Source organism: Aquirufa sp. OSTEICH-129A (assembly GCF_054558355.1).
The window spans coordinates 461,373-519,043 of sequence record NZ_JBPXKC010000002.1; the positions used below are offsets into that span (position 1 = coordinate 461,373).

The window sequence follows — 57,671 nt, forward strand, 5'->3', positions numbered from 1 at the left end:
TACATGATTTCAAACAATATAAAAACTCTTCATTTTATGATATTGCTACCATGAAAAAGAGCTTTATTGACAAGGAATCTGTTCTAGAATATTTTGGTGGAATAGATGAATTCCTTCAATTTCATGAAACTAAATTGGATGAAAAAAACATTATCAGTTTACTGTTAGAATAATTCTAAAATTAATTCGTTTTCGCAACGCTGTCAAGGTTTCGAACCTTGACAGCGTTAGGAAAAAAATCATCCTAAGTTCAGCTCTTTCAAGAGAAATCTTCCCGTATGGCTTCCCTTAACTTTGGCCACTTCTTCCGGTGTACCAAAGGCCACAATTTGCCCTCCAGCAAGTCCACCTTCGGGACCTAAATCAATCACATGATCAGAAACTTTGATGACGTCTAAATTATGCTCAATTATCAAAACAGTGTTTCCCCTATCCACCAATTTCTGAAGAACTTCCAATAATAATTTCACATCTTGAAAATGTAAACCCGTAGTGGGCTCATCCAATACATATAAAGTTTTACCTGTATCTTTTTTAGACAATTCCTCAGCCAGTTTCACTCGCTGGGCCTCACCCCCAGATAAGGTAGTGGCATGCTGACCTAAGGTAATATAGCCCAAACCTACCTCTAATAAGGTTTTAACCTTCCTGTAAATTTTGGGTTGATGTTCAAAAAACTCCAGTGCCTGCTCCACTGTCATATCCAATACATCCGAAATGGATTTGCCCTTGAAACGAACTTCCAGTGTCTCCCGATTAAATCGTTTGCCTTTGCAGGACTCACATTCCACCAAAACATCTGGCAAAAATTCCATTTCAATTTTCTTTCTACCAGCTCCTTCGCAGCTTTCACAGCGCCCACCTTTGACATTAAAACTAAAACGCCCTGCTTTATATCCTCGAATTTTAGATTCAGGTAATTCACAATATAAGGTGCGAATATCACTGTACATATTGGTATAGGTAGCAGGGTTGGAACGAGGTGTTCTTCCAATGGGCGACTGATCTACTTCAATCACTTTATCAATCAATTCCAAACCTTCAATACCCTTAAAATCCTTTGGATCCCGCTTTGTTCTATCAAAATGCTGCTTCAATTTCAATACCAAAGTATCATGAATTAAGGTCGATTTACCCGACCCCGATACACCCGTTACAGAAATCATTTTTCCTAAAGGAATACTGACTGTCACGTGCTTCAAATTATTCCCGGAAGCACCTATTAATTTAATCTCCTTTTCTGAGCCTTTTCTGCGTTTTTTAGGTATTTCAATAGCCAGTTGACCGTTTAAGTATTGAGCTGTAGGTGTCTGTAATTTCAAAAATTCAGCCGGGGTTCCTTGACCAACAATATGACCACCATGCCTGCCTGCGCCTGGTCCAATATCCAATAAATAATCCGACTCCAGCATCATGTCCTTGTCATGCTCCACCACTAATACACTATTCCCCAAATCACGCAAATCCTTCAATGCTTGGATTAATTTTTCATTATCCCTTTGATGCAGACCGATACTTGGCTCATCCATGATGTATAAAACTCCTACCAGTTGAGTACCAATCTGGGTTGCTAAACGAATGCGCTGTGCCTCTCCTCCTGATAAACTTTTCATAGGTCTATCCAAGGTCAAATAGTTTAATCCTATTTGAGTCAAAAATCCAATCCGTTTTTGAATCTCTTTCAACACTTCCACACCAATTTGTTGCTGCCTTTCAGAAAGCCTTAAAAATAATCCTTCAAACCAATGCTCCAAATCTGAAATATCCATTTGGGCTAACTCCCCAATATGTTTATCGTCTATTTTAAAACAAAGTGCCTCTTTCTTTAAACGGTAACCTTGACAATCTGGGCAGGTTTTCACTTCTAAAAAGTCCTTTAACCAATCTTGCGTTTTCTCCGACCCACTCTCTTGTTGTCTTTTCAAGAAATGAATAATCCCATCGTATTTGGTCGTCCATTCTGTCCCTACATATTTTTTAGATGGCACAGGAACAGGCTCATCCGTTCCATACAACATCATTTCAACAGCTTTTCTTGGGAACTTAGCAATGGGCGTAGATAAGCCTACCTGATAGGGCTTCAGTAATACCTCCAACTGTTTGAATATCCACAAATCGCGGTATTCGCCTATGGGAGCAATGGCCCCGCGTATAATACTCAATTCTGGATCTGGGATAACAGACTCTTCCGTGATTTCTTCGATTTGCCCCAAACCATTACAGGTAGGACAGGCCCCATATGGACTGTTGAAAGAAAAGGTATTAGGGGCAGGTTCATCATAGGATAAACCTGTTTTAGGGTCCATTAAGGTTTGAGAAAAATAATGCAGCTTCCCTTTTTCATCCAGAATAAAAACCTGGCCTTTACCCAAGTTCATGGCTGTTTGTAAACTTTGGGATATTCTAAATCGATCATCCTCTTTCACCACCAATCGATCTACGACAATCTCGATGTCATGTACCTTGAATCGATCAACTTGCATTTTAGGCTCTACCTCCACAATTTCGCCATCTACCCGAACTTTAGTATAACCCCATTTGGCAATTTGAACGAATAATTCGCGGTAATGACCCTTGCGACCTTTAACCACAGGAGCTAATAACTGAACTTTCCCCCCTTGAAATTGCTGTAAAAGAGTACTGATAATTTGATCAACCGACTGCTTGACCATTTTTTCTCCCGACAAATAGCTGAATGCTTCGGAGGCACGAGCATAAAGCAAACGCAAGAAATCGTAAATTTCTGTGGTAGTACCAACCGTCGAACGTGGATTTTTGGAAGTGGTTTTTTGTTCAATCGAAATAACTGGTGAAAGTCCTTCAATTTTATCCACATCCGGCCTTTCCATATTACCTAAAAAGCTTCTCGCATAAGCTGAAAAACTTTCCATGTAGCGTCTTTGACCCTCGGCATAAATCGTATCAAAAGCTAGACTGGACTTACCTGAACCGGAAATTCCGGTGATAACGACTAATTGATTCCTAGGAATTTGAACGTCGATGTTCTTTAAATTATGCTCACGAGCACCTAAAACTTCAATGTGAGAAAACCCTGTTAAATCTTTAGGTGGCTGCATATTTAGCTTACAAATCAATCACCAAAGGTACAAAAAAAAGAGGCTGCCCTGGTAGGACAGCCTCAATAAAAATTATGAATCTTATTTATTCAATAACTCATCAAAAGTAATGCTAACATAATAGATACTACCTACTGTAGGATTACCCCATCCTGTCGTATAAGCTTCTCCTAATAAGTTAGATGCTCCTACCTTGACAATAGATTTGATACTTGCTACTTTCTTGCTTATTTGGGCATCTAATGTACTGAATGAAGGGATAATACTTTGCTGAGTTTGGTTTAAGATTTGGTTAACAAAACTTGACTGCCAAACATATTCATCTTGGTATCTCCAAACAGTACTGAAGCCCCAACCTGAACCACCAATATTGCGGTTAGCCAAAGTGATGTTGGTACGATAAGCCGGTGTATTATAGGCTAATTGATAATTGCTCAAACCACCGTTGTCATTAACCGTATTGTACGAAACATTTCCTCCTAAGGTCCAATTTGATGGAAGTCTATAATCTAAACTTAATCCCCAACCACTTGTTTTAACCAAATTGTCTACGTTAGAAGGGAATGAGAATACTTTATTTCCAACCACCGTATTATCTCTATGTTGTTGAGGTAGTTGAACTACAACTTGACCAGCCGAGAAGTTGGTAAATGTACTTTGATAATAATAGAAATCAGCTAATAAATTATTACCTAAGTTTCCTTTGTAACCAACCTCAAAGGTACGAACCTGCTCAGGCTTCCAGGCTTTGGCAGTGTACACCTCTGGCTTACCTGATAATACAGATTGTAGAGTAAATGAATTACCAGACAACTTATAACGATCTTGTACCACCGGAAGACCTCCTAATAAACGAGCAGAAGGAGTATTTAAATCAATGTATTGATCTTGCGTGGTAGGAATACGGAAACCTGTTTGGTAAGACGCTCTAAAATTAGATTGACCTACGGTATAAACCCCTGATAATCTTGGGCTATACTGACCTTCGAAATTCTCGTTCTTATCATAACGCATCGAACCTGTCAACTTAAATTTATCCTGGAACATTTTCTTAGCTAGCTGTAAGTAACCACCGTACTCATTGATCGAGAATTCTTGACCATTATCCTGACGCGCAAACAATGTACCTTCTGAATTCAAGGCATAAATTCGGTAATTAGCCCCAACAATCATTTCCAATTTATTATTTAAAGCCTCAGTGAAGTTGTACATACCTTCATAATGGTATAAGGCTGATTTGTCTAAGAAACGGGCTCCTTGAGGAAGAGGTCTACCTTTGATAGTCTCCACAGCTGAATTAAATGCTGCGGTTCCTGGAATCAAACGATTGGCATCTGCTACCGCACGGGCATTGTTATGATAGGTATTAAATGCGGCTTGCGTAGTAGCAATCGCGTTACCAACCGCCAAGGTTGGATTTCCTGTTTGTGCTAAAGTAGTTCCTAACACAGTACCAAAGTTGGTCAATGCTTGGGTAGCAAATGCACCAAAGTATTGTGGATACCAAGTAGTACTTGGCTTAGCAGCCTCATTCACTATTTGACCTAAAGTTCCCGTAGCATAAGCGTCTCCCGAATTCTCTTGAGTGGTATAAGCTCTTAAGAAGAAATTAGAACCCTTTAACTCAGCTTTGTATTGACCCATGCTAAAATTTTTGATCGAATAACGATCCGCTCCAGTATATACGGTGGTACCTTGACCATAAGAACCTTGTAAAATCAACTCCACTTTGTCATTGAATCGATAATGTAAGGCTGCATTAAATTTCATGTTGCGGTTGGCATACGAAGCTAAATCACGCTCCGCATATCCTTCACGTGAAATGTTTACATTAGGTACAATATATCCCAAAATAGCCGAAGGAGATAATAAACCACCTGTTGCTCTTGAAATCTGATTAATACCAGCAGTCAAAGGATTCGTAGGGTCACCCAAAACTGGAGTCAAAGAACTCAACATATTCACATTGGTCTCATCTCCATAAATATTAACACCATTGTAGGCTAAGTTCGTAGAACGACCACCTAGACCTAATGTTCTTCCATTTAATAAACTTTGATCACGGTAATCAGAGGCCTGCCAATCTTCTGCACTTAAAGTATTGAAATTCAATTTGAAAGCTACCTTATTATTGAAAGCCTTCGCATAGCGAATAGAAATATCACTGTAAGGTGTATTTTGAACAGTACGATTAGGAGCATCCATGAATCCTCCCTTGATTTGGGCACTTAAACCTTGATATAAAAATGGACTCTTTGAGTTCATTAACACAATTCCATTCATGGCATTAGGGCCATATAAAGCAGAAGATGCCCCTGGCAATACTTCCACATTTTCTAAGTCTAATTCAGAAATACCGACAATATTACCCACAGAGAAGTTCAAACCTGGAGCTTGGTTATCCATGCCGTCAATCATTTGAACCACACGTACGTTACCATTACTACCAAATCCTCTCATGTTGATAGAAGAAAAAGAAACCGACTGAGTGACCATTTCAACCCCCTTCATGTTACGAAGCGCATCATAAAACGATGCAGCTGGAGTTTCTCTAATACTTCTGATGTCCATTTTCTCAACCGAAACTGGCGACTTCATAACACTTTCTTCTACCCTACTGGCAGAAACAACCACATCTTGACCAAGCACTGATTGCTCTTTAAGATTTATTTTAAGGTCCGTTTTATTTCCGGTAATACTAATTTCTTGTCTTTCATAACCCACCATTGAAACAACAATGGTAAAAGGAGTTGGAGTAGATGTACTCAAAGAGAAATTACCCTTAGCATCCGTTATTGTTCCAATAACTTTGCCTTTAACAGCGATACTCACACCGATTAAAGCTTCTTTAGAGGCTGCATCTGATACTTGACCTCCCACTTTCGTTTGAGCAAGCACAGAAAAACTCATCAAAAACATCACTAAAATAGCGGGTAGGAATTTGGTAGATAGTCTTTTCATGTTGATAAATTTAGATAACAATTTAAATATGGCACTTGACCACAAACAAATCTAAGGAAGAAAATAGAATTGCGCACTCATTTTATCAAAAAATTACCAATTTTTCAATAAATACTTAAATATTAGCCTTTGGCTTAGATTCCAAAAAATAGGCCAAGGCCAAAGAACTTTAAATCCAAGGAAATTCTTGTTAGCTTTGAAATGAAATTCAGAAAAATCAATACAAATTTGTTGATTTTGAATGAATACGAATATGCCAATTAGGAATGAGGGGCTTATATTGAGGTAAATTCCTAGGAAGATTCGTTCATTTGATTGAACGTTTATACGTATGAAAGACAATTTCCTTATCATCATGGCTGGCGGAATAGGCACTCGCTTTTGGCCAATTAGCAGAAGTGCAAATCCAAAGCAGTTTCACGATGTTTTAGGAGTTGGTAAAACCATGCTTCAGCAAACCGCCGAACGTTTTCAAGGTATCATTCCGCAAGAAAACATCTATGTGGTCACGAGTGAAGAATTTGCGAACCTAGTAGAAGAGCAATTACCTTTTTTAAGTAAAGAGCAAATTTTAAGGGAACCTCAACGGAAGAATACGGCACCTTGCATCGCCTATGCTACCTATAAAATCTCTAAAAAGAATAAAAAGGCAAAATTCATTGTAGCGCCTGCGGATCACGTTATTCTAAAAGAACAAATTTTTCAGGAAAACATACGAACGGCCTTAGAGGTTGCCGATGAAAATGTATTCGTAACCTTGGGCATCATTCCCACCAGGCCTGATACAGGATATGGCTACATTCAATATGTACCCAACGAACATAAAGCCCAAAAAGTAAAAACTTTTACCGAAAAGCCTAACCTGGAATTAGCCCAAGCTTTTTTAGAAAGTGGCGATTACGTATGGAATGCAGGGATTTTTGTCTTCAAATTAGCCACCTTCAAAAAAGAGCTAGAAAAGCATCAATCTCGAATGGCTGAGCAATTTGAGGAAGGTTTAAGTCATTATTATACCCAAGAAGAAGAGAGCTTTATTAAAAAGGTTTACGGGGTATGTAAAAATATCTCCATGGATGTAGGCATCATGGAAAAGGCACAAGAGGTAAAAGTCATACTTTCTGATATTGGTTGGTCAGATTTAGGTACCTGGCAATCATTGTATGAAATCAATGAAAAAGATGCCGATCAAAATGTAATTGAAGGTAATGTGATGACTTACGATACACAAAATTGCATCATTAAAACGCCAGTAGAAAAGTTAGTGGTCATTCAAGGATTAAAAGGCTTCATCGTGGCCGAACATGGAAATGCCCTAATGATTTGCCCCAAAGATCAAGAACAAGAGGTAAAGAAATTTGTGGAAGATGCCACAGCCAAAGATCCTCAGTTTAGTTAGCGTTCGCTAAATCAATTAAATCTTGAAAACTCGTTAAGACTTGAATTTTATCAGGGATTTCATGACCAAACATTAATAATTGATAACCTGTCAATAGAATATTGGTATTGGGTATTTTTTCTACCAATTGCTCTAAATAAGTCGGCATGTCATCCGGATTAGGCTGAGAGGTGAATACACTCAAGATATAATCGGGTTGATGAATCTCATGTGCGATGATCAATTCTTCGAATGGTAGCGATTGTCCTAGGTAAACGACTTGATGTTTTCTAGAACGTAAAATATAATTAGCAAAAAGTAAACCTATTTCATGCAATTCACTTTCTGGCAAATACAATAGAAACTTTTTGGCATTAGGTTTGATGCTTAAATCCAATTGGTCAATGGCCGCAATCACCTTTTGACGAATCAAATGGCTGATAAAATGTTCTTGGGCAGGACCTACCGAGCCAGACAACCAAAGGGTTCCCAGGCGCAGCATGAAAGGATGAATAATTTGGATGAGGTAATCCTCAAATCCATGCTTTTGAACAATGTTCTTAGTCAGCTGCTGAAACATCGCCTCATTTAACTCCAGCATGGAGATGGTTAAAGCTTGGATCTGATCAGGAAAATGAAGTGTTTCTTCGGATAAGCGAAGTAAATTGGCAGAGCGCTCGCTATCGCTCATTTTAGCTATTTCAGAGATTTTAAAATCCCCCCTACTTTGCAAAATGGCAATATTCAAGACCAACTTTAATTCTTCATCTCCATAGGTACGAATGTTGGTATCCGTCCTCTCAGGATTAAGAATACCATACCTTTGCTCCCAAATCCGTAAAGTATGAGCTTTTATGCCACTAAGATGTTCTAAATCTTTAATTGAATAAATACTCATGAGCTAGTTTATCTATACAGTGACTAACCTGATATGTCTAAAAATTGTTTTCAAGTTTTAAATTAAGCTTGTAAAATTATCCAATGGCCTAAGAAAAACATAAACTGTAAGAGCATTATCCACCGAAATAAGGAGGATTTACTGGTAAATTCCCCAGATTGAAAAACCCAATGAAAAAAGAAACTAGCAATCCACCAGGCACCAAAGTTTTGAACCGGAATTTGTCCACCGGACCATTGCCAAAAATCAAAGTGAATAGCTACGGGCTCAATCAATAAATCCAAAGCTGTCATTAAGCCCGCTCCTAAAGCTGCTCTTCCTATTTTTCCTCCTACGTTCCACTCTTCTACAACCGCACTAGACCCTAATACTAATATCAACCAGTTGATACCTATGGTAATGGGAACTTCCATTACCTTAAAACCCAAGGTTTCTCCATAATGGTAAACCCCAAATATTTTCCCAGTTCTTACCCCAACCACTTCCAAAAACCATGCAGCTACAACAATTCCACCCATGGTTAGGTAGGCCGACATGCTTGGTTTAGGAAAGTAAAACAAACAGATAAAGCCCGTAAACCACAAGGTTAATGGAACTAAAGAGATAAATAATTCCCGCGTAGCAGGAAGGTTCATGCCCACTAAACCTGCGGCATATAAAACAATAAGAAACCTTTTTAAAAAAACGCCAGACATATTACCTAAACCAAATTTAAATTTAAGCCCATTCTTCAGGCTTTTCTAAAACATAACCATCTTCCTTCCGTACATGCAAAGGAAACTGATTTTCTACTAATTTCTTTCTTCCTATCATTTGAAAAGCTTTTGCTACAGCCACCACTGACTCATTTCTTCTTAAAGGAGGGAAAAAGACAACTACTGATTTATCTAAAAAATGTTCATTAACACTTTGAATACAAGGTACAAAATCACTATCTCCAGAAACGACAATGGCTATATCATATTGATCTTGAAAAGCATCCATCAATAAATGAGTAGCTAAATTAACGTCTGTCATTTTTTCATTGGGGATAATCCAACTATTACCACATTTTCTACAATCGGTAAATTTCGCTTGATAAGAGCCATAAATAATATTTACACCTGTGGATTCTAAGGCTTCCAAATACGTGGTTTGCCTTTTTTGCTTCGGGGGATTATGGGTAATCCGACTCGTAAAATATTTAATCTCCACCAGTTCTTGATTTGAACGTAAAAAACTTCGAATAAGCTTCTCGACATTCAGCCACTTGCAATTTCTAAAACCAGCATCCATCATCCCAAAATATAAATTGGAACCATCGATGTAGGCCTTAACCCGATATTTTTTATCCTTCATGAATTTTTTTCTACAATGAATTGTATCTTTGTGCAAGAACTTCTTCAAAGATAGCATCTTTGGAATGATGCCCCACCTAGGTGGGGCATTTACTTTTTATGGACATCCCTATTCTTGGTATTTAAATCAAATAATTGCTTAATATCGTTGAATGAATCATTCCACGATGAAACGCTATCCCTACTTTTATCTTCTCATCAGTACCTTACTTTCATTCAGTTGCCTAGCCCAAATAGCCAGAACAGCTGAGCAGGATAGTATTTTAGCTGACCGACAAAGAAAAACACAAGCCGATTATGAGCAAATGTTACAACAATTAAGCATTACTCATATAAGACCTGGAGTCAATGGAAGTAATCCTAAGGCAGCTAATGCCGCCAATTATGACGAATCCAAAGCCACCATTTACCCAGTCCTGCCTGCCGTTTTACAGATGAAAGATGGGAAAAGCGTGGATACCAAAAGAGCGTGGTACTACCATAGAAAACCTGAAATTATAGAAGATTTTGAAAGGGAAATTTATGGCCGTGTACCCGATAATATCCCCCCTATTTCTTGGAAAATTATTGCTAAGGAAAACAAAATCATGGCGGGCCTTCCAGTGGAAATCCAGAAATTGATTGGGACTGTCGACAACAAACGCTTCCCTTCTATTTCTGTTCAAATGGAAGTAACCATAGGATTTAGAAAAGATATCAAAAAGGCCATGCCTGCCATGATGGAGTTGGCCTGGGTATTTCCTCCTGGGATGAACCGACCAGCACCTACCAACAACGAAATCCCTTGGACAGAACAAGTCATTGCCAAGGGTTGGGCTTTTGTTCAGTTAAATCCTTTGACGGTTCAAGCCGACCATGGGGCTGGACTAAAATCAGGGATCATAGGTTTAATGAATCGAGCTGAATATAGAAAGCCGGATGATTGGGGCTCCCTAAGAGCTTGGGCCTGGGGAGCTAGTAAGGTATTGGATTATTTGGAAACCATGCCAAACATAAAATATACCTCAGTGGGCATAACAGGGCACTCTCGATATGGAAAAGCAGCCGCAGTGGCTATGGCATTTGACACCCGTTTTGCCATCGGGTATATCTGTTCATCAGGGGCGGGTGGACTTAAAATTTACCGAAGAAATTATGGAGAATTAATTGAAAATGTAGCCGCTAAAAATGAATACCATTGGATGGCAGGTAATTTCTTAAAATATGCCGGTCCGCTTTCATGGAATGATTTACCCATTGATGCGCATGAATTGATAGCACTTTGTGCACCTAGACCCATGTACATTGGCGTAGGAGGAAATGGCGACAGCTGGGCAGATCCCTATGGCATGTACTTAGCAGGGAAAGAGGCTAGCCCTGTCTATGAATTGCTAGGCAAAAAAGGATTAATTTCTGATAGCGCCCCCATCATCAATGAAGCCAAGACTCAGGGTGAAATTGGCTTTCGGATGCATGATAAAGGACATGTTACAGGTCCCAATTGGCCCAACTTCATTGAATTTGCTTCAAAATACTTGAAGTAATTGGTAAATGATAAATTGTGAATGAGCAATAGTCATTGGATTGGGTGCCATTCTACATTCCCAATTCTACATTCATAATTCTACATTCTACATTCCCAATTCTACATTCTTCATGAAGAAAAGTGTCTAAAACAAAAAAAGTCCCAGCAAGAATACTGAGACTTTTTGGGCGGATGATGGGATTCGAACCCACTACCCCTGGTACCACAAACCAGTGCTCTAACCGAGTGAGCTACAACCGCCATTTGGGATTGCAAAAATACACAAATCAAGGTACATCGCAAATCCGAAGTGAAAAAAAATGGGGATAAAACCGAAATTTTATCCCCTTCTTTTATTTCTGAGCTGCCAAATATCTTTTTTCAGCTGCATTCCAATCAATTACATTCCAAAATGCATCCACATAATCAGGGCGCTTATTTTGGAATTTCAAATAATATGCGTGCTCCCAAACGTCTAAACCAATTACCGGGAAGCCTTTAACCTCAGCCACATCCATCAATGGATTGTCTTGGTTTGGTGTAGATGAAACAGCGATAGATCCGTCTTTTTGAGCTACTAACCAAGCCCAACCTGAACCAAAACGCGTAATACCCGCTTTTTTAAATTCTTCTTTGAAGGCATCAAAAGAACCAAATTTAGCATCAATGGCTTTAGCCAAAGTACCTACTGGAGCACCACCACCATTGGGTGATAAAATATTCCAGAACAAATCGTGGTTATAATGTCCACCGCCATTATTACGGATAGCCGGGCTCAAGCTTGAAATATGACTGAATAATTCCTCTAAAGATTTTCCTTCAGACGGACTACCAGCTACAGCTGCATTCAAATTAGTCACATAAGCATTGTGGTGACGATCATGGTGGATTTCCATGGTTAATGCATCAAAATGCGGTTCTAAAGCATTGTTTGCATAAGGTAGGGGTGCTAGTTCAAAAGCCATAATATAGGTTTTATTAATATGTAAATGTTATCTTAAATTTAATCCTATTCTTAGGATGCATAGGTCTTAAACAAGTAAACCAAGGTTTCGGTTCAACGACGCATCGAAAAAAATTCTTTTAACAAGGATTCAGATTCTTCTGCTCTTACTCCTCCCAGAATTTCAGTTTTTGGATGCAAGACCGACTGCCCTACTCGCTCAAAACCTCGTTTTTCTTCTTTGGCACCAAATACCAATCTTCCCAATTGCGACCAATATAAAGCTCCGGCACACATGAGGCAGGGCTCCAACGTCACGTACATGGTACAATCTTTCAAATATTTAGCCCCTATAGTTTGAGCTGCAGAGGTAATCGCAATCATTTCTGCATGAGCCGTCACGTCGGTTAATACTTCTGTTTGATTGTATGCCTTAGCTACAATTCTGCCTTGACATACCACCACGGCTCCAACGGGAATCTCCTCTTCCTCCAAGGCTTTTTGAGCTTGCATTAATGCCAAACCCATGTAGTATTCATCTTCCTGACTAAACATTAAGCGGGCATTTGAATTACTCTATTTCTCAAGTAAAAATCTAAGATCACGATGGCTGCCATGGCCTCCACAATAGGAACAGCTCTAGGAACTACACAAGGATCATGACGCCCTTTACCCGAAACGGTTATCTTGTCGCCTTTTTCATTGATACTATCCTGATCCTGCATGATGGTCGCAACGGGCTTGAAAGCCACGCGAAAATAGATCGGCTCTCCATTGGAAATACCTCCCTGAATACCACCTGAATGGTTGGTCAGGGTACGCACCGTTCCATCCGCTTCCTTGACAATCACATCATTATGTTCGGAACCTTTCTTCTCCACACCATCAAAACCACTACCATATTCAAAGCCTTTAACGGCATTGATACTTAACATGGCTTTACCTAATTCAGCATGTAATTTATCAAAAACGGGTTCTCCTAGACCTACTGGACAGCCTGTAATATAGGCCGAAACAACGCCGCCCACGGAGTCTCCTTGCTTACGGATTTCATCAATGTATTGAAACATTTGATCAGCCATCGCTGTATCAGGGCAACGCACGGCATTGGTTTCAGTTAAACTCAAATCCAATTGCTCAACAGGTGTCCCCAACTTTATCGTACCCACTTGTGAAACATAAGCTGTAATTTTTACTCCCAATTGGGCTAAAACCAATTTAGCCAAAGCTCCAGCTGCCACGCGGGCTACCGTTTCTCTAGCTGAACTACGTCCACCTCCCCTATAATCTCTTAAACCATATTTAGCAAAATACGTGTAATCTGCATGCGAAGGTCTAAACTGATCAGAGATGTGAGAATAATCTTTAGAGCGCTGGTCGCCATTCCAAACCAACATAGCTATTGGTGTGCCTGTGGTTTTGCCTTCAAATACCCCGGAAAGCACCTCTATACTATCTGCCTCTTTTCTTTGGGTCGTAATTCTAGATTGGCCAGGCTTTCTTCTGTCCAATTCTGACTGAATGAATGCTAGATCAAATGAAATTCCTGCAGGGCAACCTTGTACCACCACACCTACTGCCGCACCATGTGACTCCCCAAAGGTACTAATCTGAAATATTTTCCCGTAAATACTCCCCATATCGCTTTATTTTTTTGTTTTCCAAACCAGGAAAACTAAGACTACAAAAATTGAAAAAATGGTCAAATTCGCCAATTGACGCCAATTTACCCACCGATTCCACACCACATCATCCGAGTTTAAATTCTCTAATCCACGGTATAAACCTTCCATTTCCCGACTGGTATTTAAACGCGTGTCGGAGGGTTGACCTTGAATTTCTACATTGATTTTGGATCTTAATGTATCAAACTTTTCCGTTCGTGTGTTAAAATAAATCCAGTAAAAATACTGCTTTAATGCAAATTTACCCGGTTGTTTAGGAATAATCTGAATAATTTCTGATTTATCCCCCAACATTTTATCCATGGAAGGATACACGGAACTCTGGGTAGAGAGTCGATTAAAATCGATAAAATAATCTGATTCTAGGCCTTTTGAATCCCACAAAATACCATTTCCATCACCAATGATACTGGAACTATACAATAACTGTTCCCCTGTTTTAGCTTGATTTTTAGAAATGGATTCTCTTAACTCATAAGCACCCACGGGCACTTTACCCGCTAAGGGGTGATTAGGCAAAGACCTCGGTTGTATCAACAAGGCTGGAGATTTAAAAACTATGGGTAAGGATTTCATCTCTCCACCCACTTTTTCTTTCTTTAAAATCTGTAAACTCAGGGAAGGAATTTGAATGGGGCGATTATTTAAGGCAAAATATGTTGCCTGAAAAAACCGGTATTCCGTATATTTTTTTTGATTGATTTCTACTTTTGACACCTTCTCTACCTGCAATCCAAAACTCTCCTCCCAACAATTCCTGGGCCTTAATTGCTGAATCAACTTGGGTATTTGAATGTCATTTCGGTCAAAAGCAAGGTCCTGCGTATTGTTCTCGGGAACAAACAAGGAGAACTTCAGGGTAAACCCTTGTCCAACAAAAGGTCGAATATGATTACTAGCTACTAATAAAAAGGGTTGATTCGCCTTAGCTAAAACCTCATCTGCAATAGAGACTTCATCTGGGTTATTTTCCACCACGTTTCCATTACTCGGACTCACAGAAATATAAAATGGTTCAAACTTTTGAGATTGTTGATTCACGCTCACCTCATCGGCGGGAATGTAAAACTGCCCTACACCCAGCGGTTGATAATGCTGGGAATATATAATTCGCTGTTCTATTTGTCCATTTTGGAAATTAGAGGATTTACCCCGACTAATTCCGAGTTTTTGAAAATTGGCTAATTCAGGAAATTTATATTGGATGGCTTCGGAAGAATTTCCCGTGGCAGGAACCGTGATAGAAATAACAAAGGTCTCATCTTGGTTAATATTTTTATCCCCTATTTGTATAGCAAAGTCCACTTTACTTTGAGCTACCAAAGCCTGAAGACCTAACAGAAAATAAAGAAATACGCCCGTAAAGACAATCCGTGAATTCATTCCGGCAATTTAAGCAATTGTCTTAAGGTCTTTAGGCTTGTATCTAAAAAACTTTGAAACGGAAGGATAATCCCAATGCAGCATACCAAGTATTATCTATCTGCAGGCTTCGACCTGCGGAAACATCTAATTTTACATCATCAGAGATATAATAAGCCATTCCACCGTCTACCCATTGGTCTGTTTGGCTGGAAGAAGGCATCCTTCCAAAAACCTCGACATAAGCATATCCTCTTTTACCGATATTCATATTGGGGGCAAAACGGTATATCGCTTCCACCGTTCCATTGCTATGAACTTCTGCGCCTAGGTTATAGCCTAAACCAAAACCCTTGGGAAAATCATGTTGAATGGTAAAAACAAAATCACCGACTGAGTGGCGCTCATTATTTCGTTCACTTTCATCTCGCTTTTGATCATTGACCCGATAGTGCGCAATCAACGATACTCGAGCAAAGGACTTTTCTGGGAATAGAATTGCATACTTAAAACCTACGGCATCTGACTGATAACTAGACTGGCCTCCTTCTTGACCCCAAACGGAAGTATATCGAGCTTCCCAGCGTTTCCCTAATCCAATTTTCATCAATGAGGTGGGATAGGTTAAGGAAAGATCCCCCGATTCGATTTGTCGATTAAAACCCCATTCCATTTGAATATACCCTTTTTTGACAATAAAAGGGCATTCTGTTTGATCTGGACGGTCTGTTTCTATCCTGCCTTCCTGCTGTGCAAAAAGTGAAAAACTGGATAGGAAAAATAAGATGTAAAAGTATTTAGCTCGCAACATAGTGCGAGTTTACAAATTTTTAGTTTAATCTAAAAATTTATTTAGCCTTTCCTATTGAAAAACCGAGGGCCGCATAAAATTCACCAAACCAAATAGTCTGGGAAGCATGATCTACCGAACGCCCTGTCGTATGAACATCCCACAAATTGGTATACCCCCCTTTAAACGTGGTTTCAAAAAATAAAAGCTTGGTTAAATTCAAACGCAAACCTGTTTTGGCAGAGACTCCAGCACCGGCAAGGTTCCAAAAATTATTGGTTCCAACCGTAAATAAACGTACATCAGAACGGGGAATCACAGCCCCAATACCCAAACCTTTGATCCAATCCAATTGCAACTTAGACTTCGCTTTCTTCCAAATAGGCTGGTAATTTTCAATTTCGAGAGCCGCATAATTATAGCCATCGGTATGCTCATATTGTAGAAAATCTTTAGACTGAATAACAAATGGACTATGTTGATATTGGCCGACATAGGCTGGGTTTACCTCTATCTGTGGATTAGACACTTGTGCTTGAATTTGACCAGTAATATGTGATTCCTGATCAGGTGTGACCACATATTTCATATGATCCCAACCCAAACTGATTGACCAATTATCATGAAAAAAATAGCCTCCGTGTAAATTGAACTGAGGAATGGAAAATAAAGATGGGTTAAAGTACGTTTGAAAACCATCAAATTGGGTAGGTGCATCGCTGGCTTTGACAGCCTCCAAGGTAAAGTCATAGCCTGGACCTTGAAAACGGATATCGGAAGTAGGATAAGCCGAGCGATTATATCCCCAAAAGACAAAATAAGTACCTTTTCGATGTAAATAGTCGGTTTGTGATGAGGCAAAAAATGGAATAAAAAAAAGAAAGAATAGGATGTACTTAGGCATGAACGATGGTATAAATTGATAATAAAATGAAAGGCAGTTTACTTGGAGCCAAAAAAGCTTACAAAGCTGCTATTTTTTCCACAAAGTATGCTCATTTTATCATGATTTTCATCAGAAAATTAGGATGGAATAATCAAATTTTAGTAACATTGACGTAACTTGCATGTTCAAATTTATAATTAGAGTACCAATACTAAGCGAGAAACAAAACGCGCAAAATTGGCCATAGAATATGAAAAAATCATCACCAAAGTTTGAATACAAAACGTTTACTTTAGGTAGTGAGATAACTCAGGAGCAGAAAGAATACTTTACCAAATTTGGAGTTATTCAGTTCAAGGGTTTCATTACTGATGAAACAGCGCAGTTATTTATCCAAGAATTAGCTCAAATTGAGAAAAAATGGTTGGATGAAAAGGTGGAGAAAATCAATGGTATTCCATTAAAATTCGGTAAAGATCCACAAGGTAACGACATGATTCAGCGTATGTGTTTTACCAATAAATACAGTCCAGTTTTAGGTGAATTCCTAAAAGATCCTCGCTTTCAGCTATTAACTGAATTTTTGGCTCCTTATGATGGCCGTATCAGCGAAGATGAAAAGGATGGATTAGTATTTAATCATTATGTCAATCAACCCAATTCCAAATTCACTCAAATGGGCTGGCATACCGATAGCCCTAGAGATTTGTTTTTAGGTCAAAAGATTTTACCTATGTTAAATGTAGGTATACATTTAGATAATTGCCCATCTGCCAACGGAGGTTTGCGCGTCATTCCAGGTACACAAAACCAGAGTGTCCTTAAATTATTGTTTGGCAAGAAACAATTCATAGATCACCGCCCGGATCCGCGTGAGGTAGCTTTTGAAATTGAGCGTGGCGACTTAACCATTCATGACGGCCGTTTGTGGCACCGCGTGGAGGTATCTCCTAATTTTGGGGAGAAATCTAGAAGACGTGTGATGTACGTTCCGATCATCACAGGTAAGTTTAAACCGAAATCTGAAAATAGTAAAACCCCATTCTACCATCGCTTTGCGAAAGTAGTTCAGAAATAAAAAAAGCCCTCGAAATTGAGGGCTTTTTTTATTCTATCTTGATTCCATATAAGACTGCAAAATGATCGTCGCTGAAACGCGGTCAACCGTAGCTTTAACCCGACGGTCTTTCTTGGACATCCCTCCAGCAATCATAGCCTTCATGGCCATTTGAGAGGTAAATCTTTCATCGTGCAAATGCAATGGAATAGCAGGAAATTTCTTTTGAATCTGCTTGATGATATTCCTCACAGCTTGCGTAGAATCGGTATCAGTATTATCTAGGTTCTTAGGCATACCTATCACCATTTCATCTACTGCTTCTTTCGCCATATATGCTGACAAAAATGTCAATAACTGGTGAGAAGGTACCGTCTCCAATCCATTAGCAATGATTTGCAAAGGATCCGTGACAGCAATTCCTGTACGCTTTAAGCCATAGTCAATGGCCAATATTCTTCCCATGCTGGATGATTCCTAAGAATCGTTTTATGACAATAAACCTTTGTCGCGCAAAATCTTATCCAATAATTTACGATCGTTATCGCTCGTCAACACATTAAATGGAAGGTGAATAAACTGGTATTTACCCATGGTAAACACATATGCGTCTTTATCCTTATACACACTATTTATCATATCCCACTTAATCATCCCACCTTCTTTATCTGAGATTTTCATGAAAATCTGTCGACTGTCTATTTCATAGCGATACTTATCAAACAATTGTTTGTACTGGGCCAATTGTGTAATTCCTGTAAATTGAATCAACCAAAATAAGATATAACCAATCACACCAACGGCGATGAAAATATAAATCCAATAGTTTTTATACACAGCAGTCAGATTCAATGCCACGTTTCCAATAATCAAGGCCAATGGCAAAAAAGACCATTTCCACTGATTAGAGAAGAGTTGACGCATACACAAGCCGATGTATTTATTCTTTTCAAGAGAAAATTTCTTCGTCTTAATTGCTAAAGGGTTACTGGGTGCTTGCTGAACTCGCTGCTGAGCCCCATACATTTTGGCCATATATCTATTATTTTAATCGCTAAATAAGTCGCAAAGGTACAAAATTTGAATACTTTTTGGTAATTTCAGAGGCTATTTTGAATGAATCCCATTAGCATGAATTCCAAACAAATACTTGACGGTCCTGCTTTACTTCAAAAAATTCGCCGAATTGCCTTTCAGATTTTTGAAAACAATTTTGAAGAAAAAGAAATTATCATCGCTGGGATTGTAGGCGAGGGCTATTCTTTAGCTCAACTACTTTGTCAAAACATCTTGGAAATCTCCTCCATCAAAGCTCAGGCTGTGGTTATTCAATTAAATAAGGATGTGCCTTATGAAAGTCCTGTTCAGTTTGATTGCGATAAAAAAATTTTTGAAGACAAGGTCATCATCGTCGTGGATGATGTGCTTAATACAGGAAGAACTTTTTCTTATAGTTTAGCGCCCTTTCTCAGTATGCACGTGAAAAAGATCCAAGTAGCCGTGGTGGTAGACCGCAATTACCGTAAGTTTCCCATTTCAGCGGATTACATTGGATACCAAATGTCGACCACTCTTTCTGAGCACGTAGAGGTAGTTTTATCTGACAAAAGCAGATTAGGCGTTTACCTACGTTAGGAATTCCAAATCTCCCAGGCTTTGTCGGCCTGCCCATGTAGCATTTCTAACCCTTCATAAATCCCTCCTACCCCTTGGGCAAGTCCTTTCTCTAAAAAAGCAGTGCGTAATGGATTGTATACGATATCGTATAAAAAATGTTGACCACGTAATAAGCTATAATCCAAAGGAGGAAAAGACTCAATTTTAGGATACATCCCTAAAGGAGTTGTATTCACGATTAAGCCAACCTCATCCATGATATTTGCCAAGCTTTCATAGGAAATCTGACCTTTTTCAGGAGTTCTGGATACTTTACAAATCTCCATACCCAAATCTTCTAAGGCCGCAATAATGGCCTTTGCCGCTCCACCTTGTCCTAATACCACGGCTTTCTTCGACTTAAATTGGGCTAAGGCATCCCAAGACTCAATCGTTTGGCGAAAGCCCCAATAGTCCGTATTAAAGCCCTTTGTCTTACCATCTGGATATATTTTAATGGTATTAACAGCACCAATTTTAGCCGCGGCGGGGTCAATTTCATCCAACAAGGGCATAACTTGCTGTTTGTAAGGAATGGTTACATTTAAACCTTTTAGTATGTCTTTCTTGGCTGATGTAAGAGTCAAAAAATCTTCAATTTGTGGAATCTCAAATTGTTCATAACAATGACTTTCGGATAAACCCAATTTGACAAACTTTTCCGTAAAGTACTTTTTAGAAAAAGAATGACCTAATGGGTACCCAAGCAAACCGTACAAGTGGGAAATGGACATATTACTTTGATGAGAATTTTTGCTTAAGAATACCCAAGATAATTGGCAAAACGGAAACGCCAACTATCCCCAACACCACTTTTTCAAAGTTGGATTTTACCCATTCATTATCGCCTAAAAAATAACCCGCTAAAGTGATGCTTGTCACCCAAAGGCAAGCTCCAAGAAAACCAAATAACAAATAAACGGAATAGGACATCCGGCCAGCACCCGCCACAAAAGGCGCTACAGTACGAACTATAGGCACAAAACGAGCGATAATGACTGTTTTGACTCCATATTTCTCATAAAACTTTTCTGTTTCCTCAAAATGAGACCGTTTCAAAAACAAGATTTTATCCTTGGAGCGAACATAAGCACTAAAATATTTTCCCATGAAATAATTGACCTGATCTCCACTTAAAGCAGCTAAAATCAACATGGGAATAACAATGGCAATAGAAAGCTGACCACTGGCCGCTGCAATTAATCCAACTGAGAATAATAATGAATCACCGGGTAATAAAGGCGTAACAACTAAGCCTGTCTCCATAAATACGATGGCAAACAATAAGGCATAAGTCAATGAACCGTGGGCTGCGATAAACTCCGTCAAGAAATGCAATGGATCTTTTAATAGATCTAAGGCTTGCTGTATCATGTTTGTTTCAATTAGATAACATAAAAAACCCCGAATATTCGGGGCTTAACTTTATTTGGTTAAGAAATGGTCAAAGGTGTCTCCCCGTAGTCCAAGTCGGATGGTTTCTAATGAAACAACCTCATTAGGAGCAATATTTCCTACGTTGACATTGGCACCAACCAGTTTAACAAACCATACTTGTTGTGATTTTTGAGGTGCCTCCCAAATGATACTTTCTTCCGGAATTTCCGTTAATATTTCTTCCACTAAACCTTGACGAACCTCTCCCGATGAACGGAATAGTCCCACATTTCCTCCTTCTCTAGCTTCTCCAATTACCTTCCAAGCACCCGCTTCCAATTCCATGCGCATTAATTTAATCCACTTATAAGGAGGAATAATTTTTGCCTCATCTTTAGAACCCACTTCAGAAAGTACAGTCACCTGCTGAGAAAGTTGACGTATATACTCACACTTAACATCTGAATTCATTTCGACGGAACCGTCTGAAATCTCTGCATATTCCATGCCATATTGATCTAACACACGGCGGTATTCATCTACCTGCCCACGGATGTAAAATGCTTCAAATAAGGTTCCACCGAAATAAACGGGGATACCTGCCGACTTATAAATAGCTAATTTCTCTTTTAAATTAGGGGTAACATAAGAAGTCGCCCAACCTAATTTGACTAAATCCGTATAACTTCCCGCTACTTCTAAAAAATCTTCAACTTGTCGAAGGCTAAGCCCTTTGTCCATGACCATGGTCAAGCCCTTCTGACGCGGCTTTTCAAATCTTTCAGGTATTTGCGATAAATTATAGTTCATATAGAAACAAGCATTAGGTTATTTGTTGACTGTTATTTTCCTGCTATCCTACAAAAATAAGCATAACATCTGATTGAGCCAAACCTCTAATAATCCAATTCTCCTGAAAGCTCAAAAGAAGATATCCTTTTGTATATTTGCAAAAAAAATAAGAAATGAAAAAATCGTTTTTGCTTTTGATTTTTAGTAGTCTTTTTATGTCCATGAGTATGGCTGAACCACCAAGTGATGTCATTTTAGGGGATTGGATATCTCAACTAAAAGATGGCAAAATCACGGTGTATAAACAAGGGGATAAATATTACGGAAAGATTTCTTGGAGTAAAACTCCTGGAAAAAAAGATGTAAAAAATCCAAATGAAGCCCTAAGAAATAGGGATTTACTTGGATCTGTCATTTTAAAAGATTTCACATTTACTGGTTCAGCTTGGGAAAACGGAACTATTTATGATCCGCATTCAGGGAAAACCTATGACTGCATTTTAAAAGTTAAAGATAATAATAAGACCCTCGATATTAGGGGATTTGTGGGCGTGGCTATGTTTGGAAGAACTAGCACTTGGACCCGTCCTTAATAAAAATTATATATCACCGCCTATCCAAATATCCATATGAAAGCAAATGACAAAGCCATTGCATTTTTGTCTCAGTACATTGGCAAAAAAATGGCACATGAAAATCCGAATCCCATTACACGTTATTTAGATGGAATTTTAAAATCGGTCTCCGCGGGTTCCATGACGGCTGAATTTGAGGTTAGGGAAGACCAATGCAATCATGCCGGGGTATTACATGGTGGAGTTATATCCATGCTATTGGATGAAATGATGGGGACTACGCTAATCACCTGTGATATAGAACATTTGTATGTCACCATCAACTTGAGCATAGATTTTCTGTATGGAGCTAAAGCCGGAGAAAAAATCACGGTAGTTTCAGAAGTGTTCCGAGTGGGTAAAAAAGTAGCCAATGTGGAAGCCAAAATGTTCAATGCCGAAGGCAAATTATTGGCCAAAGGATCTAGCAATTTAGCTGCCACATCCATTCCATTTAAAATGTAATTAGGATAAAATTTGGTATACCAAAAACGCGGCTAAATAAGCCAAAGTGGTCATGTAACCGAACTGAATTAAGGGGTATTTCCAAGATTTCGTTTCACGGTAGGTAGTAGCTAAGGTACTCATGCATTGCATAGCAAAGGCATAGAATATCAAAAGCGAGAAGCCTAAAGCAGCATCGTACATAGGTTTTCCTGTATCAGGATTAATTTCAGCACGCATCCTATTTTTGATGGTAGCATTCTCGTCATCTACTTCGCCGCCCAGGCTGTATATCGTTGACATTGTACCAACAAAAACTTCACGTGCTGCAAATGAGGTGATCAAGGCAATACCGATTTTCCAATCATATCCCAATGGTTTGATGGCGGGTTCAATCAATTTACCAAAATGGCCTGCGTAAGAATTCTCCAATTTCTCCGAAGCAATCTTATTGCTTAAATCTACTCCGCTCAGGCTTGGGTTGTTCAATCGAACTTGCTCTTCAATTTTGGACATACTATCACCCGGGCCATAACTAGCAAATACCCATAAAACAATGGAAATAGCCACAATGATTTTTCCTGCTTCGAATACAAATGCTCGAACAGAATTATAAATAGAAATAGCTACGTGCTTAAAACGAGGACCTTTGTAAGTCGGCAATTCCATGATGAAATAACTTCTTTCTTTGGCTCTCAAAATTTTCTTCAGCACCCAAGCAGAAAGTAAGGCCATAAAAAAGCCTAATAAATATAAACCAAACAAGGCTACTCCTTGCAGATTAAACACTCCAAAAAGAGTGTTTTTCTCGGGCACAACCAAAGCAATTAAAACCGTATAAATAGGTAGCCTAGCTGAACAAGACATCAAAGGTGTAACCAAAATGGTGATCAAACGATCTTTCCAAGAACCAATGGATCGGGTACTCATGATGGCAGGCACTGCACAGGCTATACCTGATATTAAGGGTACTACCGATTTGCCATTTAATCCAAAACGTCGCATCATTTTGTCCATGATGAACATCACGCGCGACATATATCCGGTTTCTTCCAACATGGAAATGAAGAAGAACAAAAAGGCAATTTGAGGTACAAATATCAATACTCCACCAACTCCAGCAATCAAACCGTCGGTCAATAAACCCGTTAAAGGAGATTCAGGTAATATTCCTTTTAACCAATCATTCAACTGGGCCACCCCTCCATCAATCAAATCCATGGGATAGGTTGCCCATGTAAATACCGCTTGGAACATCACAAATAGAATGGCCAAGAATATCACATATCCCCAGAATGAATGAATAAATGCTTTATCTAGGCGATCGGTCCAAGTCTTAACTGGTTCAGCATCCCATTGGCGATTCAGATTGATCACACAACGCTCCACGACCTCGGAAATCTGCTCATAGCGCTTAACCGTTTCTGCTGATTTGTATTTCTTTGGTTCAAAATGATGTTTCTCCATCAAATGATCAAAAGATTCCCGCTGTGCTTGATCAAACATTTTCATTCGATCATGCTCCATCAACCATAAAAGTGATCGATAAGGATCCGCTTCTCCAAACTGTTTTTGCACATCTTCAATCAGAGCTTCCTCCACAGGTAAGGGCAAGGCATCATTGGAAGCATATCGATGTTTCAAGGTTTTGACAACCGCAAGCTTCAAGCCACCCACACCAATTCCTTTTTTGGCATTGATTTCTGCCACTTCCACATTCAACTCACGAGCGAGCTTCAACGAATTAATCACAAATCCCTGATTTTCAGCTACATCTATCATATTCAAGGCCAAGACGGTCGGAATACCGAGATCTCTTACTTGAGAAAATAACAATAAATTACGCTTTAAATTGGAAGCATCCGCCACCACGATTGCCATGTCAGGATAATCTGGATGATTCGGATTAGCTAAAATATTGATGACTAATTCTTCATCAATTGATTTAGGATAAATGCTGTATATGCCTGGTAAGTCCAGAATTTCGATATTTCGGCCTGGTTCTAATTCCCAAACACCGGTTAACTTATCCATGGTTACCCCTGGAAAGTTCCCTGTTTTTTGGTTCAATCCTGTCAACGTGTTGAACAAAGAGGATTTCCCAGCATTTGGATTACCAATAAGCGCTATTCTGGTTACGTTAGCCAATGTAATTTTATTTTCGTTTGATTTGAATGGTAGCCGCTTCTTCTCTTCTCATGGTTAAGGTATAACCAGAAACTTTTAAGGCAATCGGGTCACCAAATGGTGCATGATGCGTTAATATCACTTCGGTACCGGGCAAGCAACCCATTTCTAAAAGCTTTAATGAGAGAATTTCGTCTGTAAACCCTGTAATTTCCCCATGTTCTCCTATCCGTAAATCCGCCAGTGTTAGCATAAACAAACCTCCATTCTTATTTAGAATAATTCAAAATTAGGCACAAATGTACTAAGTATTTCCGAGCTAAAAAATGATAATTCTTAGTTTTAAATAATTTGATTTTAATTCCCCAAAATACTCCTTGGAATATTCATCAAAGCCAACTTTCTGTCGTAAATTGCAGGTCCTTTAAAATATTGACATTGATAATGCTTCAGGAGATCAAGGTTTTGTTTCAAAAAGAATTACAAATGGAATGGCGTCAAAAATATGCCGTTCACGGTTTGTTGCTTTACTTGGCTTCTACCATATTCGTTTGTTATTTAGCTTTCAAGGCCAAGCAAGAATCCATTAGTCCGATTACCTGGAATGTCCTTTTTTGGGTTATTTTGCTCTTTATCGCCATCAATGCCATCGGTAAAAGTTTTACACAAGAATCATCCCAGCGGGGTCTGTTTTATTATACATTAGTAAAACCAGAATCCGTCATTTTTTCTAAAATCCTCTATAATTCCATCCTAATGATGGGTATTTCGTTGATAGGAATCTTCATGTACTCTTGGGTAATGGGAAACCCTGTAGGAAATATGTCGCTGTATGTCATTGCCCTGATACTAGGATCTATTGGATTCGCTTCAACCCTTTCCTTGGTTGGTGGGATTGCCGCACAAGCTGAAAATACCTCTACCCTGATGGCGGTATTAAGCTTCCCTATCATCATACCCTTATTGTTATTTTTGTTAAAGCTTTCCAAAAGTGCTTTAGATGGGATTTCAATCTCAGAAAACTGGGATGAAATTGCGGTTTTAGCTTCACTTGATGTGATTGTCATCGTTTTATCTGGTATACTTTTCCCTTATATATGGAGACATTAAAAAAACAGTATTGGAAATGGGCCGGCATGCTATTGCTGGTTTACACCATGTACATGGGTTTTGCAGGGCAGGTGCCCCGCCAAGCTATTTTGAATGAAACTGTTCGTAATCTATACTTCCACGTAACCATGTGGTTTAGTATGATTGCCCTCTTAGGCGTGTCCGTGTTTCATTCCATCCAATATTTACGCAAATCTGACCCTTTGGATGATTTAAAGTCAAATGCCTATGTCATTACAGGACTTGTATTTGCTACCTTGGGTTTACTTACGGGCAGCATTTGGGCTAAATTTACATGGGGAGATTGGTGGACGAATGACCCAAAACTAAACTCGGTAGCCATTGGGATGTTAATTTATTTAGCTTATGTTTTGGTTCGTTCTTCTTTACCGGATGAACAACAAAAAGCGAGAATATCATCTGTTTACAATATTTTTGCATTCATCATTTTCATGGTCCTGATTTGGATACTTCCCCGCATGACGGATTCCTTACATCCGGGAAATGGAGGAAATCCTGGTTTTAATTCCATGGATTTGGACAATCGAATGAGGATGGTATTTTATCCGGCCATTATAGGTTGGATGTGCCTAGGTTTTTGGTATGCTCAATTACGAATCAGAATCCGAAAAATTGAAGTTTTATTAGAAGAAAAAGAACAAGCATGAAAAAATATAGTTTAACCTTATTGTTCAGTTTAACCTGTTTTCTTGGTTTAGCTCAAAGCGACATTGAAATGGCGGATAACTTTCGCGCTGATGGCAAAATCTACGTGGTGATTGCCGTAGTTCTCGTTATTCTCTTGGGATTATTCATTTACCTGATAAGTCTCGATAAAAAGATTAGTAAGCTCGAAAAGCAAGTCAATAAATAAAAATATGAAAAAGACACATATCATTGGTCTGATTCTAATTGCAGTGGCTATTGGAATTATTTTGATTACCACAGGAGATGCCAGTACCTATGTGGGTTTTGATGAGGCAGAGCGTATATCACAAAATGACCCCAATCAAAAAGTCCATGTGGTAGGTACCTTAAAAAAAGATTCCCAAGGAAAGATTGTGGGGATGCATTTTGACCCCGCAGTGGATGCTAATCGCTTGGAATTCATTGTTCAAGATAGTTTAGGAAGAGAAAACCAAGTGGTTTATGCTGCTCCCAAGCCTCAGGATTTTGAACGTTCAGAGAAAATCGTTTTGGTGGGAAGTATGAAGTCCGACAAGATTTTTTATTGCGATAAAATTTTATTGAAATGCCCTTCTAAATATCAGGAAGGTAAAATTTCGGCTGATTCAACAGCCACATATGAAGCAAAAAAACAATTATGATACACGAGACAATCGGATCAGTTGGTCACCTATTAGTCATCATATCCTTTGTAACTGCCCTTTTGGCAACTTTCTCCTATTTCAAAGCCACTCAAACGGCTGATGAATTAGCCGCCAAAGATTGGGTAAAATTAGCCAGAGGCATTTTTATCCTTCACCTCCTAGCGGTGATTGGTGTAGCATCTAGCCTATTTGTCATTATTTACAACCATTATTTCGAATACCATTACGCCTTCTCCCATTCATCTAAGGCTTTACCAATGGCATTCATGATTTCATGCTATTGGGAAGGACAAGAGGGCAGTTTCTTGCTTTGGATATTCTGGCAAGCGATTTTGGGCGTGATTTTGATGGTCAAAAACCCCAAATGGGAAGCACCCGTAATGACGGTATTTGCCCTAGTTCAAACCTTTTTGACTTCCATGATTTTGGGCGTCATTCTTCCTTACATTGATCTAAAAATTGGCTCATCGCCCTTTTTATTATTGCGTGAAGCCCAGCCAGATCTTCCGGTTTGGAGCATGCAACCGAATTTCATTCCGAAAGACGGACGTGGATTAAACCCTTTATTGCAGAATTATTGGATGGTGATTCACCCTCCTACCTTGTTCTTAGGCTTTGCTTTAACCTTAGTTCCTTTCGCTTATTTGATAGCTGGTCTATGGAAAAAGCAATTAACAGAATGGATTAAGCCGGCCTTGCCTTGGGCTCTCTTTGGAGCAGGAATCTTGGGTATTGGTATCATGATGGGGGCATATTGGGCCTATGAAACCTTGAACTTCGGAGGGTATTGGAACTGGGACCCGGTAGAAAATGCCTCTTTTGTGCCATGGTTGGTGCTTATTGGTGCTATTCACACCATGATTGCCTACAAGCATTCTAGTGCAGCCTTAAAAACCTCCATCATCTTGGTGATTGCCACCTTTATCTTAGTCTTATATTCTACCTTCCTAAATCGCTCAGGTATTTTAGGAAATGCGTCTGTTCACTCATTTACAGACCTGGGATTATCTGGACAGTTGCTCATCTACATGTTAACTTTCTTGTTTGTTGCTATATTCTTTGCTGTCAAGCGATGGAAAGAATTACCGGTAGACGAAAAAGAGCTAGGAGTTTACTCCCGTGAATTCTGGATTTTTGTAGGGGCTTCCATATTAGGACTTTCTGCATTCCAATTAATTTTTACTACCTCCATCCCGGTATACAATAAAATTGCAGAAGCTTTTGGCATCGTATCAAATATTGCATTACCAGCTGATCAAGTAGAGCATTACAGTAAAATTCAAATTTGGATCTTCATTGCGATTGCTGCTTTAAGTGCGGTAGGACAATACATCTGGTGGGGAAAATTGAAAGAATCCACCTCATTTAAGCCGCTTACAAACTCGGCTTTGGTAGCTACATTATTTACTGTACTTTTTGTCAACCTAGGCAAGGTCTACACGATTTCCTATATCTTCTTATTGTGGACCAGTTTATTCTCGGTCATCGCTAATTTCAACATACTGATATTCTTAATTCGCCAGCGTTTCAATTTGGTAGGAGGAGCTATGGCTCACGTGGGTCTTGCAGTAATGTTGATTGGTATCTTATTTTCATCTGGATATTCCAAAGTCGTTTCACTGAACCGTTCAGGTTTCGCTATTTCCAATAAAGTGGAGCAGTTTACGAAAGATGACAACAAGGAGAACAAGGAAAATCTTCCACTTTGGTTAGGCCAAGGGGCACAAATGCAAGATTATTTGGTTACCTACAAAGGCCGCATGATTGAGCTAAGAGGAAAGCCAGGATATTACCCTAGAAAGGATTTTGAAATCATTGAGGGTGATTTCCATGCAGTAGCTCTACGTAATGTAGAAAAAGATGGCCAATTGATTGCCAAAAAAGGGGATACTTTAACCGTAGAACCAGAGAATACCTATTATGAATTAGAATTTAAAAATGCCGAAGGGAAATCTGTTTCATTATTCCCGCGCTGGCAAGTAAATCCTAAAATGGGTACAGCCATTTCTCCCGATGTAAAACACGCCTTGAGCCACGACATCTATACTTACGTTTCGCTTGATCCTAGATTAGCAGCAGAAGCAGGAGAAGAAAAACAATGGAGTCAAACGGTGAACTCCACGGTTAGTATTGGCGATACTTTGTTCCTAAATGATTTTGTAGCTGTATTGCAAGATGTTTCTCGTGTTAATACGGTGGAAGATATGACTTTAGGTCCGAATGATGCCGCTGTGAAAGCACAATTCCTGGTCCTTGGAAAAAACTTCCAGCAATTCTCCCTAGCTCCACTTTTCATCATTAAAGGTGGCATGGTGGCCATGCCGGCATTTGAGAGCGAAGAAACGGGAATTAAAATTAAATTCACGGCCATAAATCCTAAAACCCAACAGTTTAGTTTTGCGGTAAATACGACCCAACAAGATTTGATTATCATCAAAGCCTTAGAAAAACCCTACATTAATTTGGTATGGGTAGGATCCATTTTGATCTTTATGGGATTATTTGTGGCCATGTACCGTAGAATGCAACAACCAAAAGTAGCATAATCACATGACTAGGAAAGAGATTATCATATTGTCAGCTGGCATAGGTTTTTTTATCATTTGGATCATTGACTTAAATGCTCCAACACCTGTTGAAATCAAAGGAAATTTTTGGTTAGAGATTTACTTTCATTATGTTTGGCTTATGTTTGCTCTAGGTTCACTCCTTTACTTTCAATATTCCAAGAATTTGCGCCTCAAGGAAGAAGAAAAAAAAGCGGGAGAGTCCAAACAAGATATCCGTAGCCGAGCTATGAAAAGTAACAAGCGCAAAAACTAATTTAAATGGACCCAGATCCCGGATTATATACCACTCAAGTAGCTGGAATAATCATTTCAATGATATTCTCTGCCTTCTTTTCTGGCGTAGAAATGGCCTTCGTTTCCTGTAATAAATTATACTTTGAGCTCAAAGCGAAGCAAAATATTCTGAGCGCCAAAATCATTTCCAATTTTAACCAATCACCCTCTCGATTCATAGGAACTATGTTGATTGGTAATACTTTGTCCCTCGTGGCCTATGGTATTTTCATGGAGGAGTTTTTGCACCATCAAATTTTACATTACATCCCATTACTTCAAAATGAAATCCTGGCACGTTTATTAGCTTCCATTGTTGCCACCATTCTCATTCTCATAACTTCCGAATTTACCCCAAAAAGTATTTTCCTCATTAACCCAGACGTCATATTGGAGTTTTTGGCTATCATCATTTGGATTGTATATGCTTTAATGTTCCCTTTAGTCTGGGTGACAGTTGGTTTATCTAAATGGTTTATTACCCGAGTTTTACGACTAAACTATTCGGAAGAAAAACCCGCTTTCGGTCTGACAGACCTAAATAACTATTTACAAAATTTAAATCGCAAGGTTTCAACGGAAGAGGAGGCGGAGGTCGATACCAAAATCTTTCATAATGCCCTGGAGTTTAAACAAGTAAAAGTGCGTGATTGCATGATTCCTAGAACAGAAATCACCGCCATAGATTTAGAAGAAGGCATAGAGGGTCTCAAACAAGTATTTATTGAATCAGGGCATTCCAAAGTATTGGTCTATAAAGAGAGTTTAGAAGATGTATTGGGCTATTGCCACTCATTAGCCCTATTTAAAAAACCCAAGGATATTCAATCGATTCTTACCAGCATATTGATCGTTCCCGAGGCTATGCCGGCCAACGACCTGATGCTGAAGTTTTCCAAAGACAGAAAATCGCTGGCCCTGGTGGTGGATGAGTTTGGAAGCACATCGGGCCTAGTCAGTATGGAAGATGTCATGGAAAAGATTTTTGGGGAAATCCAGGATGAATACGATGATTCGGAAGATTGGGTAGAAAAGAAATTGGATGAAAACACCTACCTACTATCAGGAAGACACGAGATAGATTACCTCAATGAGAAATATGACTGGAACCTTCCTGAAGGCGACTATGAAACCTTAGGGGGCATGCTAATCAGTTTGTATGAGGATATTCCGCAAGCCAATGAAATCATTACCTTGAATCCTTTTCAATTTCAGATTTTAACGTCCACTGAAACAAGAATTGACACGGTAAAATTGACCATAGTTGGTAAGATTTCTCCGAAAGAAGAATCAAAAATTAAACACTAATTTTCTAGTACCCGCTGTAAAGTTTGGCATTTCATCACCGTTTCCTGCCATTCCTTTTCTGGGTCGGAGTCTTCCGTTATACCACAACCGGCAAAATAGGTAGCCCGACTTTTTCCTTCTACTTGTTCTACTTTAAGGGTTCTTAAGTTAACAAATAGGTGGATTTCATCTCCTAAATTGACTGGACCTAGGTATCCAGAATACAATTCACGAGCATGGTTCTCCGCTTCTGAAATCCATTCAATTGCTTCCTGTTTCGGAGTCCCACATACCGCAGAAGTAGGATGCAATAGCGACAATAATATACCCGGCAATTGTGAAAAGTGTAAGGCCTTGGTATCTACTTTAAACTCGGTTTTTAAATGCAGGAGATTTCCTGCCAAAATCGTTTTAGGACCAATCTCTTCATATTCCCTCAAACGGATTTTCTTAAAACATTCGATGATGTAGCGACAAACATAAGCTTGTTCCTCGATTTCCTTTTGAGACCAACGTGCATTTTGAGGAGGAATTATTTGTCCACTAGGGTCTAAGGCAGATTGGGTACCTGCCAATGCGATGGTACGAAAAATCCCTTGAGCATCTTGCTCCACCAAAGTTTCTGGTGTAGCGCATAGCCAAGTACTTCCCAATTCAGGTATATATAAGGCGCAAACAAAGGCATTGGGATAGGCTTGGCATAATTGTCCGAAAGCCTTTAATGTGGAAAAGTCTCCCTGAAATTCAACCTCATCGGTTCGAGAAAGTACTACTTTTTGAAAATGCCCAGATTGAATTTCTTTGATGGATTCACTGACCCAATGGGTAAAATGCTGATGTTTTCGATCATTTTCCTCCGAATTATGTTGGGGTTTCCAAGTGGAACCAAGCACTTCATCCGACTCAATAGACTCCTCAAGCAATATGTCCGATTTAAGAAAATAAGGCAAACCAATGAAAGGAGCTACTAAAAAACCTGCCGGAAAAGATTCTAAGTCTAAAGAACCGAGCTTCTCTCCTCCCGAAGAATCAACTAAAAAATACCGTTTATCGCTCTTGGGTAATCTCCAAACAGCCATGCCTCCACGCTTTTGTTGCGTATCCTGCCACAATTGTTCCCAATCGAGCAAAGAGGTCATCGTTTTTGGAATTGCGTTAGGCATATATTGGGGTATCGAATTTCAAAGTTAATCAAATAGCTAATTTGATTCCGAATTGGATAAGAATTTTACAAAATTCAACTAATGATACACTCAAAAGGTTTTAATACAACATTTACCTCAGAGAGTGCTTGTTTCAAAATGGTATAGGATTTCTTTTTCTTCTCCCCATCAAAAATATAGGTTGCCACCATTAATTCATCAATGCCCGTTTCTTCAATAAAATCCCCTAATTTTTCTTGTAAAGTTTCTTGACTTCCATAAAAACTACATGCCAACATTCTATCGGCCATGGTTCTTATTTCTGGAATTTGATACGCTTCTGGTAATGGGCCCGGAGGGGCTAAAGGCACGCGACGGTTTGTGATGATGCCCACAAACATACGAATCAAACTACTACGAAGGAAAGATGCCTCCTCATCAGTATCGGCACCCACGACATTCACACAAGCCATGACATAGGGTTTATCCAATAGGGCAGAAGGAATAAAATTCTTTCTGTAAATATCGATAGCCGTACGGAATTGGGCAGGAGCAAAATGAGCCGCAAAAGCATAAGGTAATCCCATTTTCGCAGCCAAATAAGCGGAATCAGTACTTGAACCTAAAATCCAGATAGGTACATCGATTCCTTCGGCAGGGAATGCCCTAACTTGCGCTAAGCTATTTTCTTCACTGAAATACATTTGTAATTGCTCCACATCTTTTGGGAAATGGTAGGCCGTATCCATATTATCCCTTCTTAGCACTCGAGCAGTTTGTTGGTCCGTTCCTGGAGCGCGCCCCAGTCCTAAATCAATCCGATGGGGATAGATGGATGCCAGGGTGCCGAACTGTTCGGCAATGACTAAAGGACTATGATTGGGCAACATGATACCACCGGAACCTACCCGAATCTGGGATGTTTTTCCCGCCACATGACCAATTAAAACAGAGGTAGCCGAACTAGCGATGAACTCCATATTATGATGTTCTGCTAACCATATTCGCTGATATCCCAATGCCTCCGCATGTTGAGCTATTTCCACCGTTCTATCGATGGCCGTTGCAGCTGTTCCTCCTTGTGGAATAGGAGCAAGTTCCAAGACAGAAATGGGTATTTGACGCATTTTGAAATAATTTACAATAAAAGATTAAAACGATAAGCTTCCAGATTATGTTCCCTTGGTTTACTATAATTTCACCTGCCGACTATAATACAGGTCATCTACTTTGCCGTCAAGGTCGAAATCTTCTATTCCCCAAAATTCAACCTGCTTTTTCTTGATTTTCAGTTTGAATTTATAGGTGATACGCTTAGGAATGGTGTCCTGAATGATCAAAGTATCTTGCTTAATGGTCCATGTTCCCGCAGGATCATAGGTTGTTTTTCCTTGTAGGTTTCGGTGCAAAGAATGATACCGCCCGTCAGCAGCATAGGTAGTTTGAATGTTCTTCGCCTTCATTTTCGCCTCCCAATCTTTGGCCAGCACTTCCATCTGAAAAGTAGAATCCGTGTTTTTATAGGTAGGCATGGATATTTTCAAATGAGCTATCTCCCAAGTACCAATGATGGCTTTGGATGTGGGTTGACTGCAGGAAAAGGTCAGTAGGCTAACAAGTACGATGAAAGCTCCAAAAAGGTTTTCATGTGTTTTCATCTAGATTTGGTCTAACACAAATTACCAATATTTACGCCGACAATATCGCCACGGTCAAACGGCTCACACAGACTAAGTCGCCCTGCTCATTGTGAATTTTAATATCATAGACGTGCATGCTCCTGCCTATCCGAATGGGGCTGCAGGTACCTATCACCCAACCCTCTCGAACTGATTTCAAGTGATTGGCATTGATTTCTACTCCTACTGCTTTGATGCTTGCAGGATCCTTAGCCACCAACATGGTGGCAATGCTGCCCATTGTTTCTGCCAAAACTACGGATGCCCCACCGTGCAATAGACCAAATGGTTGCTTTGTCCGATGATCTACAGGCATACTAGCTGTGAAATAATCCGGGTGAATTTCTAAAAATTCAATTCCTAGATGTTCAATCATATTGCCCTGGCTGAAGCTATTCAGTTGTTCGATCGTGATGGATGTATTAAACATATATTTCGTATTTTTGTGCCTAAAATTCGCAATAATTTACTAATTCCAATCCCAATTCGCCTTTTTTATGCACCCTATCAAAGACATTTACTTAATTCGCCACGGAGAAACTGATTATAATAGAATGGGGGTGGTGCAAGGAAGTGGCATTGACGCCCATTTGAATGAATTAGGCCGTCGACAAGCACAGGCGTTTTTTGATCATTACGGTGATTTATACTTAGACAAGATTTATACCTCTGCTTTAGTCCGTACCCACCAGTCGGTAGATGGCTTTATCAAGAAGGGAATTGCTTGGGAACAACACCCTGGATTGAACGAAATTTCCTGGGGAAATAAGGAAGGGAAGTCGCCCAACACGGAAGACGACCTTTACTATAAAAATTTAACCAGAACTTGGCGAGAAGGGAACATTCATGTACCTTCGGAGGAGGGAGAGAGCCCGGTGGAGGTTTTGGAAAGACAAAAACCCGTAGTTGATTTAATCCTATCTAGACAAGAAGAGCAGGCCATTTTAATTGCGATGCATGGTCGAGCGATGCGGGTTTTATTGACACATTTGTTTGAACAGCCTCTACATAAAATGGATGATTTTGCACATAGCAATCTCTGCTTATACCATTTACAATACTCTTATCCCGATCGTGCTTTTAAATTGGTAAAAGGTCCATTAACGGAACATTTAAAGCACTTGCCAGATTCTATGTAAATATGAAGAGACAAAAGCTGTATTGGGTATTACAATTTTCCGGCTGGTTTGCCTGGACACTCAATGAGGCTTTGTTGTACACCATGCAATATGGCTGGCGTTGGGCTTGGCTTTATGCCTTTGTGGGCAATATTTCTTTGGCTATTTTACTGACACATCAATACAAACAGATTACTCAAAAATACCAATGGCAGAATTTTCCGCTATTTAAATTATTGAGGAGGAATTTACAGGCGCTTTTGACCATGGCCTCCATCCTTTTAGCCTTTAATTTACCTCTCGATTTCGCCTTATTGCAAGAAAACTATGAAGTCAAATTGAATACCTTCATCATTCTACAATACCTATTTAACTTCATGAAACCGCTGGCCATTTGGCAGTTAATTTATTTCTTCTTTCAATACTCCCAAAGAAAACTGGAAATCGAAAGGCAAAATGACCAACTGGAGAGAACCATACAGGAGACAGAAGGCAAAGTCCTTCGGGCTCAAATGAACCCTCACTTTGTGTTCAATGCCCTCAATAGTATCCGAGCATTAATTACAGAGGATCCCAATAAAGCCAAGAGAGGAATTAATCAATTGTCGAAATTATTACGAAGTTCCTTACTGACTGAAAGGAAAAAAACGATTCCCCTAGCAGAAGAAATAGAAACCATTGTGGATTACCTTTCCCTGGAAAAAATACGGTATGAAGATCGCCTTTTCTGGGATGTTCAGATTCCCAAGGAGGATTTAAAAGCGGAGGTTCCTCCCATGATTTTACAAACATTGGTAGAGAATGCCATCAAACATGGTATTTCTCATTCAGTCAAAGGAGGTACCATTCTTATCAAAGCCTACAAGGAAGGAAATTTATTGCATGCCCATGTCATTAACCCCGGAAGCATTAAAACCAAAGAAAGCGAAACTGGCGTAGGAATGAAAAATTCCATTTCTAGATTGAAAATTTTGTTTGGTGAGACCGCTCAACTAAGACTTAAGCCATTCGACAAAAATCAAGTGATTGCCGAATTAATAATACCTTATCTTGTGCCTTAAATTTCTGTGTTTATATAAAAAAGCCCTATTATGAATGCTATAATCATCGACGACGAACGTTTAGCTAGAAATGAACTAAAACGTTTATTAGAAAATTTTCCTCATATCCATGTCATTGGAGAAGCTGCTAATACAGATGAGGCGGGGGCATTAATTGAAGAATTACATCCTGATGTTATTTTCTTGGACATTCAAATGCCTGGCAAAACTGGTTTTGAGTGGTTGGAAGAATGGGACGGATATTTACCAGAGGTAATTTTCACCACTGCCTTTGATGAATATGCCTTGAAGGCATTTGAAGTCAATGCACTTGATTATGTACTAAAGCCTATTGAACTAAGTCGATTGAGTGAAAGTGTTCAAAAACTGGAAAAACAAATAGCTAATAAGGTAAAATCCCATCCAGAACAAGTTTCTGTAGTGCCTCAACATTTTTTGACAGCGCAAGATCAAATTTTTGTAAAAGATGGAGAGAAATGCTGGTTTGTACGTTTAGATAAAGTCCGTTTATGTGAATCTATGGGCAATTATGTACGTTTATTTTTTGATGACCAAAAGCCTTTGGTATTGAAATCTTTAAATGCCTTAGAGGACCGTTTAGACCCTAAAGTCTTTTTTAGAGCGAATCGAAAACACATCATCAACCTCAATTTTATTGAAAAGATTGAACCTTGGTTTTCAGGTGGGTTACAAGTAACCTTACAGGGGAAAGGCGAGAAAATTGAAATCTCTAGAAGACAGTCGATTCGCTTCAAAGAATTACTCTCCCTCTAAATTTTCTTCTTTTACTATTTCTTCTTTCTTTTTGCGAGAGGGTGCTTCACCAAGCACATAGCCATAAGCGTGCAAGGACGGTACATAGTCAAATATCACTTTGACTATGGCTGTCAATGGCAAGGCCAATATCAAGCCCGGAATTCCCCAAATCATTTCACCTAATAGTAGGGCTAGCATAGCCACCATCGGATTAACACTTACTTTAGAACCAATCACCAAGGGCGTAATGAAGTTGGCCTCAATGAATTGAACTGCAGCAACCCAAGCAATTACCCCAAGGGCATGAGAAGGGCTCAATACTATCAAACTAAGGACAATTGGGCCACTGGCACCCATCCAAATACCCACGTAAGGAATCAGCAATAGTAAACCTGTTAAGATGCCAAAAAAGTAAGGGTAATCTACTCCAATCCACCAGAAACCGATGGTATTTAATATGGAAACGATGAGCATGACGACCATAAGTCCAACCAAATAGGCTTGTACAACTTGCCCTGTTTTACTCATGATGCCTTTTAATACATGTGATTCCGTATTGGGAAAGACCATTTCCAAAAATTTGGCAAAAAAGCTGCGGTAATACAGGAAAAAGAAAACGAAAATGGGTATTAAAATGATGGTGGTAATGGAATGAATAATGGTTCCGAAGGTGGTCGTTAAAATGGTCCCTGAATTCTTAAGAAGATTAATGGTTTGATTACTGATTTCCACCATTTGTTTTTTGCGAGAGATATTGAGATTCCTCGATAAAAAGCTCTGTAAACTAGCAATATAGGATTCTGCCTTCTTGATAAAAATAGGCCAATCTGAGGCAAATTCAACCATCTGAACCGTCAAAATAGCCAAAATGCCGACTATGGCAGCTACCGTAATCAAGAGGCAAATCGTAATAGAAACGGAGCGAGGTAAACCTTTCTTTTCCAGCCAAGAGGTTAGGGGAAGTAAGAGGAGGGCCAGAATTAAAGATGCTGCTAGGAGGATCAATAAATCCTGCAAAAAGTATAATCCCAAAACCAAGAGCGTAATGGAAATCAAAACAGCTGCTAAACGGACAATATAGGAAGATTCTTTCGCCATAAACCAAAGCTAATGATTAAATTTAGTCGAAAAAAATTAATAATTTAGTAACATAGCCCTCTCTATATTTGCAGCAAGTTTTAAAAACACTTCCCTAAATTCATCTTATGAGCCAGGCAGCAGCCAATTCGACAAAAATTCTTTTGGTAGATGATGATCCTGATATTTTAGAATTATTGGAATACAATTTAGCCAAAGAAGGTTTTGTGTTAGCGAAAGCAAGCGATGGGAAAGAGGCCATTGCGATGGCACAGGAATTCAATCCTCAATTAGTGATATTGGATGTGATGATGCCGGCTATGGACGGTATTGAAACCGCTCGCCGCATGAAATCCATGCCTGAGTTAAAAGATGCACTCATTCTGTTTTTAACCGCCCGGGGTGAAGAATATACCGAAGTAGCCGCTTTTGATGCCGGGGCCCATGATTACATCATTAAACCCATCAAACCGAGGGCTTTGGTGAGTCGAATCAAAGCGATGCTCAAGCGAGAAACGGTCGAGGATAATCAAGATATTATTGAAATTGGGGGCTTGCTCATCAATCGCACTCAATATGCCGCCACCTTTGAGGGAAAAGCATTGGTACTTCCTAAAAAAGAATTTGAATTACTTTCATTCTTAGCCAAAAACCCGAATAAGGTCTTTAACCGGGATGAGTTATTGGAGAAAGTTTGGGGTTCAGATGTGTACGTGGTAGAAAGAACCATTGATGTACATATTCGAAAATTAAGGGAAAAAATTCCTGAATATTACATCAAAACATTAAAAGGTGTTGGTTATTTATTTTCGATTGAAAAGAACTAATCGTAGAAAATTTCCATCATTTATCGGTAAATTGCGCCCTCAATGAGGGGTTCTTATTTAATTCTAGCACTATATTTTTTGATCCATTCCTTGGCGGCTCAAAGCCCCAAGCGAGAATTGCGTGGCGTTTGGGTAGCTACTGTCCAAAACATCGATTGGCCATCTGCGAGAAATTATAACAGCATTAAACAAAGGGAAGAATTCATAGACCTGATCAATTCTCACCATAAAACGGGCATGAATGCCATTTTTGTACAGGTTCGCTGTGCGGCAGATGCGCTTTATGCCAAAAGTACAGAACCTTGGTCGGCTTATTTATCTGGCTTTCAAGGACAAGCTCCGAGTCCCTACTACGATCCCATGGAGTTTATGATTGAGCAAAGTCATGAGCGAGGTATGGAATTTCATGCTTGGTTAAATTTGAATCGAGCTACCATGTCTTACAAAACCATTCTGAGTTCAGATCACTTGGCTCGTCGACATCCTGATTGGTTGTTTTCTTATAATGGTCAATTGATTTTAAATTTTGGTATACCTCAGGTCCGGCATTATATAGCGGAATTAGTTAAAAATTTAGTTAAAAATTACGACGTGGATGGGGTCCATTTTGATGATTACTTTTACCCCTACCCTGTTAAGGGAGCAAATATTGCTGATGAAAAAACCTACCAGCAATATAAATTTCCTGAGGAAAGTTTGGCGGATTGGAGAAGAAGAAATGTCAATATGCTCATTCAAGAAATTGCTGAAACGATTAAATCCACCAAGCCAAAAGTGAAGTTTGGCATTAGTCCTTTCGGGATTTGGAGGCACCAAAGTATTGACCAAGAAGATGGCTCACCCACCCGTGCAGGTTTACAATCTTATGATGATTTATTTGCCGACACAGAATTATGGATTAGAAAAGGTTGGGTAGATTATTTAGCCCCTCAATTATACTGGGGCACAACGCACCGGGTGGCACCTTACAAGGCATTGGCTACTTGGTGGAATGAGCATAGCTTTGATCGACCTATTTACATTGGGCATGCGGCATACCATTTAAGTGATTTGTGGGCACCCAATGAATTGGCAAAACAATTGAACATTTCAAGAAGTTTACCTAAAGTTCAAGGAGCCATTTATTTTAGCTCCCGACAAATCAGCCAAAATACCAAAGGTTGGAGAGATAGTTTACGTTCGAAGCATTTTGAGCATGTTGCCTTGATTCCCCCTATGTTATGGTTGGATAGCATTGCACCCACTGCACCGCACCAAGTTAATTTAAGTAAACAAAAAGACCAATGGGTCTTACGCTGGAAAGAGGGTGAACCCAGTTTGGATAATGATCCGCCTCTGTATTATGTGGTGTATCGGATTCAAAAAGATGAAATTGAGCCTTTGGACAAGGCGGAAAATATCATTTATAAAGGAAGTGATAAACAAATAATAATTGACACGAAATGGATCAAATCGGGCACCGGGTTTGTTGTAACAGCTTTGGACCGATTACATAATGAATCTATTCCTGGGACAATCCAATGGATAGTCCCCAATGTGGTTGAATAAATTGATGAACATGAAATTCTTGCATTTATCTGTTAAAGAAATTACCGAAGAAACGAAAGATACCAAAACGATACATTTTTGGCATCCGATACATGAGGCATTAAGCTATCATTCAGGACAATTTTTAACTGTGATTCCTGTAATTAATGGGAATAAGGTACGCCGAAGCTATTCCTTATCTTCCTCTCCCTTAATTGACCATTCACCCGCCATTACGGTAAAGCGCATCCCTGGCGGAGTGGTATCCAATTATTTATGTGATCAAATTAAGGTTGGAGATAGCCTTGAGGTGATTGAGCCAATGGGCAACTTTTTTGTTGAACCGCAGGCAGACGCTGCTAAAACCTATGTATTCATGGGAGCTGGGTCAGGTATTACGCCATTGATTTCCATGATTAAGACAATACTGAAGTCGGAACCTCAATCCAAAGTACATTTGATTTATGGATCTCGACATGAGGATCAAATAATATTCAAGAAAGAATTGGAACATTTGGAAAAGTCACATGTTGGGCGCTTCCTTGTTTTACATGTAATTAGTCAACCGTCAGCGAATTGGCCTGGGCTAAAAGGACGAATCAATAAAGCTTCAACGGTATATTATTTGAAACAAGAATTTGGCCTAAATATAGCAGAGGCCCATTACTATTTATGTGGTCCAGTTGGGATGTTGGATGAGATCCAGGAAGCCTTAGGCATGTTTGACGTACCTACTGCACATATTCATCGGGAATTATTTCACGCTAATACTCCTGCAGAAGAAACCTCGGAAGATGATGGTAGCTTAAAAGAGCAGGAAATCACCATTATTTATGAAGGTAAGGAGCATCGAGTTACCGTAAAGCCTCATGAGACCATTTTAGAGGCGGCCCTTTCAGCCGATGTTGATGTGCCTTATTCATGTCAGGCAGGAATGTGTACGGCTTGCATGGGCCTATGTAAAAGTGGCAAGGTTATGATGGATGAAGAAGATGGTTTGACAGACAATGAAATCAAAAAAGGCTATGTACTTACCTGCGTGGCTCATCCTTTGTCGAGTGGTGTGGTTATTGACCTAGATTAATATATCAATTTATTGATTCAATAAAAAAATCGTTTTTTCGTTAACCTTGACAGCGTTTCAAACGCTGTCAAGGTTTAAAAAATCAAAAAAAATCTCTTGGATCCCACGCTACTCGCGTATTGTCATACAGCAGATTTAGCTTTTGCATATCATCAGGTGCAATACTAAAATCAAAGACCTCCATATTCTCTTGAATCCTTGCTTTTTTAACTGATTTTGGAATAGTTACAGCACCTAATTCAATGTTCCATCGAACCAATAATTGAAAGGTACTTTTCCCATATTTTTCCGCAATTTCGTTTAAGGTAACATCGTCTTTTTTCCAACCACGAACTAAAGGAGCATAGCCTTCTACTTGAATATTGTTACTTTGATTAAAAGCAAGTTCATCTGGCATATAACAAAATGGACTCAATTCAAATTGATTCACTGCTGGACAAACATGGGCACTCACAAAAAGTTCTTCTAGGTGTTTTTGATAATAATTTGAAACACCAATGGAGCGACATAATTTTTGTTCATGCAAAGTCTCTAGGGCCTTCCATGTTTCTTTTCTGGCATTATCCTTGGGCCAATGAATCAAGTAGAGATCTAGGTATTCTACATCTAGGTCCTTTAAAGTTTTATCAAAGGCCCTCAGTGTAGAATCATAACCCATATCATCCATCCAGACTTTACTTGTTATAAATAGCTCGCTTCTAGGTATACCGGACTCATTTATTCCTTGTCCAACTTCTTGCTCATTCCCGTATATGGCCGCTGAATCTATCAAGCGAATACCCAAATCTAAGGCATCCAATACGGATTGTTTGATTTCATTTTGCTGTTTTGGAGCATATAATCCAAGGCCCAATTGGGGCATTTTTATGCCATTATTTAATGTTACGAAAGGTATGTTCATGTTAGAATTTTCTTGCTTTTCACCTCCTAGATTTGTCAACTTTTGAAAAGTTGACAAATCTAAAAAAAAATCATTTCAAAAATAGTGCCCATTTTATCAATCAATTGATTTATACCAATCAAGAAACCTATTTTTTCATCTGCAAAAGCCAAATACCTTGTGTATTTTTGTAAAAAATTATTCGCATGAGTAGAACGATTGGCTTAGAAGCGCCCAAAAGAAGTTTTCTTCCTTCTGATTTCCAGTTAAGCACTTGGGAAAGTGTATTACCCTATTTTGAAAAACTAAGTTCTTTGTCCATTCAAAGCCTGGAAGAGTTAGAACAGTTTTGCATCAGCCGATCTGAATTAGAAAGCTATTTATCTGAAAATTTTGCTTGGAGGTATATCAAAATGTCTTGCGACAATCAAAATGAGGAGCTACAAAAAAGTTACCAGCAGTTTGTCAATGACATCATGCCCAATGCCTCCATTTACGAGGATGCTTGGAACAAAAAAATAGTTGAATCTGGCTTTGCAGATCAATTACCCGCACATGGATATGGCATTATGCTTCGTGGCATGAAAAAAGCCATTGAAATATTTCGAGAAGAAAACATCCCATTATATACGGAACTATCCAATCTTTCCACCGAGTACGGTGCCCTAACTGGTGGCTTAATGGTCGAAATTGATGGTCAGGAAAAAACACTTCAACAAGCAAATGCCTATTTAGAATCCACTGACCGAAATAAGCGCCAGGAAGTGTATTTACTCGTAGCCAATAAACGGCTAAGTATCAAACAGGAATTGAATGAGCTATTCAATAAACTGATAGAACGAAGACATCAAGTGGCTCTAAATGCTGGTTTTAATAATTTTAGAGATTATTCCTTTGCAAGCTTAGGTCGTTTTGACTACACAGCAAATGATTGTTTTGAATTTCATGATGCTGTCGCTCAAACTGTTGTTCCCATGGTCAACCAGCAAGCGGCTAAAAGAAAGGAAGTCCTTCAAGTAGAGGCATTAAAACCTTGGGACAAAGCGGTTGATCCATGGGGAAGAAAGCCTTTAGTGCCTTTTACCACCGCTGATGATTTACTGAATAAAACCATACACGTATTTGATGAATTAGACCCATTCCTAGGTAACTGCCTCAAAGAAATGGTCAAATTAAATCGATTTGATTTAGATTCCCGAAAAGGGAAAAACCCAGGTGGCTATAATTACCCATTAGAGGAAAGTGGATTCCCTTTCATCTTCATGAATGCCGCAGGACAAGTACGCGATATGGTCACTTTACTACATGAAGGTGGACATGCTGTACACTCCATCGTCACCAAGGACCTAGCGCTGAATGCTTTTAGAAATGTTCCGTCTGAAGTAGCCGAACTGGCTTCCATGAGTATGGAATTATTAACCATTGATCATTGGGATATTTACTTTCCCAACCCAGAAGAAGCTAAAAGAGCCAAAATCAAGCATTTGGAAGACATTTTAGAAACTTTACCTTGGGTGGCCACGATCGACGCCTTTCAGCACTGGATTTATGAAAACCCTTCGCATAGCCAAGCAGAAAGAGATGCTAAATGGTTAGAAATCATTTCGAGATTCTCAGATAATGTCACAGATTGGTCAGATTTACAAGAAATCAAAACCAATATTTGGCAGAAACAATTACATCTATTCGAAGTACCCTTTTACTACATCGAATATGCCATCGCCCAGCTGGGTGCTTTGGCCGTTTGGAGAAATTATTGCCGTCAGCCTAAACAAGCTTTGGAGCAATATTTACAAGCTTTGGAATTAGGCTATACAGAACCTATGAAAACAATTTATGCCACGGCAGGAATTGAATTCAATTTTAGCAAAGCCTACATTGCTGAATTAATGAGCTTTTTAGCTGAAAAAATCAAAAATTTAGAAGAAAGCTAAGCCGCATATTTAAAGAAATTTTTTTTGTACCAATTTTGGACTTATTTTTGCATCGGATTTTTTACACAACTATATGAAATTGAAAAGTTTATTACCTGCCCTTCTTGTTGTTGCTTTAGCTAGCTCATGCGATTACCAAAAAAACAATCGAATTAAGCAAAAAGATGTTCGTGAAGGTGATACTTATGTATACGGTGTTCATCCAGATAGTGCAGCAGCTCAAACAAAACAGACTTACACAGCTAAACCTGAGTTGGAAGTGAAAGCCAATGAATTGCGTGCTAAATTGTACAACTCTAAAAATGTAAGTGAGTAATACCACTCGCTAGACCATATTCAAGCCTCCGAAATTTCGGGGGCTTTTTTATTTCTCCATGAAATAGTCGCGAATAAAATCCAACTGATAAATTAAGGCCGTGTAGATACTTGCCCATAAAAAGGCTGAAATTGCCATAAAAAACAGGATTCTTGGTAAAGGAACTTTAAAGGAGAGAGCCAACAAACTACCTCCAATAGGAGTCAAAAATAAGGGGGTACATGCCGCTATCCCTTTGATGCCAAACTTTGTCCAAATCTTAACCGCTAATCTAGCCCGTTTACTAAAAACCAAGGGTTTTTGTTGGCGCCATTGGGCAATATATTTGACTAACCATTGACCTAAACTAATCATAAAACTCACGGTAATCATCATCCCCAGCCAGGTAAAAAGTATCGTTTCAACCCAGCTGAGACCCATACTGAAACCTGTAATAGGACCAGCAATGAACTTGATGGCTGTGGCTGCCATGACAGCCGAATAAGAAGACCAATCCATCTTTTAGTTCAATTTATATTGACGCAAACCTTTATCCAAAAACTCTACAAAATGATCCACATTGGCATCAAATGCTACCGGGCTTACCAAAGGTCCACCCTCGGTTCTAGGATCCAATAAGACATAATGTGGTTGTGCGTTAGAATTAAATCGACTTATCTGAAAATCTAAGTTCTGATCACCCAAGGTTTTCTTTTCCTGTCCGTCCACTTTTGAAACGTACCATTGATCAGCAGGCAATTCCGTCTTATCATCACAATATAAAGCCACCACCACATACTCCTCTTGCAAACGTTTCAAGACCTTGGGATCAGACCATACATACTCCTCCATTTTTCGACAATTCACACAACCATGACCGGTAAAATCAATGAACAATGGCTTACCTACTTGAATGGCATAGGCTTTTGCCTCTTGGTAATCGAAAAAGCCGGTCAAACCTAGGGGCAACTCTAAGAAATCTCCGTATTTAACTGTTCCAGTTGAGCCTGGCTTTATGCTAACTTCTCCTGAATTACCTTTGAAATCTTGGCTACTCATAGGAGGCAACCATCCTGATAAACCTTTCAAAGGTGCACCAAACATTCCTGGAATTAAATACACCACAAAAGCCAATACAGCCGTGGCAAACAAAGTTCTTGGAATGGATAATTTTCCTGCAGGACCATCATGTGGTAAAGAAATTTTACCAAACAGATACAAGGTTAAGGCTCCAAAAATAGCAATCCAAATGGCTAAGAAGATTTCACGGTCCAATAAGTGCCAGTGATATACTTGATCCGCTACACTCAAAAACTTGAAGGCTAGGGCTATTTCTAAGAAACCCAATACCACCTTTACCTCGTTCATCCAATTCCCAGATTTGGGTAATTTTTGCATGAAACCAGGGAAAATGGCAAATAAAGTAAAGGGAATAGCAAAGGCTAAAGAGAAACCAAGCATGCCAATGATGGGTTTCACAAAAGCTCCTTGGGAAGCCGCTATTAAAATACTACCAGCCAATGGCCCCGTACATGAAAATGAAACCAACACCAAAGTGAAAGCCATAAAAAACACCCCAATCACCCCACCTTTGTCAGATTTAGCATCTACTGAATTAACCATGCCTGAGGGCAAAACTATTTCGAATGCTCCTAAAAAGGAAATACCAAAAAAGATAAAAATTCCAAAAAACAAGAGATTAGGAATCCAATGAGTACTTAAGAAATTGGCAAAACTAGCCCCAGCAAAAAAGGCCAAAAGCGTTCCGAAAAACACATATATCAACACGATGAAGGAACCATACAAAAAGGCCAATCCTTTACCCCCTTTTTGTTTGGTAAAAAAACTCACCGTCATCGGAATCAAAGGATAAACACAGGGTGTCAATAATGCCAAAAGTCCAGCCCCCATTGCAATCCAGAAAAATTGCCATAAAGACTCATCAGGAACTACGGGACTAGCACTAGGAACTACTGGTTCAAGGATTTTTTTTTTTGAATCGTCTGAAGTTACATTCGAGGCGGCAGCAGTGCTAGCAAGGGTAAATGCCCCTTTGACGGGCACACAAAGTCCACTTTCATTGGAACAAGCCTGAGAATCATAATTCCCTTCAATCTTCCAATTTTCAGCATTGATCTTGATTTTCTGTCTAAACTCCCCTTTTTCGGTAAAATAGGTGTACGTTCCATTCCAAATCTCTTTATCAAATTTAGAATGTGGATTAACAGCTTTTAAACCACCCACCAATTCAAATCCAATTGGATTTTTGATTGTCACGGTAGTCACAACCGGGCCTAAATCTTTGTCAAAATCAGATGAATAAAGGTACCATCCTTTTTCAATACTTACCTGAAATACAATTTCAGCCTCCTGGCCTACGGTCGGCTTCGCTGGCTCCAAAGTCCAAGACCATTTGGCGGGTACAAGCTTTTGGGCTAACACAGGGCTTAGCACAAAAAGAAACAAGCTTAGGAGAAGTAATTTGTATTTCATATGTTCAATATTTTCATAACCAAACGTTGTTTGGTGTATATCTAGTTCGTGAGAGTGAAATAATTTTCAAAATTAAACAATTTAGTGGATATCTATGACAAATCTATAGAACGGAAAAGGCCGTAAAATGGTTTTTCTATTCGGATAAAAAAACGTAATTTTGTGCCCATTCTAACGTAAATACGAACAATATATTTCCATGGCTGCAAGCACATTCCCACAACAGCGCGATAACGAAATTTTTTCATTGATTAGTCAAGAAGCTCACCGTCAGGAATTCGGTATCGAGTTAATTGCTTCAGAAAACTTTACTTCTCCTCAAGTGATGGAGGCTCAAGGTAGCGTTTTGACGAATAAATATGCGGAAGGACTTCCAGGCAAACGTTATTATGGAGGTTGCGAGGTAGTGGATGAGGTGGAAACGCTAGCCATAGAGCGTGCTAAGCAATTGTTTGGAGCTTCATGGGCAAACGTGCAACCACACTCTGGGGCACAAGCCAATGCAGCAGTATTTTTATCTTTTTTAAATCCTGGCGACAAGATTTTAGGATTTGATCTTTCTCATGGGGGTCACTTATCCCATGGTTCTCCGGTAAACTTTTCTGGAAAATATTTTCAAGCATTTTTTTACGGTGTAGAAAAAGAAACAGGTTTAATTGATTGGGATAAGGTAGAAGCAACTGCCGCCAAAGAAAAACCAAGATTAATCATATGTGGCGCTTCTGCCTATTCTCGTGATTGGGATTACGCTCGATTAAGAGCCATTGCAGATCAAGTGGGCGCCATTTTATTAGCCGATATTTCACATCCATCAGCGTTAATTGCCAAAGGTTTATTAAATAACCCGATGCAACATTGCCATATTGTGACAACTACCACGCACAAAACTTTACGTGGACCTCGTGGAGGCTTGATCATGATGGGAAATGATTTTGAAAATCCTTTTGGGTTCAAAACATTGAAAGGCGACTTGAAAACCATGTCGGCTTGTCTAGATGGAGCCGTATTCCCTGGAACTCAAGGTGGTCCACTAGAGCATGTGATTGCGGCGAAAGCCATTGCCTTCGGTGAAGCGCTTACTCCGACATTTGAAGCATATGCTAAACAGGTACAAAGCAATGCACAAGCTATGGCCAAAGCATTTTTAGCCAAAGGTTATGATATCATTTCAGGAGGAACGGATAATCACTTGATGTTGATCGACCTACGCCCGAAAGGTCTAACTGGAAAATTAGCAGAAAATACCTTAATCAAATCAGATATCACCATCAACAAAAACATGGTGCCGTTTGATGATAAATCTCCATTTGTTACTTCGGGAATGCGCGTGGGTACTGCCGCTATGACAACCCGCGGTCTAAAAGAAACAGAAATGGAACAAATCGTTGATTTGGTTGATCGCGCATTGATGAACCACGAAAACGAGACAGTATTGGCACAGGTTAAAACAGAAGTAAATCAGTGGATGAAGCAATTCCCACTTTATTTATAAAAAACAAATATGGCATTAGATCAGGATTGGGACGACGAGGACCAGGATGAAGATAAGGACGGCACAGAAATGTCGTTTATGGATCATTTAGAGGAACTAAGGTGGCATATTATTCGCTCTTTAGCTTCTATTGTGATTTTTACAATCTTGGCATGGATTTTCAGAAATGAAATCTTTGGAATCATCATCATGGGTCCTACCAAAGTAGATTTCTACACGAATCAAGTGCTATGCCATTTAGCTGAATTAACAGGAATGACCAGTTTGTGTATGCAAGCTGCTGACTTCATTCTGCAAAGTAGAGAGGTATCTGGTCAATTCATGATGGCTCTAACCCAGTCGATCATCGTGGGACTATTATTTGCATTTCCTTATGCCTTTTATGAAATCTGGCGATTTATCCGTCCGGGTTTAAAAGAAAAAGAACAGAAGGCAGCCCGTGGAGCAGTTTTCTGGGTTTCTTTACTCTTTTTTGTTGGGGTGTCTTTTGGCTATTTCGTGGTAGCTCCCATGGCCATCAATTTTCTGGCAAACTTCAAATTAGATCCTAGTATCCAAAATCAATTTGACATCAACGATTACATATCGTTATTATCCATGTTGACTTTGGCATGCGGCCTTACTTTCCAATTACCGATGATTGCCTTTGTACTATCTCAAGTGGGAATTCTTACGCCTTCTTTCATGAGAGAATACAGAAAACATGCCCTCATCGTGATTTTGTTAGTAGCAGCTATCATCACCCCTTCCCCCGATGTGATTTCACAATTATTGGTCGCCTTCCCTCTCTTTGGCCTCTATGAAATCAGTATCCTCGTTTCAGGAAGAGTATTGCGCAGAAAAATGAGAGAAGAAGCGCTTGAATCGAATTCGTAAAGAGTTCCTAATTAACCAACATGAATTACCTATCCGCGGAAAATATTTCTCGCAATTTGGGTGAAAGATGGGTCTTTAAAAACCTATTCTTTGGCCTACAAAAAGGAGAGAAAGTATCCCTCATTGGAAAAAATGGCACGGGTAAAACTACCCTTATGGAAACCCTCATGGGTCTCCAAAGCCCTGATGAAGGTAAAGTAACCATTCGCAAAGGTATTCGCGTGGGTTATCTTCCTCAAAACCCTATTTTTCAAGAAAATGAGGAAGTACTTAACTACCTTTTTTCAGATGATTTACCCAGTGCACAAGCCATCAAAGCCTATGAAAAGGCTATGATTTCTGGAGATGCCAAAGAACTTGAAGATTCTTTTTCACTCATGGAAGCTAACAATGCTTGGGATTACGAGGCTAGAGCCAAACAAATCATTACGCGCTTAGGAATTCCCGATGGAGATCAAAAAGTTAGTACACTTTCAGGTGGACAAAAGAAACGTCTTTCGCTGGCCAAATTATTGATTGAGAGTCCGGATATCATGATTCTGGATGAGCCGACCAACCATTTAGATATTGAAACCATCGAATGGCTAGAAGGCATCCTCTCGGGCCCCAATGTAACGGTGCTCGTTGTCTCTCACGATCGATATTTCTTAGATAAAGTTTGTAATAAAATGCTAGAGCTAAGCAATGGCTCTATTTATACCTACGAAGGGAACTATGCCTATTTCCTGGAGAAAAAAGCAGAACGGGAAGCTTCCGAGGCTAGTACTATTTCCAAAGCCAAGAACTTATACCGTAAGGAATTGGAGTGGATGAGAAGGCAGCCAAAAGCCCGTGGAACTAAAGCTCAATCACGCATTGATGCTTTTGCTGAGACAGAAGAAGTTGCTCACCGTAAAGTAGATAATAGCAAACTGGAATTAAACATTCAGATGTCGCGTTTGGGCAATAAAATCATTGAGATTAATCACCTAAAGAAAGCCTGGGGTGACAAAAAAATAGTTAATGACTTTACCTATACTTTCAAGAAAAAAGACCGTATTGGTATAGTAGGTAAAAATGGAGCTGGAAAGACTACTTTCCTTCAGTTACTAACTGGACTTGAACAACCTGATGCCGGGACCATTGACCCCGGAGAAACTTTAGTGATTGGATATTATACCCAATTGCCTTTTGAATTTAAGCCAGAGCAAAGAGTCATTGATACCATTACAGAAATTGCCGAAGTGATTCCTTATGGAAAAAATGAGTCTTTGACACCAAGCCAATTTTTAAGTAAGTTTTTATTCCCAACAGCTCAACAATATACGCCCGTTGAAAAACTTTCTGGAGGGGAGAAAAAAAGGCTTCAATTGATGCAAGTATTGGTCAAAAACCCCAACTTCTTGATATTAGATGAGCCTACCAATGATTTAGATTTAGATACCCTACAATTATTGGAAGACTTTTTAAGTGAATTTCAAGGCTGTTTGTTATTAGTTTCCCACGACCGTTATTTCATGGATAACCTTGTGGATCAATTGATTTTAGTAGAAGGGGAAGGAGAAGTCAATTTCTTCAATGGAAATTATACTGATTATCGAATTGCCCTAGAAAACAAAGAAAAAGAACCTGTTGCAGAGAAAAAAAATCCAACTCCCCTAGTTGAAAGTAAACCAGCCCCTAAAGGAGCCAAGCTTAGTTTTAAGGAAGCCAAAGAATTGGAAGAACTTGAAAAAGAAATGGCCGTGATGGAAGGGCAAAAAGAAGCACTAATTGAACGTTTGAGCAAAGGGTCTGATAATTTTCAAGATTTAACAGCCTGGGCTGCGGAAGTTGAGCGATTAAAAAATAGTTTAGAGGAAAAAGAAATGCGTTGGCTAGAATTATCTGAGCGCGCTTAAACCAATACCTATGAGCGAAGGACAAATATCCAATGACCCTTTACATGGTAAAACCTTGGCTTTCATCATGGAGCAATTGGTAGAGCGTTATGGATGGGAAGAACTTGCCAGAAGGATACGGATCAATTGCTTTGCGATCAATCCCAGTATCAAATCTTCGTTAACTTTTTTACGAAAAACCCCTTGGGCAAGACAGAAAGTAGAAAATTTGTACATTCGAACTAAATGGTAATAAAAAAGGCTCCTTTCGGAGCCTTTTTCGAACATATTACTTTCCTAATTCTCAAAATAGATTTCCTTCAAACCATACAAAGGCTTATCACCTGCAGCAGGATTGGAGAAGACAAAATATAAGTTTTGAGAGCCCGAAACATTGACTGGCATACGAGATTGACCCGTGCTATTAATATCAATAGATCCTAGAAGAGTACCAGTAGGACTACCTGATCTCAATTCTAATTTACCTCCAGCGGTTTGACCTGGCATCACAAAAGATGAAACCTGAATCGACTTAATTCCAGTTAAATCAATCATACCAAAATTAGCATAACCCTGATCAGCAGTTGCAACTAATAACTCCCCCACTCCATCCACTTTATACTTCATCGTTTTCGAAGTCTTATCCGCTGAAGCAGCTGCTACATGTGAGTTTCTAAGGGTTATCACTTGTTGACCCGTAGCCGAACCTACCTTTGAGCCTCCTTTATCTGTATAACTAGCTACAAACAAGAACGTACCTGGTTTACCACCATCATTGGTTACATATTCACCTTTCAATGGCTTTGAAGTTTTCTTAGTATCCGATAAACTTAAAATGTAACGAACCATTTCTTTGGCATCATCGGATTTGATTTGTGGATGGGCAGCCATTACTTGTTCTCCCCAAACACCACCACCACCGTTAATAACTTTCTTGGCTAACATATCAATATTAGCCGCTGAAGCACGGTATTTTTTACTTACCTCAGTGTATGATGGCCCAATGGATTTCTTTTCCACTGCATGGCAGGTTTTGCAGTCTGATAATTCAATCAAACGCTTTCCATTGGAGAATGACGTATTACTCTGATGACCTTGCTCAATGAGCGTTTTATCAAATCCTTGTAGGTAGTTGATATTCAATACAACATCCTCTTCCGCAATCTTCTTATTACTTAAAGAACCATCTTCTTTATCTTCTACCTTCACGGCATACTTTACAGGTTTGTCATTCCAATAGAAGGATTTATTGCCTTCAATACTTACATCCACTTTAGGAATTTCATTACCCACCTTCACAATTGTTTCGGCTGAACTAACATTTCCTTTAGCATCTTTTACTTTCAATACGGCTTTAAATACCCCTGATTTGGTATAAGTTACCGTAGGGTTGGCCAAGGTACTGGTTTGACCATCACCAAATGACCATGCATATTGAATGGCATCTCCATCATAATCCAATGTTCCTGCAGAAGAGAATTTCACTTTCATTGGAGAAGCACCAGCTTTTTTGTCAGCGGCTATTTCCACTTTCGGAGGACGATTCCCCGCGTTGTATTCAATTTTATATAAGGTTGCTTCCTCATTCTGTGCAAACCAATTTGGACCATATTCTAAACCATAGAATGTACCATCTTTGGCAAATTGCATGTCAATTGGATGAGAGAATTTCACAGAAGGCAAGAAACGCTCCATAGAATCGAAATCCCCATTTTGCTTCATGCTAACCGTGTAGATGATGTCTCTAGCCCAATCATAAGCAAACAACTTGCCATCATAATACGATGGGAATTTCGTTTTTGAATTGGCTGGAAAATCTTCTGAATAATAAACAGGACCTGCCATAGCATTTCTAGACCCCTTACCAATAACTGGACCAAAATCTGGAGAATCTACATATGGGTAAAAAATAAAGGCTTTTTGAGGTTTAGGCAAATGAGCAAAACCCGTATTGTGAGGAGAATCGTTGATTGGCGCTTCCACACTAAACTTAGCCCAAGTACTGTCTTTCACAAAATCTCTTTGATTATAGGTCTGATTATTTCCTACGAATAAAGGCCAACCAAAATAACCTGCCTCACGCGCTTGGTTTACTTCATCGTATCCTCTAGAACCATATTTAGGTGAATTTTCGCCGGCATCTGGACCAACTTCACCCCAATATAAGAATCCTGTACGTTGATCTACCGCAATGCGGTATGGATTACGGTTACCCATCACATAAATCTCTGCCTTAGCATGTGGCGTCTTTTCTGGGAATAAGTTTCCTTTCGGAATCGTAAAGCTTCCTTCTGGCGTTGGTTTGATACGAATAATCTTGCCTCTTAAGTCGTTGGTATTGGAACTAGTAGCGCGCGCATCCCAGCCTGCTCTTCCAGGACGATTATCAATGGGACCATATCCATTGGATTCAAATGGATTGGTATCATCACCTGTAGATAAAAACAAGTTCCCTTCCTTATCCCAAGCGATTGAACCTCCTGTATGGCAGCATCCAGTACGCTTAACTGGAACTCTTAATAATACCTTTTCCGTGTTCATTAACAAGGTATCTTTCAAATCATCGTAGGTAAAACGAGATAAATGCTGCGCTGTATCAGACTGACCTGTTTGTGGAGAATAGAATAAATATATCCATTTATTTTGATCAAAATTGGGATCAATATTCATACCCATTAATCCGTATTCAAACTTATTGAAAACATCCAAATTGGCTATTACTTTCGTTTTGCCTTTCTTTGGATCATACATTTTCAATTTACCTTTACGCTCAGCAAAAAAGATTTTTCCCTGATTCGTAACTGCCAATTCAGTAGGTTCATCCAAATTACGATCTAAAGTAATTTTAGTGAATCTATTTTCTTCTGGAAGAACTCCTGTACGTAATTTCTTATTGTAGTTGATATCTGGTCCAGAAGCTACCCATTGCAATCCTCCCCAAATATGCTTCAGCACTAGATCTTCAGAAAATGTCTCATGGGTATGTCCCCAGTTGGTGTAAAATGCACGGCCGCCATCAAATTCATGGTACCAAGCCATTGGGTGAAAATCGCCCATTTTACCATCTTTATATGTTTTCTCATCCACTGTCACCAAGACCTTAACATCTTTATTAAATTCCTTGATGTCATAGAATTCATCCTTGCGAATAAAACTTGCTGGCATGTGGGAGGTAGAAATATGGCTACCATCTACCACGTTCATCTTTCCTTCTTGAACATTTGGACGACCTGGGTGAGAAGCAAAATAACCTCCAGATAATTTGCCATACCATGGCCAATCGTATTCTGTGTCAGTGGCGGCATGTATACCTAAATAACCTCCACCCGCTTGGATAAAACGCTCAAAAGCATTTTGCTGAGGATCATTTAATACATTACCCGTGGTGTTTAAAAACACGACCACACGGTATTTCTTTAAATTACTTTCGGTAAAAGCAGCCGCATTTTCAGTAGTATCCACTGAAAATCCTTTTTCCGCCGCCATTTTCAAAAAGGCAATTTTGCCCGGCTCAATGGAACTGTGACGAAAACCTTTGGTAGAGGAAAAAACCAAAACCTTTTTACCTTTGAGTACGTTTTTGTCTTGCGCTACTAGTGAGAACGAAAATAAGCATGCAAGACAGAAGCTAGCCATGATTCGGAGAGATCCGAAGAATTTGTTTTTCATATTAATTGTCAGTCTTAAAGAGTTGACAAAGTTATAGTAAAAGCTTCATTTTCGATTAATTTATTCAAAATTTTTATCCAAATAATACCATGAAAAAAATCGTCTTTTTACTCACCTTATTGGCTGGTTTTCAAGAACTAAACGCACAATCCTGTTGCTTTTTAAAAAAGGATGACATGCAATTGATGGCTTCCAACAAAGCCTTCCAGCGGTCGCATAAATTACCAAAACCCTACTTACATATCTCCAAAGCAGGAGGTGAAATGATTGAATTTAGCACGCCAGATGGTCAAAAGGCTCATGCTTTTTACATCAAAGCCGCAAAACCCACCACAAATACTTTATTTGTATTTCAAGAATGGTGGGGGTTAAATGACCATATCAAAAGAGAAGCCGAACATTTCTACAGCACCCTGGGGAATGTCAATGTCCTAGCCATCGATATGTATGATGGGAAAGTAGCTACTACTCGGGAGGATGCTGGTAAATACATGGGAGAGGCGAATCCTGCCCGTTTGGAGGCCATCATTAAAGGTGCTATCCAACATGTAGGTCCAAAAGCAAAAATAGCCACCGTGGGCTGGTGCTTCGGAGGCGGACTATCGTTAAAAGCTTCTATTTTAGCTGGAAACCAAGGGGTGGCCTGCGTGATGTATTATGGCATGCCAGTTAAAGATATCAATGAATTAAAAGCTTTAAATACTGATGTTTTAGGACTTTTTGCTGGTAAAGAACAATGGATTTCTCCTAAGGTTGTTGCTGAATTTCAAGACAACATGAAAGCAGCAGGCAAAAAATTACAGGTTAAAAGCTTTGATGCAGAACATGCTTTTGCCAATCCTTCTAATCCGGCATTTGATAAAAAATCAACCGAAGAAGCATGGAACATGGCCATTGCTTACTTCAAAGAAAGAATAAAATAAGGCCTTGGGCAGCTTTTGGAGTGCCTATTCCAAGACTTCAGAAGCTGCCCGATAACCTGATGAAATAGCCCCATCCAAATAGCCATTCCACTTTTCGGCTGTTTCTGTTCCTGCAAAATGAACATGTTTAAAGGGCGCACGTATTTGATGTCCAAATTGCGTTAAAGTATTGGGACCCATTAACCCCGTGTAACATCCACGAGAATAAACTTCTTCCGTCCAGCACTTATCGACATATTGCAGAGGTTGTACCGCTTGATGCCCAAATATCTTTACTACACGCTCCAAAATCATTTTTTGGCGAACATCTTCTTCCAATTCAATGAAATTTCGAGCATCATTTCCTTCCACAAATACCAATAATACCCCACGATCGGAATCGGTATGTCCTACATCAAAGGTTACTTTTAAAGGGTACTCATCACTTACAATTTGTCCACTATAACCCATTTCCCGCCAAAAAGGACTAGGGTAAATTAAATATACTTTCATGGCCGCTCCCATGGGCATTCGTTGGTACAGTTGTGCCTTTTGCTGGGGTAAAGGTGGATCAAATACAATGGAATTAATCAGAACCGGTGGGATACTTAGAATACATTTATTGGCTTTAATCCTCAAATTTGCTGATGTAGCCACTATTCCCGTTTCGTGTTGAACCAATGTCAACAAGGGCTCATTCAACTGAATTTTTTCCATCCAAGGTGCGGCTATTTTCTTAGCTAAACCCTGAGTACCGCCTTTCAAAATACTTTGTTGAGCCCCATTTTTTATGGAAATCAAGGTGTCCATATTATCCCCTGATTTAAAATAAAATAAAGCAAAAAGGAGAGAAATTTCAGAGGCTTCTGCTGCAAAAACCGTTTGAATTCCGATTTCAAATAAATGTTTGGCCTTGGCTGTCCATATATGTTTATCCATCCATGTGGCCAACGTCATTGCATCATATTCCTTGGCTTTCGGATGATTCCAAGGTTCGGAGATAGAAATTTGCTCCGAAAGCTTATTCATTCGATGGATGGCCATACCTAAATCAATCAATGAAATGGGGTCTATTTTAGGAATAGTGCCCGTGTAGGAACTGATTTTATCTTTGAATTTTAATAGGTTTTTTCCTTGGTCATAGGTTTCATAGGTTTCCGTTTGACTTTCCTTAATCCATTCCCAAACCAAATGTTGGGTTGGACCGACCCATTTGGCCCCCATGTCCACGCTTGGACCCGATGTTAAATTCTCCGTCAACGTTCTTCCCCCGATCCGATCCCTCGCTTCTAAGATGATAAAATCTTTTCCTGCGGCATGAAGCTTTTTTGCGGCAGCTATTCCGGCATAGCCTGCTCCTACGATCAATATTTCGGTATTAATTTCTTTCATATTACATGACTCTATTTTGCCACTTCCAATACAAGGAATAGGCTAAAGATTTTAACCTGAAGGTAGGTTTAGGTTTATGTTGTTCCAATTTCATAGCCAATTGAAGGCATTCTTGAATAGCCCTCTGACTTAATTCTTCTTTCTTTTTTAGG

At 39.3% G+C, this 57,671-nt stretch carries 56 protein-coding genes and 1 tRNA gene (2 of these 57 cut by a window edge); 27 read left to right on the forward strand and 30 right to left on the reverse strand.

Features of this window, described 5'->3' with window-relative positions:
* A protein-coding gene (locus SKC36_RS05900) for a transposase (protein WP_459454120.1) crosses the window boundary here: on the forward strand, window positions 1-173 show its 3' portion. 448 nt of this gene lie to the left of the window's left edge; 173 of the gene's 621 nt are visible here — the last part of the coding sequence; the start codon falls outside the window, past its left edge; it ends in the stop codon at window positions 171-173.
* Window positions 174-239: 66 nt separating this feature from the next.
* On the opposite strand, the gene uvrA is transcribed toward SKC36_RS05900, so the two are convergent.
* Window positions 240-3,077, reverse strand: coding sequence for an excinuclease ABC subunit UvrA (gene uvrA / locus SKC36_RS05905; RefSeq protein ID WP_459465187.1), 2,838 nt, complete (start codon window positions 3,075-3,077; stop codon window positions 240-242).
* Window positions 3,078-3,158: 81 nt separating this feature from the next.
* Window positions 3,159-6,038, reverse strand: coding sequence for a TonB-dependent receptor (locus tag SKC36_RS05910; RefSeq protein WP_459465189.1), 2,880 nt, complete (start codon window positions 6,036-6,038; stop codon window positions 3,159-3,161).
* 331 nt (window positions 6,039-6,369) lie between these two features.
* Between SKC36_RS05910 and SKC36_RS05915 the strand changes: the two genes are divergently transcribed.
* Window positions 6,370-7,434 carry a mannose-1-phosphate guanylyltransferase gene (locus SKC36_RS05915; protein ID WP_459465191.1) on the forward strand — a complete coding sequence of 355 codons (1,065 nt, stop codon included), beginning with the start codon at window positions 6,370-6,372 and terminating at the stop codon, window positions 7,432-7,434.
* Here SKC36_RS05915 and SKC36_RS05920 read toward each other — a convergent pair.
* From SKC36_RS05920 to SKC36_RS05930, 3 genes are all read right to left on the reverse strand, one after another.
* Window positions 7,427-8,311 (reverse strand): MerR family transcriptional regulator, encoded by an 885-nt coding sequence (locus tag SKC36_RS05920; RefSeq protein ID WP_459454116.1) that lies wholly within the window; start codon window positions 8,309-8,311, stop codon window positions 7,427-7,429. The genes SKC36_RS05915 and SKC36_RS05920 overlap by 8 nt on opposite strands.
* Before the next feature lie 62 nt (window positions 8,312-8,373).
* A complete protein-coding gene (locus SKC36_RS05925; protein ID WP_459454115.1) occupies window positions 8,374-9,006 on the reverse strand; it encodes a carotenoid biosynthesis protein in 633 nt (210 codons plus the stop codon).
* Between the two features lie 22 nt (window positions 9,007-9,028).
* Complete coding sequence (locus SKC36_RS05930) at window positions 9,029-9,649, reverse strand: NYN domain-containing protein (RefSeq protein WP_459465193.1); 621 nt, start codon at window positions 9,647-9,649, stop codon at window positions 9,029-9,031.
* 151 nt (window positions 9,650-9,800) lie between these two features.
* On the opposite strand from SKC36_RS05930, the gene SKC36_RS05935 reads away from it, so the two are divergent.
* The gene (locus tag SKC36_RS05935; RefSeq protein ID WP_459465195.1) at window positions 9,801-11,171 is read left to right on the forward strand and encodes a glucuronyl esterase domain-containing protein; all 1,371 of its coding nucleotides are present in this window, start codon (window positions 9,801-9,803) and stop codon (window positions 11,169-11,171) included.
* 168 nt (window positions 11,172-11,339) lie between these two features.
* Here SKC36_RS05935 and SKC36_RS05940 read toward each other — a convergent pair.
* The 7 genes from SKC36_RS05940 to SKC36_RS05970 form a co-directional block, all read right to left on the reverse strand.
* Window positions 11,340-11,413, reverse strand: a tRNA-His gene (locus tag SKC36_RS05940).
* Window positions 11,414-11,505: 92 nt separating this feature from the next.
* A complete protein-coding gene (locus SKC36_RS05945; RefSeq protein ID WP_459454112.1) occupies window positions 11,506-12,117 on the reverse strand; it encodes a superoxide dismutase in 612 nt (203 codons plus the stop codon).
* Between the two features lie 92 nt (window positions 12,118-12,209).
* The gene (locus tag SKC36_RS05950) at window positions 12,210-12,650 is read right to left on the reverse strand and encodes a nucleoside deaminase (RefSeq protein ID WP_459454111.1); all 441 of its coding nucleotides are present in this window, start codon (window positions 12,648-12,650) and stop codon (window positions 12,210-12,212) included.
* Window positions 12,650-13,735: a chorismate synthase gene (gene aroC, locus SKC36_RS05955; RefSeq protein ID WP_459465197.1), complete on the reverse strand. Its 1,086-nt coding sequence runs from the start codon at window positions 13,733-13,735 to the stop codon at window positions 12,650-12,652. The genes SKC36_RS05950 and aroC overlap by 1 nt, the downstream gene beginning before the upstream one ends.
* Before the next feature lie 6 nt (window positions 13,736-13,741).
* The gene (locus SKC36_RS05960) at window positions 13,742-15,163 is read right to left on the reverse strand and encodes a BatD family protein (protein ID WP_459465199.1); all 1,422 of its coding nucleotides are present in this window, start codon (window positions 15,161-15,163) and stop codon (window positions 13,742-13,744) included.
* A 43-nt stretch (window positions 15,164-15,206) separates the two neighbouring features.
* Window positions 15,207-15,953: a transporter gene (locus tag SKC36_RS05965; RefSeq protein ID WP_459454108.1), complete on the reverse strand. Its 747-nt coding sequence runs from the start codon at window positions 15,951-15,953 to the stop codon at window positions 15,207-15,209.
* Between the two features lie 37 nt (window positions 15,954-15,990).
* Complete coding sequence (locus SKC36_RS05970) at window positions 15,991-16,836, reverse strand: hypothetical protein (RefSeq protein WP_459454107.1); 846 nt, start codon at window positions 16,834-16,836, stop codon at window positions 15,991-15,993.
* Between the two features lie 232 nt (window positions 16,837-17,068).
* Between SKC36_RS05970 and SKC36_RS05975 the strand changes: the two genes are divergently transcribed.
* Window positions 17,069-17,896, forward strand: coding sequence for a phytanoyl-CoA dioxygenase family protein (locus SKC36_RS05975; RefSeq protein ID WP_459454106.1), 828 nt, complete (start codon window positions 17,069-17,071; stop codon window positions 17,894-17,896).
* A 33-nt stretch (window positions 17,897-17,929) separates the two neighbouring features.
* On the opposite strand, the gene ruvX is transcribed toward SKC36_RS05975, so the two are convergent.
* Together ruvX and SKC36_RS05985 are read right to left on the reverse strand one after the other, a co-directional pair.
* Entirely contained in the window at window positions 17,930-18,340 is a 411-nt protein-coding gene (gene ruvX, locus SKC36_RS05980; RefSeq protein ID WP_459454105.1) for a Holliday junction resolvase RuvX, read from the reverse strand.
* A gap of 24 nt (window positions 18,341-18,364) precedes the next feature.
* Window positions 18,365-18,910: a YcxB family protein gene (locus SKC36_RS05985; protein ID WP_459454104.1), complete on the reverse strand. Its 546-nt coding sequence runs from the start codon at window positions 18,908-18,910 to the stop codon at window positions 18,365-18,367.
* Window positions 18,911-19,006: 96 nt separating this feature from the next.
* Between SKC36_RS05985 and SKC36_RS05990 the strand changes: the two genes are divergently transcribed.
* Window positions 19,007-19,510: a phosphoribosyltransferase family protein gene (locus tag SKC36_RS05990; protein WP_459465201.1), complete on the forward strand. Its 504-nt coding sequence runs from the start codon at window positions 19,007-19,009 to the stop codon at window positions 19,508-19,510.
* Here the strand turns inward: SKC36_RS05990 and SKC36_RS05995 are convergent.
* From SKC36_RS05995 to SKC36_RS06005, 3 genes are read right to left on the reverse strand one after another with little or no spacing between them, the layout of a single operon-like run.
* Window positions 19,507-20,265, reverse strand: a complete 759-nt coding sequence (locus tag SKC36_RS05995; protein ID WP_459454102.1) for a shikimate dehydrogenase family protein — start codon at window positions 20,263-20,265, stop codon at window positions 19,507-19,509. The two genes, SKC36_RS05990 and SKC36_RS05995, sit on opposite strands and share 4 nt — an antisense overlap.
* Window position 20,266: 1 nt before the next feature.
* Window positions 20,267-20,905 carry a VTT domain-containing protein gene (locus SKC36_RS06000; RefSeq protein WP_459454101.1) on the reverse strand — a complete coding sequence of 213 codons (639 nt, stop codon included), beginning with the start codon at window positions 20,903-20,905 and terminating at the stop codon, window positions 20,267-20,269.
* 51 nt (window positions 20,906-20,956) lie between these two features.
* Complete coding sequence (locus SKC36_RS06005) at window positions 20,957-21,718, reverse strand: phosphosulfolactate synthase (protein WP_459465203.1); 762 nt, start codon at window positions 21,716-21,718, stop codon at window positions 20,957-20,959.
* A 155-nt stretch (window positions 21,719-21,873) separates the two neighbouring features.
* On the opposite strand from SKC36_RS06005, the gene SKC36_RS06010 reads away from it, so the two are divergent.
* Window positions 21,874-22,293 (forward strand): DUF2147 domain-containing protein, encoded by a 420-nt coding sequence (locus SKC36_RS06010; RefSeq protein ID WP_459454099.1) that lies wholly within the window; start codon window positions 21,874-21,876, stop codon window positions 22,291-22,293.
* Between the two features lie 36 nt (window positions 22,294-22,329).
* Window positions 22,330-22,779: a PaaI family thioesterase gene (locus SKC36_RS06015; RefSeq protein WP_459454098.1), complete on the forward strand. Its 450-nt coding sequence runs from the start codon at window positions 22,330-22,332 to the stop codon at window positions 22,777-22,779.
* Here the strand turns inward: SKC36_RS06015 and feoB are convergent, their stop codons facing one another.
* Window positions 22,780-24,906 carry a ferrous iron transport protein B gene (gene feoB / locus SKC36_RS06020; RefSeq protein ID WP_459454097.1) on the reverse strand — a complete coding sequence of 709 codons (2,127 nt, stop codon included), beginning with the start codon at window positions 24,904-24,906 and terminating at the stop codon, window positions 22,780-22,782.
* A gap of 7 nt (window positions 24,907-24,913) precedes the next feature.
* On the reverse strand, window positions 24,914-25,138 hold the full coding sequence (locus SKC36_RS06025) for a FeoA family protein (RefSeq protein WP_129026564.1): 225 nt from the start codon (window positions 25,136-25,138) through the stop codon (window positions 24,914-24,916).
* A gap of 191 nt (window positions 25,139-25,329) precedes the next feature.
* Here SKC36_RS06025 and SKC36_RS06030 point away from each other — a divergent pair, with 191 nt between their 5' ends.
* From SKC36_RS06030 to SKC36_RS06060, 7 genes are read left to right on the forward strand one after another with little or no spacing between them, the layout of a single operon-like run.
* Window positions 25,330-25,995, forward strand: coding sequence for a heme exporter protein CcmB (locus tag SKC36_RS06030; protein WP_459465205.1), 666 nt, complete (start codon window positions 25,330-25,332; stop codon window positions 25,993-25,995).
* Entirely contained in the window at window positions 25,983-26,663 is a 681-nt protein-coding gene (gene ccsA / locus SKC36_RS06035; RefSeq protein WP_459465207.1) for a cytochrome c biogenesis protein CcsA, read from the forward strand. The genes SKC36_RS06030 and ccsA (SKC36_RS06035) overlap by 13 nt, the downstream gene beginning before the upstream one ends.
* The gene (locus tag SKC36_RS06040) at window positions 26,660-26,869 is read left to right on the forward strand and encodes a CcmD family protein (RefSeq protein WP_459454094.1); all 210 of its coding nucleotides are present in this window, start codon (window positions 26,660-26,662) and stop codon (window positions 26,867-26,869) included. Before ccsA (SKC36_RS06035) ends, SKC36_RS06040 begins: the two co-directional genes overlap by 4 nt.
* 4 nt (window positions 26,870-26,873) lie before the next feature.
* The gene (locus SKC36_RS06045; RefSeq protein ID WP_459454093.1) at window positions 26,874-27,323 is read left to right on the forward strand and encodes a cytochrome c maturation protein CcmE domain-containing protein; all 450 of its coding nucleotides are present in this window, start codon (window positions 26,874-26,876) and stop codon (window positions 27,321-27,323) included.
* On the forward strand, window positions 27,320-29,872 hold the full coding sequence (ccsA, locus tag SKC36_RS06050) for a cytochrome c biogenesis protein CcsA (protein WP_459454092.1): 2,553 nt from the start codon (window positions 27,320-27,322) through the stop codon (window positions 29,870-29,872). The genes SKC36_RS06045 and ccsA (SKC36_RS06050) overlap by 4 nt, the downstream gene beginning before the upstream one ends.
* 4 nt (window positions 29,873-29,876) lie before the next feature.
* Entirely contained in the window at window positions 29,877-30,149 is a 273-nt protein-coding gene (locus tag SKC36_RS06055) for a hypothetical protein (protein WP_459454091.1), read from the forward strand.
* 5 nt (window positions 30,150-30,154) lie between these two features.
* Window positions 30,155-31,477, forward strand: a complete 1,323-nt coding sequence (locus SKC36_RS06060) for a hemolysin family protein (protein WP_459454090.1) — start codon at window positions 30,155-30,157, stop codon at window positions 31,475-31,477.
* Here the strand turns inward: SKC36_RS06060 and SKC36_RS06065 are convergent.
* From SKC36_RS06065 to SKC36_RS06080, 4 genes are all read right to left on the reverse strand, one after another.
* Window positions 31,474-32,619, reverse strand: a complete 1,146-nt coding sequence (locus SKC36_RS06065; RefSeq protein WP_459465209.1) for a chorismate-binding protein — start codon at window positions 32,617-32,619, stop codon at window positions 31,474-31,476. The two genes, SKC36_RS06060 and SKC36_RS06065, sit on opposite strands and share 4 nt — an antisense overlap.
* A 74-nt stretch (window positions 32,620-32,693) precedes the next feature.
* Window positions 32,694-33,725 (reverse strand): LLM class flavin-dependent oxidoreductase, encoded by a 1,032-nt coding sequence (locus tag SKC36_RS06070; RefSeq protein ID WP_459465211.1) that lies wholly within the window; start codon window positions 33,723-33,725, stop codon window positions 32,694-32,696.
* A 63-nt stretch (window positions 33,726-33,788) separates the two neighbouring features.
* A complete protein-coding gene (locus tag SKC36_RS06075) occupies window positions 33,789-34,256 on the reverse strand; it encodes a hypothetical protein (protein WP_459465213.1) in 468 nt (155 codons plus the stop codon).
* Window positions 34,257-34,287: 31 nt separating this feature from the next.
* Window positions 34,288-34,707: a hotdog fold thioesterase gene (locus tag SKC36_RS06080; protein WP_459465215.1), complete on the reverse strand. Its 420-nt coding sequence runs from the start codon at window positions 34,705-34,707 to the stop codon at window positions 34,288-34,290.
* A 67-nt stretch (window positions 34,708-34,774) separates the two neighbouring features.
* Between SKC36_RS06080 and SKC36_RS06085 the strand changes: the two genes are divergently transcribed.
* From SKC36_RS06085 to SKC36_RS06095, 3 genes are read left to right on the forward strand one after another with little or no spacing between them, the layout of a single operon-like run.
* Window positions 34,775-35,416, forward strand: a complete 642-nt coding sequence (locus SKC36_RS06085; protein ID WP_459465217.1) for a histidine phosphatase family protein — start codon at window positions 34,775-34,777, stop codon at window positions 35,414-35,416.
* A gap of 2 nt (window positions 35,417-35,418) precedes the next feature.
* The gene (locus SKC36_RS06090; RefSeq protein WP_459465219.1) at window positions 35,419-36,456 is read left to right on the forward strand and encodes a sensor histidine kinase; all 1,038 of its coding nucleotides are present in this window, start codon (window positions 35,419-35,421) and stop codon (window positions 36,454-36,456) included.
* Window positions 36,457-36,486: 30 nt separating this feature from the next.
* Window positions 36,487-37,230 carry a LytR/AlgR family response regulator transcription factor gene (locus SKC36_RS06095; protein WP_459454083.1) on the forward strand — a complete coding sequence of 248 codons (744 nt, stop codon included), beginning with the start codon at window positions 36,487-36,489 and terminating at the stop codon, window positions 37,228-37,230.
* Here the strand turns inward: SKC36_RS06095 and SKC36_RS06100 are convergent.
* The gene (locus tag SKC36_RS06100; RefSeq protein WP_459454082.1) at window positions 37,216-38,310 is read right to left on the reverse strand and encodes an AI-2E family transporter; all 1,095 of its coding nucleotides are present in this window, start codon (window positions 38,308-38,310) and stop codon (window positions 37,216-37,218) included. The two genes, SKC36_RS06095 and SKC36_RS06100, sit on opposite strands and share 15 nt — an antisense overlap.
* Window positions 38,311-38,417: 107 nt before the next feature.
* On the opposite strand from SKC36_RS06100, the gene SKC36_RS06105 reads away from it, so the two are divergent.
* From SKC36_RS06105 to SKC36_RS06115, 3 genes are read left to right on the forward strand one after another with little or no spacing between them, the layout of a single operon-like run.
* Window positions 38,418-39,116: a response regulator transcription factor gene (locus SKC36_RS06105; RefSeq protein WP_459454081.1), complete on the forward strand. Its 699-nt coding sequence runs from the start codon at window positions 38,418-38,420 to the stop codon at window positions 39,114-39,116.
* 42 nt (window positions 39,117-39,158) lie between these two features.
* Window positions 39,159-40,664 (forward strand): glycoside hydrolase family 10 protein, encoded by a 1,506-nt coding sequence (locus SKC36_RS06110; RefSeq protein ID WP_459465221.1) that lies wholly within the window; start codon window positions 39,159-39,161, stop codon window positions 40,662-40,664.
* A gap of 10 nt (window positions 40,665-40,674) precedes the next feature.
* On the forward strand, window positions 40,675-41,727 hold the full coding sequence (locus SKC36_RS06115; protein WP_459465223.1) for a 2Fe-2S iron-sulfur cluster-binding protein: 1,053 nt from the start codon (window positions 40,675-40,677) through the stop codon (window positions 41,725-41,727).
* An 82-nt stretch (window positions 41,728-41,809) separates the two neighbouring features.
* Here SKC36_RS06115 and SKC36_RS06120 read toward each other — a convergent pair whose 3' ends face one another.
* Window positions 41,810-42,628, reverse strand: a complete 819-nt coding sequence (locus SKC36_RS06120) for an aldo/keto reductase (RefSeq protein WP_459454078.1) — start codon at window positions 42,626-42,628, stop codon at window positions 41,810-41,812.
* A 185-nt stretch (window positions 42,629-42,813) separates the two neighbouring features.
* Here SKC36_RS06120 and SKC36_RS06125 point away from each other — a divergent pair, with 185 nt between their 5' ends.
* Both SKC36_RS06125 and SKC36_RS06130 read left to right on the forward strand, forming a co-directional pair.
* A complete protein-coding gene (locus SKC36_RS06125) occupies window positions 42,814-44,541 on the forward strand; it encodes a M3 family oligoendopeptidase (protein ID WP_459454077.1) in 1,728 nt (575 codons plus the stop codon).
* 73 nt (window positions 44,542-44,614) lie between these two features.
* Complete coding sequence (locus SKC36_RS06130; RefSeq protein ID WP_459454076.1) at window positions 44,615-44,857, forward strand: hypothetical protein; 243 nt, start codon at window positions 44,615-44,617, stop codon at window positions 44,855-44,857.
* 48 nt (window positions 44,858-44,905) lie between these two features.
* Here SKC36_RS06130 and SKC36_RS06135 read toward each other — a convergent pair whose 3' ends face one another.
* The gene (locus SKC36_RS06135; protein WP_459454075.1) at window positions 44,906-45,355 is read right to left on the reverse strand and encodes a hypothetical protein; all 450 of its coding nucleotides are present in this window, start codon (window positions 45,353-45,355) and stop codon (window positions 44,906-44,908) included.
* 3 nt (window positions 45,356-45,358) lie between these two features.
* Entirely contained in the window at window positions 45,359-47,329 is a 1,971-nt protein-coding gene (locus SKC36_RS06140; protein ID WP_459454074.1) for a protein-disulfide reductase DsbD family protein, read from the reverse strand.
* Window positions 47,330-47,528: 199 nt separating this feature from the next.
* Between SKC36_RS06140 and SKC36_RS06145 the strand changes: the two genes are divergently transcribed.
* The 4 genes from SKC36_RS06145 to SKC36_RS06160 are packed head-to-tail and all read left to right on the forward strand — an operon-like array spanning window position 47,529 to window position 51,809.
* Window positions 47,529-48,821 carry a serine hydroxymethyltransferase gene (locus SKC36_RS06145; protein WP_459454073.1) on the forward strand — a complete coding sequence of 431 codons (1,293 nt, stop codon included), beginning with the start codon at window positions 47,529-47,531 and terminating at the stop codon, window positions 48,819-48,821.
* 9 nt (window positions 48,822-48,830) lie between these two features.
* Window positions 48,831-49,697 (forward strand): twin-arginine translocase subunit TatC, encoded by an 867-nt coding sequence (gene tatC, locus SKC36_RS06150; RefSeq protein ID WP_459454072.1) that lies wholly within the window; start codon window positions 48,831-48,833, stop codon window positions 49,695-49,697.
* A gap of 20 nt (window positions 49,698-49,717) precedes the next feature.
* Window positions 49,718-51,577 carry an ABC-F family ATP-binding cassette domain-containing protein gene (locus tag SKC36_RS06155; protein WP_459465225.1) on the forward strand — a complete coding sequence of 620 codons (1,860 nt, stop codon included), beginning with the start codon at window positions 49,718-49,720 and terminating at the stop codon, window positions 51,575-51,577.
* A gap of 10 nt (window positions 51,578-51,587) precedes the next feature.
* Window positions 51,588-51,809, forward strand: coding sequence for a VF530 family protein (locus SKC36_RS06160; RefSeq protein WP_459454070.1), 222 nt, complete (start codon window positions 51,588-51,590; stop codon window positions 51,807-51,809).
* 44 nt (window positions 51,810-51,853) lie between these two features.
* Here the strand turns inward: SKC36_RS06160 and SKC36_RS06165 are convergent, their stop codons facing one another.
* Window positions 51,854-55,225 carry a ThuA domain-containing protein gene (locus SKC36_RS06165; RefSeq protein WP_459454069.1) on the reverse strand — a complete coding sequence of 1,124 codons (3,372 nt, stop codon included), beginning with the start codon at window positions 55,223-55,225 and terminating at the stop codon, window positions 51,854-51,856.
* Between the two features lie 89 nt (window positions 55,226-55,314).
* Here SKC36_RS06165 and SKC36_RS06170 point away from each other — a divergent pair, with 89 nt between their 5' ends.
* Window positions 55,315-56,148, forward strand: a complete 834-nt coding sequence (locus tag SKC36_RS06170; protein ID WP_459465227.1) for a dienelactone hydrolase family protein — start codon at window positions 55,315-55,317, stop codon at window positions 56,146-56,148.
* A 24-nt stretch (window positions 56,149-56,172) separates the two neighbouring features.
* On the opposite strand, the gene SKC36_RS06175 is transcribed toward SKC36_RS06170, so the two are convergent.
* The gene (locus tag SKC36_RS06175; protein WP_459465229.1) at window positions 56,173-57,519 is read right to left on the reverse strand and encodes a flavin monoamine oxidase family protein; all 1,347 of its coding nucleotides are present in this window, start codon (window positions 57,517-57,519) and stop codon (window positions 56,173-56,175) included.
* A 1-nt stretch (window position 57,520) separates the two neighbouring features.
* A protein-coding gene (locus SKC36_RS06180) for a carcinine hydrolase/isopenicillin-N N-acyltransferase family protein (RefSeq protein WP_459465231.1) crosses the window boundary here: on the reverse strand, window positions 57,521-57,671 show its final stretch. It continues 1,169 nt past the right edge of the window; 151 of the gene's 1,320 nt are visible here — the last part of the coding sequence; its start codon lies off the right edge, out of view — the gene reads right to left on this strand; it ends in the stop codon at window positions 57,521-57,523.

Excerpts from the sequence above, each read along its gene's own strand:
- SKC36_RS05985 (WP_459454104.1), bottom strand. The coding sequence starts at position 18,910 with ATGGCCAAAATGTATGGGGCTCAGCAGCGAGTTCAGCAAGCACCCAGT.
- ccsA (WP_459465207.1), top strand. The coding sequence starts at position 25,983 with ATGGAGACATTAAAAAAACAGTATTGGAAATGGGCCGGCATGCTATTG.
- uvrA (WP_459465187.1), bottom strand. The coding sequence starts at position 3,077 with ATGCAGCCACCTAAAGATTTAACAGGGTTTTCTCACATTGAAGTTTTA.
- SKC36_RS05970 (WP_459454107.1), bottom strand. The coding sequence starts at position 16,836 with ATGCCTAAGTACATCCTATTCTTTCTTTTTTTTATTCCATTTTTTGCC.
- SKC36_RS06090 (WP_459465219.1), top strand. The coding sequence starts at position 35,419 with ATGAAGAGACAAAAGCTGTATTGGGTATTACAATTTTCCGGCTGGTTT.
- SKC36_RS05995 (WP_459454102.1), bottom strand. The coding sequence starts at position 20,265 with ATGTCCATTTCCCACTTGTACGGTTTGCTTGGGTACCCATTAGGTCAT.
- SKC36_RS05945 (WP_459454112.1), bottom strand. The coding sequence starts at position 12,117 with ATGGCTTTTGAACTAGCACCCCTACCTTATGCAAACAATGCTTTAGAA.
- SKC36_RS06130 (WP_459454076.1), top strand. The coding sequence starts at position 44,615 with ATGAAATTGAAAAGTTTATTACCTGCCCTTCTTGTTGTTGCTTTAGCT.
- tatC (WP_459454072.1), top strand. The coding sequence starts at position 48,831 with ATGGCATTAGATCAGGATTGGGACGACGAGGACCAGGATGAAGATAAG.
- SKC36_RS06110 (WP_459465221.1), top strand. The coding sequence starts at position 39,159 with ATGAGGGGTTCTTATTTAATTCTAGCACTATATTTTTTGATCCATTCC.
- SKC36_RS06095 (WP_459454083.1), top strand. The coding sequence starts at position 36,487 with ATGAATGCTATAATCATCGACGACGAACGTTTAGCTAGAAATGAACTA.
- SKC36_RS06025 (WP_129026564.1), bottom strand. The coding sequence starts at position 25,138 with ATGCTAACACTGGCGGATTTACGGATAGGAGAACATGGGGAAATTACA.
- SKC36_RS06065 (WP_459465209.1), bottom strand. The coding sequence starts at position 32,619 with ATGCCTAACGCAATTCCAAAAACGATGACCTCTTTGCTCGATTGGGAA.
- SKC36_RS05965 (WP_459454108.1), bottom strand. The coding sequence starts at position 15,953 with ATGTTGCGAGCTAAATACTTTTACATCTTATTTTTCCTATCCAGTTTT.
- SKC36_RS06085 (WP_459465217.1), top strand. The coding sequence starts at position 34,775 with ATGCACCCTATCAAAGACATTTACTTAATTCGCCACGGAGAAACTGAT.
- SKC36_RS06160 (WP_459454070.1), top strand. The coding sequence starts at position 51,588 with ATGAGCGAAGGACAAATATCCAATGACCCTTTACATGGTAAAACCTTG.
- SKC36_RS06045 (WP_459454093.1), top strand. The coding sequence starts at position 26,874 with ATGAAAAAGACACATATCATTGGTCTGATTCTAATTGCAGTGGCTATT.
- SKC36_RS05910 (WP_459465189.1), bottom strand. The coding sequence starts at position 6,038 with ATGAAAAGACTATCTACCAAATTCCTACCCGCTATTTTAGTGATGTTT.
- SKC36_RS06060 (WP_459454090.1), top strand. The coding sequence starts at position 30,155 with ATGGACCCAGATCCCGGATTATATACCACTCAAGTAGCTGGAATAATC.
- SKC36_RS05925 (WP_459454115.1), bottom strand. The coding sequence starts at position 9,006 with ATGTCTGGCGTTTTTTTAAAAAGGTTTCTTATTGTTTTATATGCCGCA.
- SKC36_RS06070 (WP_459465211.1), bottom strand. The coding sequence starts at position 33,725 with ATGCGTCAAATACCCATTTCTGTCTTGGAACTTGCTCCTATTCCACAA.
- SKC36_RS06140 (WP_459454074.1), bottom strand. The coding sequence starts at position 47,329 with ATGAAATACAAATTACTTCTCCTAAGCTTGTTTCTTTTTGTGCTAAGC.
- SKC36_RS06075 (WP_459465213.1), bottom strand. The coding sequence starts at position 34,256 with ATGAAAACACATGAAAACCTTTTTGGAGCTTTCATCGTACTTGTTAGC.
- SKC36_RS06155 (WP_459465225.1), top strand. The coding sequence starts at position 49,718 with ATGAATTACCTATCCGCGGAAAATATTTCTCGCAATTTGGGTGAAAGA.
- SKC36_RS06105 (WP_459454081.1), top strand. The coding sequence starts at position 38,418 with ATGAGCCAGGCAGCAGCCAATTCGACAAAAATTCTTTTGGTAGATGAT.
- SKC36_RS06005 (WP_459465203.1), bottom strand. The coding sequence starts at position 21,718 with ATGAACTATAATTTATCGCAAATACCTGAAAGATTTGAAAAGCCGCGT.
- SKC36_RS05915 (WP_459465191.1), top strand. The coding sequence starts at position 6,370 with ATGAAAGACAATTTCCTTATCATCATGGCTGGCGGAATAGGCACTCGC.
- SKC36_RS05930 (WP_459465193.1), bottom strand. The coding sequence starts at position 9,649 with ATGAAGGATAAAAAATATCGGGTTAAGGCCTACATCGATGGTTCCAAT.
- SKC36_RS06125 (WP_459454077.1), top strand. The coding sequence starts at position 42,814 with ATGAGTAGAACGATTGGCTTAGAAGCGCCCAAAAGAAGTTTTCTTCCT.
- ccsA (WP_459454092.1), top strand. The coding sequence starts at position 27,320 with ATGATACACGAGACAATCGGATCAGTTGGTCACCTATTAGTCATCATA.
- SKC36_RS05960 (WP_459465199.1), bottom strand. The coding sequence starts at position 15,163 with ATGAATTCACGGATTGTCTTTACGGGCGTATTTCTTTATTTTCTGTTA.
- SKC36_RS05975 (WP_459454106.1), top strand. The coding sequence starts at position 17,069 with ATGAAAAAATCATCACCAAAGTTTGAATACAAAACGTTTACTTTAGGT.
- SKC36_RS06170 (WP_459465227.1), top strand. The coding sequence starts at position 55,315 with ATGAAAAAAATCGTCTTTTTACTCACCTTATTGGCTGGTTTTCAAGAA.
- SKC36_RS06055 (WP_459454091.1), top strand. The coding sequence starts at position 29,877 with ATGACTAGGAAAGAGATTATCATATTGTCAGCTGGCATAGGTTTTTTT.
- SKC36_RS06165 (WP_459454069.1), bottom strand. The coding sequence starts at position 55,225 with ATGAAAAACAAATTCTTCGGATCTCTCCGAATCATGGCTAGCTTCTGT.
- ruvX (WP_459454105.1), bottom strand. The coding sequence starts at position 18,340 with ATGGGAAGAATATTGGCCATTGACTATGGCTTAAAGCGTACAGGAATT.
- aroC (WP_459465197.1), bottom strand. The coding sequence starts at position 13,735 with ATGGGGAGTATTTACGGGAAAATATTTCAGATTAGTACCTTTGGGGAG.
- SKC36_RS06115 (WP_459465223.1), top strand. The coding sequence starts at position 40,675 with ATGAAATTCTTGCATTTATCTGTTAAAGAAATTACCGAAGAAACGAAA.
- SKC36_RS06000 (WP_459454101.1), bottom strand. The coding sequence starts at position 20,905 with ATGATACAGCAAGCCTTAGATCTATTAAAAGATCCATTGCATTTCTTG.
- SKC36_RS06175 (WP_459465229.1), bottom strand. The coding sequence starts at position 57,519 with ATGAAAGAAATTAATACCGAAATATTGATCGTAGGAGCAGGCTATGCC.
- SKC36_RS06080 (WP_459465215.1), bottom strand. The coding sequence starts at position 34,707 with ATGTTTAATACATCCATCACGATCGAACAACTGAATAGCTTCAGCCAG.
- SKC36_RS06135 (WP_459454075.1), bottom strand. The coding sequence starts at position 45,355 with ATGGATTGGTCTTCTTATTCGGCTGTCATGGCAGCCACAGCCATCAAG.
- SKC36_RS06120 (WP_459454078.1), bottom strand. The coding sequence starts at position 42,628 with ATGAACATACCTTTCGTAACATTAAATAATGGCATAAAAATGCCCCAA.
- SKC36_RS06010 (WP_459454099.1), top strand. The coding sequence starts at position 21,874 with ATGAAAAAATCGTTTTTGCTTTTGATTTTTAGTAGTCTTTTTATGTCC.
- SKC36_RS06015 (WP_459454098.1), top strand. The coding sequence starts at position 22,330 with ATGAAAGCAAATGACAAAGCCATTGCATTTTTGTCTCAGTACATTGGC.
- SKC36_RS06145 (WP_459454073.1), top strand. The coding sequence starts at position 47,529 with ATGGCTGCAAGCACATTCCCACAACAGCGCGATAACGAAATTTTTTCA.
- SKC36_RS05950 (WP_459454111.1), bottom strand. The coding sequence starts at position 12,650 with ATGTTTAGTCAGGAAGATGAATACTACATGGGTTTGGCATTAATGCAA.
- SKC36_RS06100 (WP_459454082.1), bottom strand. The coding sequence starts at position 38,310 with ATGGCGAAAGAATCTTCCTATATTGTCCGTTTAGCAGCTGTTTTGATT.
- SKC36_RS05990 (WP_459465201.1), top strand. The coding sequence starts at position 19,007 with ATGAATTCCAAACAAATACTTGACGGTCCTGCTTTACTTCAAAAAATT.
- SKC36_RS05935 (WP_459465195.1), top strand. The coding sequence starts at position 9,801 with ATGAATCATTCCACGATGAAACGCTATCCCTACTTTTATCTTCTCATC.
- SKC36_RS06030 (WP_459465205.1), top strand. The coding sequence starts at position 25,330 with ATGCTTCAGGAGATCAAGGTTTTGTTTCAAAAAGAATTACAAATGGAA.
- SKC36_RS06040 (WP_459454094.1), top strand. The coding sequence starts at position 26,660 with ATGAAAAAATATAGTTTAACCTTATTGTTCAGTTTAACCTGTTTTCTT.
- SKC36_RS05920 (WP_459454116.1), bottom strand. The coding sequence starts at position 8,311 with ATGAGTATTTATTCAATTAAAGATTTAGAACATCTTAGTGGCATAAAA.